Origin of the sequence: Streptomyces sp. adm13(2018) (assembly GCF_008042145.1) — a bacterium.
GTDB lineage: Bacteria > Actinomycetota > Actinomycetes > Streptomycetales > Streptomycetaceae > Streptomyces.
The window spans coordinates 4,769-57,004 of record NZ_RDBH01000031.1 but is presented as its reverse complement, the minus strand read 5'-3'; the positions used below and the strand labels follow the sequence as shown (position 1 = coordinate 57,004).

General features: G+C 74.1%; 44 protein-coding genes and 2 pseudogenes. 24 read left to right on the top strand and 22 right to left on the bottom strand.

Going from position 1 to position 52,236, the window contains the following annotated elements; genetic code table 11:
* Positions 1-59: 59 nt before the first annotated feature.
* The 7 genes from EAO70_RS02665 (at position 60) to EAO70_RS02635 (ending at position 8,243) form a co-directional block, all read left to right on the top strand.
* Positions 60-500: an HPP family protein gene (locus EAO70_RS02665; RefSeq protein ID WP_148001416.1), complete on the top strand. Its 441-nt coding sequence runs from the start codon at positions 60-62 to the stop codon at positions 498-500.
* 227 nt (positions 501-727) lie between these two features.
* The gene (locus EAO70_RS02660) at positions 728-2,599 is read left to right on the top strand and encodes a diacylglycerol kinase family protein (RefSeq protein WP_261992607.1); all 1,872 of its coding nucleotides are present in this window, start codon (positions 728-730) and stop codon (positions 2,597-2,599) included.
* Positions 2,599-3,552, top strand: coding sequence for a YihY/virulence factor BrkB family protein (locus tag EAO70_RS02655; protein ID WP_148001415.1), 954 nt, complete (start codon positions 2,599-2,601; stop codon positions 3,550-3,552). The genes EAO70_RS02660 and EAO70_RS02655 overlap by 1 nt, the downstream gene beginning before the upstream one ends.
* A gap of 64 nt (positions 3,553-3,616) precedes the next feature.
* The gene (locus EAO70_RS02650) at positions 3,617-4,474 is read left to right on the top strand and encodes a phosphatase PAP2 family protein (RefSeq protein ID WP_148001414.1); all 858 of its coding nucleotides are present in this window, start codon (positions 3,617-3,619) and stop codon (positions 4,472-4,474) included.
* A gap of 209 nt (positions 4,475-4,683) precedes the next feature.
* Complete coding sequence (locus EAO70_RS37560) at positions 4,684-6,081, top strand: PASTA domain-containing protein (RefSeq protein ID WP_187283694.1); 1,398 nt, start codon at positions 4,684-4,686, stop codon at positions 6,079-6,081.
* Positions 6,082-6,194: 113 nt separating this feature from the next.
* Complete coding sequence (locus EAO70_RS02640) at positions 6,195-7,403, top strand: hypothetical protein (protein ID WP_148001413.1); 1,209 nt, start codon at positions 6,195-6,197, stop codon at positions 7,401-7,403.
* 99 nt (positions 7,404-7,502) lie between these two features.
* Positions 7,503-8,243, top strand: a complete 741-nt coding sequence (locus tag EAO70_RS02635) for a class I SAM-dependent methyltransferase (protein WP_148001412.1) — start codon at positions 7,503-7,505, stop codon at positions 8,241-8,243.
* Between the two features lie 76 nt (positions 8,244-8,319).
* Here EAO70_RS02635 and EAO70_RS02630 read toward each other — a convergent pair whose 3' ends face one another.
* The 3 genes from EAO70_RS02630 to EAO70_RS02620 form a co-directional block, all read right to left on the bottom strand.
* On the bottom strand, positions 8,320-8,511 hold the full coding sequence (locus EAO70_RS02630; RefSeq protein ID WP_148001411.1) for a ferredoxin: 192 nt from the start codon (positions 8,509-8,511) through the stop codon (positions 8,320-8,322).
* Between the two features lie 14 nt (positions 8,512-8,525).
* Complete coding sequence (locus tag EAO70_RS02625) at positions 8,526-9,716, bottom strand: cytochrome P450 (RefSeq protein WP_148001410.1); 1,191 nt, start codon at positions 9,714-9,716, stop codon at positions 8,526-8,528.
* Positions 9,717-9,996: 280 nt separating this feature from the next.
* The gene (locus EAO70_RS02620) at positions 9,997-10,425 is read right to left on the bottom strand and encodes a VOC family protein (protein WP_148001409.1); all 429 of its coding nucleotides are present in this window, start codon (positions 10,423-10,425) and stop codon (positions 9,997-9,999) included.
* Positions 10,426-10,666: 241 nt separating this feature from the next.
* Between EAO70_RS02620 and EAO70_RS02615 the strand changes: the two are divergent.
* Positions 10,667-11,101, top strand: a pseudogene (locus tag EAO70_RS02615) (LuxR C-terminal-related transcriptional regulator); the annotation flags it as partial.
* A 91-nt stretch (positions 11,102-11,192) separates the two neighbouring features.
* Here EAO70_RS02615 and EAO70_RS02610 read toward each other — a convergent pair.
* Positions 11,193-11,588 carry a hypothetical protein gene (locus EAO70_RS02610; RefSeq protein ID WP_148001408.1) on the bottom strand — a complete coding sequence of 132 codons (396 nt, stop codon included), beginning with the start codon at positions 11,586-11,588 and terminating at the stop codon, positions 11,193-11,195.
* A gap of 77 nt (positions 11,589-11,665) precedes the next feature.
* Between EAO70_RS02610 and EAO70_RS38745 the strand changes: the two are divergent.
* The 3 genes and pseudogenes from EAO70_RS38745 to EAO70_RS02595 form a co-directional block, all read left to right on the top strand.
* Positions 11,666-11,767, top strand: a pseudogene (locus EAO70_RS38745) (ATP-binding protein); the annotation flags it as partial.
* 90 nt (positions 11,768-11,857) lie between these two features.
* Complete coding sequence (locus EAO70_RS02600; RefSeq protein WP_261992606.1) at positions 11,858-12,859, top strand: ArsR/SmtB family transcription factor; 1,002 nt, start codon at positions 11,858-11,860, stop codon at positions 12,857-12,859.
* Between the two features lie 215 nt (positions 12,860-13,074).
* Positions 13,075-13,614 carry an RICIN domain-containing protein gene (locus tag EAO70_RS02595; RefSeq protein ID WP_148001406.1) on the top strand — a complete coding sequence of 180 codons (540 nt, stop codon included), beginning with the start codon at positions 13,075-13,077 and terminating at the stop codon, positions 13,612-13,614.
* Between the two features lie 146 nt (positions 13,615-13,760).
* On the opposite strand, the gene EAO70_RS02590 is transcribed toward EAO70_RS02595, so the two are convergent.
* Entirely contained in the window at positions 13,761-15,368 is a 1,608-nt protein-coding gene (locus EAO70_RS02590) for a S8 family peptidase (RefSeq protein WP_148001405.1), read from the bottom strand.
* Positions 15,369-16,022: 654 nt separating this feature from the next.
* On the opposite strand from EAO70_RS02590, the gene EAO70_RS02585 reads away from it, so the two are divergent.
* Positions 16,023-18,986, top strand: coding sequence for an ATP-binding protein (locus tag EAO70_RS02585; RefSeq protein ID WP_148001404.1), 2,964 nt, complete (start codon positions 16,023-16,025; stop codon positions 18,984-18,986).
* 166 nt (positions 18,987-19,152) lie between these two features.
* On the top strand, positions 19,153-21,588 hold the full coding sequence (locus EAO70_RS02580; RefSeq protein WP_148001403.1) for a bifunctional serine/threonine-protein kinase/ABC transporter substrate-binding protein: 2,436 nt from the start codon (positions 19,153-19,155) through the stop codon (positions 21,586-21,588).
* 126 nt (positions 21,589-21,714) lie between these two features.
* Here EAO70_RS02580 and EAO70_RS02575 read toward each other — a convergent pair whose 3' ends face one another.
* The 8 genes from EAO70_RS02575 to EAO70_RS02540 form a co-directional block, all read right to left on the bottom strand.
* Complete coding sequence (locus tag EAO70_RS02575) at positions 21,715-21,930, bottom strand: DUF6243 family protein (RefSeq protein WP_148001402.1); 216 nt, start codon at positions 21,928-21,930, stop codon at positions 21,715-21,717.
* Between the two features lie 303 nt (positions 21,931-22,233).
* On the bottom strand, positions 22,234-22,428 hold the full coding sequence (locus EAO70_RS02570) for a hypothetical protein (RefSeq protein WP_148001401.1): 195 nt from the start codon (positions 22,426-22,428) through the stop codon (positions 22,234-22,236).
* Between the two features lie 74 nt (positions 22,429-22,502).
* Positions 22,503-23,438 (bottom strand): SMP-30/gluconolactonase/LRE family protein, encoded by a 936-nt coding sequence (locus EAO70_RS02565; RefSeq protein ID WP_148001400.1) that lies wholly within the window; start codon positions 23,436-23,438, stop codon positions 22,503-22,505.
* 336 nt (positions 23,439-23,774) lie between these two features.
* The gene (locus EAO70_RS02560; protein ID WP_148001399.1) at positions 23,775-25,262 is read right to left on the bottom strand and encodes an MFS transporter; all 1,488 of its coding nucleotides are present in this window, start codon (positions 25,260-25,262) and stop codon (positions 23,775-23,777) included.
* Between the two features lie 45 nt (positions 25,263-25,307).
* Positions 25,308-26,537: an FUSC family protein gene (locus tag EAO70_RS02555; RefSeq protein ID WP_148001398.1), complete on the bottom strand. Its 1,230-nt coding sequence runs from the start codon at positions 26,535-26,537 to the stop codon at positions 25,308-25,310.
* 244 nt (positions 26,538-26,781) lie between these two features.
* Complete coding sequence (locus EAO70_RS02550; protein ID WP_148001397.1) at positions 26,782-28,818, bottom strand: S9 family peptidase; 2,037 nt, start codon at positions 28,816-28,818, stop codon at positions 26,782-26,784.
* Positions 28,791-30,575, bottom strand: a complete 1,785-nt coding sequence (locus EAO70_RS02545) for an N-acetylglutaminylglutamine amidotransferase (protein ID WP_148001396.1) — start codon at positions 30,573-30,575, stop codon at positions 28,791-28,793. Before EAO70_RS02545 ends, EAO70_RS02550 begins: the two co-directional genes overlap by 28 nt.
* Positions 30,576-30,809: 234 nt before the next feature.
* Positions 30,810-31,979, bottom strand: coding sequence for a glutamate--cysteine ligase (locus tag EAO70_RS02540; RefSeq protein ID WP_148001395.1), 1,170 nt, complete (start codon positions 31,977-31,979; stop codon positions 30,810-30,812).
* A gap of 390 nt (positions 31,980-32,369) precedes the next feature.
* Between EAO70_RS02540 and EAO70_RS02535 the strand changes: the two genes are divergently transcribed.
* The 4 genes from EAO70_RS02535 (at position 32,370) to EAO70_RS02525 (ending at position 35,463) form a co-directional block, all read left to right on the top strand.
* Positions 32,370-33,218, top strand: coding sequence for a class II glutamine amidotransferase (locus EAO70_RS02535; RefSeq protein ID WP_148001394.1), 849 nt, complete (start codon positions 32,370-32,372; stop codon positions 33,216-33,218).
* A 235-nt stretch (positions 33,219-33,453) separates the two neighbouring features.
* Positions 33,454-34,674 carry a metallophosphoesterase gene (locus EAO70_RS02530; protein WP_148001393.1) on the top strand — a complete coding sequence of 407 codons (1,221 nt, stop codon included), beginning with the start codon at positions 33,454-33,456 and terminating at the stop codon, positions 34,672-34,674.
* A 165-nt stretch (positions 34,675-34,839) separates the two neighbouring features.
* The gene (locus tag EAO70_RS37555; RefSeq protein WP_187283693.1) at positions 34,840-35,013 is read left to right on the top strand and encodes a hypothetical protein; all 174 of its coding nucleotides are present in this window, start codon (positions 34,840-34,842) and stop codon (positions 35,011-35,013) included.
* A 108-nt stretch (positions 35,014-35,121) separates the two neighbouring features.
* Positions 35,122-35,463: a DUF5713 family protein gene (locus tag EAO70_RS02525; protein ID WP_148001392.1), complete on the top strand. Its 342-nt coding sequence runs from the start codon at positions 35,122-35,124 to the stop codon at positions 35,461-35,463.
* A 49-nt stretch (positions 35,464-35,512) separates the two neighbouring features.
* On the opposite strand, the gene EAO70_RS02520 is transcribed toward EAO70_RS02525, so the two are convergent.
* Positions 35,513-36,250, bottom strand: coding sequence for a VOC family protein (locus EAO70_RS02520; RefSeq protein ID WP_148001391.1), 738 nt, complete (start codon positions 36,248-36,250; stop codon positions 35,513-35,515).
* A 349-nt stretch (positions 36,251-36,599) separates the two neighbouring features.
* Between EAO70_RS02520 and EAO70_RS02515 the strand changes: the two genes are divergently transcribed.
* Positions 36,600-37,253, top strand: coding sequence for a hypothetical protein (locus tag EAO70_RS02515; protein WP_261992605.1), 654 nt, complete (start codon positions 36,600-36,602; stop codon positions 37,251-37,253).
* Between the two features lie 85 nt (positions 37,254-37,338).
* Here EAO70_RS02515 and EAO70_RS02510 read toward each other — a convergent pair whose 3' ends face one another.
* From EAO70_RS02510 to EAO70_RS02500, 3 genes are all read right to left on the bottom strand, one after another.
* Complete coding sequence (locus tag EAO70_RS02510; RefSeq protein ID WP_148001389.1) at positions 37,339-37,902, bottom strand: HutD family protein; 564 nt, start codon at positions 37,900-37,902, stop codon at positions 37,339-37,341.
* Positions 37,903-38,080: 178 nt separating this feature from the next.
* Complete coding sequence (locus EAO70_RS02505; protein ID WP_148001388.1) at positions 38,081-38,425, bottom strand: thioredoxin family protein; 345 nt, start codon at positions 38,423-38,425, stop codon at positions 38,081-38,083.
* Positions 38,426-38,462: 37 nt separating this feature from the next.
* Positions 38,463-39,602 (bottom strand): alpha/beta hydrolase family protein, encoded by a 1,140-nt coding sequence (locus EAO70_RS02500; RefSeq protein WP_410090969.1) that lies wholly within the window; start codon positions 39,600-39,602, stop codon positions 38,463-38,465.
* Between the two features lie 107 nt (positions 39,603-39,709).
* On the opposite strand from EAO70_RS02500, the gene EAO70_RS02495 reads away from it, so the two are divergent.
* Entirely contained in the window at positions 39,710-40,633 is a 924-nt protein-coding gene (locus EAO70_RS02495; RefSeq protein WP_148001387.1) for a LysR family transcriptional regulator, read from the top strand.
* A 28-nt stretch (positions 40,634-40,661) separates the two neighbouring features.
* Here the strand turns inward: EAO70_RS02495 and EAO70_RS02490 are convergent, their stop codons facing one another.
* Positions 40,662-41,210, bottom strand: a complete 549-nt coding sequence (locus tag EAO70_RS02490) for a hypothetical protein (RefSeq protein WP_187283692.1) — start codon at positions 41,208-41,210, stop codon at positions 40,662-40,664.
* Positions 41,211-41,719: 509 nt separating this feature from the next.
* On the opposite strand from EAO70_RS02490, the gene msrA reads away from it, so the two are divergent.
* Positions 41,720-42,238: a peptide-methionine (S)-S-oxide reductase MsrA gene (msrA, locus tag EAO70_RS02485; RefSeq protein WP_148001386.1), complete on the top strand. Its 519-nt coding sequence runs from the start codon at positions 41,720-41,722 to the stop codon at positions 42,236-42,238.
* A gap of 145 nt (positions 42,239-42,383) precedes the next feature.
* Here the strand turns inward: msrA and EAO70_RS02480 are convergent, their stop codons facing one another.
* On the bottom strand, positions 42,384-42,944 hold the full coding sequence (locus tag EAO70_RS02480) for a helix-turn-helix domain-containing protein (protein WP_148001385.1): 561 nt from the start codon (positions 42,942-42,944) through the stop codon (positions 42,384-42,386).
* A 190-nt stretch (positions 42,945-43,134) separates the two neighbouring features.
* Here EAO70_RS02480 and EAO70_RS02475 point away from each other — a divergent pair, with 190 nt between their 5' ends.
* Complete coding sequence (locus EAO70_RS02475; RefSeq protein ID WP_148001384.1) at positions 43,135-44,367, top strand: aryl-sulfate sulfotransferase; 1,233 nt, start codon at positions 43,135-43,137, stop codon at positions 44,365-44,367.
* 22 nt (positions 44,368-44,389) lie between these two features.
* Complete coding sequence (locus EAO70_RS02470) at positions 44,390-44,917, top strand: NUDIX hydrolase family protein (RefSeq protein WP_148001418.1); 528 nt, start codon at positions 44,390-44,392, stop codon at positions 44,915-44,917.
* Positions 44,918-44,999: 82 nt separating this feature from the next.
* On the opposite strand, the gene EAO70_RS02465 is transcribed toward EAO70_RS02470, so the two are convergent.
* Positions 45,000-45,434: a VOC family protein gene (locus EAO70_RS02465; RefSeq protein WP_148001383.1), complete on the bottom strand. Its 435-nt coding sequence runs from the start codon at positions 45,432-45,434 to the stop codon at positions 45,000-45,002.
* 51 nt (positions 45,435-45,485) lie between these two features.
* Positions 45,486-46,139 (bottom strand): class I SAM-dependent methyltransferase, encoded by a 654-nt coding sequence (locus EAO70_RS02460; RefSeq protein WP_148001382.1) that lies wholly within the window; start codon positions 46,137-46,139, stop codon positions 45,486-45,488.
* Positions 46,140-46,439: 300 nt separating this feature from the next.
* On the opposite strand from EAO70_RS02460, the gene EAO70_RS02455 reads away from it, so the two are divergent.
* The gene (locus EAO70_RS02455; RefSeq protein WP_148001381.1) at positions 46,440-49,274 is read left to right on the top strand and encodes an alpha/beta hydrolase family protein; all 2,835 of its coding nucleotides are present in this window, start codon (positions 46,440-46,442) and stop codon (positions 49,272-49,274) included.
* 251 nt (positions 49,275-49,525) lie between these two features.
* Positions 49,526-51,529 carry a HEAT repeat domain-containing protein gene (locus EAO70_RS37550; protein ID WP_187283691.1) on the top strand — a complete coding sequence of 668 codons (2,004 nt, stop codon included), beginning with the start codon at positions 49,526-49,528 and terminating at the stop codon, positions 51,527-51,529.
* 212 nt (positions 51,530-51,741) lie between these two features.
* Here the strand turns inward: EAO70_RS37550 and EAO70_RS02445 are convergent, their stop codons facing one another.
* On the bottom strand, positions 51,742-52,200 hold the full coding sequence (locus EAO70_RS02445) for an SSI family serine proteinase inhibitor (RefSeq protein WP_148001380.1): 459 nt from the start codon (positions 52,198-52,200) through the stop codon (positions 51,742-51,744).
* Positions 52,201-52,236: the final 36 nt, after the last annotated feature.

The following is a 52,236-nucleotide window of genomic DNA, read 5'->3' as shown; positions in this document are numbered from 1 at the left end:
CCGCCGTCTCGTCCGGCTCCCCTGCCGCCTGCCGCCTGCCCCGGAATCTCCCGCCTCGCATGAGTACCGACGTCGCCACGGCCGCCCTCCTCGCGCTCGTCGGGATCGGTGCCGCACTGCACGAGCCCGTGCTCATACCCCCGCTCGCCGCCAGCGCGGCACTGGTCCACTGCGCCCCCGCGCTGCCGCTGGCGCAGCCGCGGAGCGTGATCGTCGGCCATATGCTCGGCGCCGCCGCCGGGTACGCGGTGGCCGCCGCGGGGCACGGGAACGCGTGGGCCGCGGCCCTCGCCGCGGGCGTCACCCTGGCCCTGACGACGCTGGCCAGGACCCCGCACTCCCCCGCCTGCGCCACGGCGGTCATCATCGTGCTCCAGGGTCCCGCGCCGGGCCGGTTCGTCCCCCTGCTGTTCGGCGCCACCGTCCTGCTCGTGCTGACGGCGTACGCCGCGTCCCGCGTGCGCCGCGGGGCCGCGAGGTATCCCGCCTACTGGTGGTGAGCCGCCCCGGCCACCGGTGGTGAGCCACCCCGCCTACCGGTGGTGAACCGCCCCGGCCCGCCCGGACGCGCCCCTCGCGGTCGCGGTCGACCGAGGTCCCCGAGGGCGTAGGACGCGCGGGTCTCGCTCCGCCGCAGCCGCGGGAGGAGCGGCGCTGCTGACCGGCTCCTCAGGCCCCGCGCGCACTGCGCGGCATCATCCGGCCGCGACGGGCAAAGCGGTCTGGCATGACGACACTGACGGACGAGGCCGCGAGACCCTCCCGGCTTCTCATACTGGTCCCCGCGCAGGTGAGCCTGATGGTGGGCTGGGGACTGCTGCTGACCCGGTCTTCCGTGGCCGACGTGCTCATCCCCGCGGAGGACCGGGTCAGCCGCGCGTTCGCCGCCGGCCGGACCGCCCTGGCCGACACCCTGACGGGCTGGCTCTCGACCATGGCCGGGACCGAGGCGATCATCGGCGTGGCCCTGTTCTGCGTCCTCGGGCTGCTCCTCCTGCCGTCCGCGCCCCGCTGGGCGGAGGCCCTGTTCCTCGGCGGCTCGGTCGCCCTGCAGTCGGCGATCTTCGTGGCCGTGACCCTCTTCGTGCAGCGCGACCGCCCCGAGGTCCCCCACCTCGACGCGGCGCCGCCGACGTCGAGCTTCCCGTCCGGTCATGTCGGGGCCTCGACCGCCCTGTTCGGCGGGCTGGCCGTGCTGGCGCTGCGGCGCCTGCGGGGCCCGTGGCGGTACGTCGTCGTGACGGCGCTGCTGCTCGTCCCGCCGCTGGTGGGCCTGTCGCGGCTGTACCGGGGCATGCACCATCCCACCGACGTCGTCGGCGGTCTCCTCAACGGCACGCTGACCCTGCTCGTGGTCGGATCGGTGTTCCTCGCCGGACGGCGACCGGACAGCACCGACGACGACAGCCACCGCCAGGGCTCCGCAGCCGGCGCGGCTCCCTCGGTGGCCACGGACGCACCCTCGGCGGGCCGGGTCGTCGTCGTCCGGCATCCGCACGCCTGCGCCGACGCGCTCGCCGACCGCGTGCGCGCCGTGCTCGAAGCCCACGGTCACCGTCGGCAGCAGTGGATCGACACCACCGCCGAGCGGCCGAGCGGCGACCTCGCCGAGGTCTGTGCCGCGCACGTGGCGGACGGGCCCGCGCCGGAGCGCATCGACCTGGTCGTCGTCTGCGGCGGCGACGGCACCGTCCGGGCCTGCGCCGACGTGGTGGCCGGAACCGGGATCGCGCTCGCCGTCGTGCCCTGCGGCACCGGCAACCTGCTCGCCCGCAACCTGGGGCTCCCGCTGGACCCGGCGACCGCCCTGGACGAGGCGCTGGACGGCGACTGCTTCGGCATCGACGTGGGCCGCGTCCACGGCGACGGGCTCGAACCCGCGCGGTTCACCGTCATGGCGGGCGCGGGATTCGACGCCGCCATGGTCCGCGACGCCTCGCCGGCGCTCAAGGCCCGGCTGGGCTGGCTCGCGTACCTCCTCGCGGCGGCCCGGCACCTCGGCGACCCCCGTACCCGGGTGTCGCTCCAGGTGGACGGCGGTCCGCGCCGCCGCCACCGGGCCCGCATGGTCGTCGTCGGCAACGTCGGCACCCTGCAGGGCGGACTCGAACTGCTGCCGGGGGCCCGCGCCGACAGCGGACGGGTGGACGTCGTGCTGTTCGACCCGTCGGGCGCGGTCGGGTGGCTCGCCGCGACCGGGCACCTGGTGTCCCGGGCCCTGCGCCCGAACTCCGCGGCGTCGCGGCAGCTCACGGGACCGACGGCCGACCCCGCCGTCTCCGGCCGCCGGTCCGTCGCCGGCGGGGCCCTGACGTACTACAGCGGCCGGCACATCGACATCCGGTTCGCCACGGCGCAGCCCCGTGAGGTCGACGGGGACGCCGTCGCCGACGGACACCGCCTCGTCGTGGAGACGGAACCGGGCGCGCTGCGCGTACGCCTCCCGCGCGCTCCGGGTGCCACCGCGCGCCGGCTCGAAGCCTCCGCCCCGCGCCGCGCCGACAACGCGCTGCCCCGGCCCGCCGAGGCTCCGGACCGTCCCGTCCCGTCCGACGTCCTCGCGCCGCTCGCGCCGCGGCAGACCCAGGCAGGTGCGTGATGGGCACCGCCACCCGCGTACCGCAGAGACGTGACGTCCGCGGCGAGGAGCTGTCCGGCGACGAGGCGTGGGCCGCGCTGCGCCGCTACGGGGGCTGGCAGCTGGCCCGGGACTCCTTCGTACGGTTCCGCTACGCCGACGGCTTCAGCCACTCCCGCGCCCTGGCCCTGCAGACCGTGCTGTCCATCGTGCCGATGGCCATCGCCGCCATCGGTCTGTCGAGCGTCCTGCACACCGAGGACATCGGCCGGGTCGCCGAGCTGACGATAAGCCGGATCACCAGCGGGCCGAGCCAGCAGCTGGTCGACGACGCGCTGCGCGAGAGCCGCCGGCACGCCGACGACGGCGGTGAGGCGGCCCTCTGGCTGGGGCTGCTGTTCTCCCTGATGAACGTGACGACCAGCCTGTGCCAGGTGGAGCGCGGCGCCAACCGCATATACGGGAACGAGCGGGACCGGCCCTTCCTCCACAAGTACGTCCGGGGATTGGTGATGGCGGCGCTCGCCGGGTTCCCGCTGGGGCTCAGCTTCGTCGTCACCGTCCTCGGCAGCGACCTCACCCACTCGTTCGCGGAGGTCTACCGTCTCGGGCCCGACACCGTGCGGGCCTGGGAGATCCTGCGCTGGCCCATCGGGATCATCCTGGCCGTCCTGGCGACCAGCGCGATCTTCCGGCTGGCACCCCGCCGCGCCCAACCGGGCTACACCTGGCTGGCCTTCGGCGCCGTCGTCTATCTGATCCTGTGGCTCACGGCGACCTGGGGGCTGAGCCTGTACGTCGGTGCCAGCAGCTCGTTCACCACCGTCTACGGCCCCCTGAGCGCGATCGTCTCCCTGCTCCTGTGGTCCTACCTGACCTCGCTGGCCCTCTTCCTCGGCCTCTCCTTCGCCGCCCAACTGGAGGCGACACGCGCGGGCGTGCGGGAGCCGGTGGGCCGGGACCCCGGCGTCTGAGCGCGCACCTCCCCGGGAGCCGGTTCCGGTTCCTCCCCCGACACGTAAGGAAGTCTGCTTCCCCATGGCACAGCGCACCACGCGAGCCCCGAGGTCCGGCGTCCGGGCCCTCAACCCCCGCCGCCTCAGCGCCGACGCGACCTTCGGGAGTCGGCTCGTCCTGGCGGCGGTCGCCACCGCCGTGGTGGCCGTCCCCTTCGCGCTCGCCCTGGTGCTGGTCGAGTCGCAGTGGGCGCCGCTGCACCGGCTCGACCGCGGCACAGCCGAGCGACTGCACCAGACCGCCCTCGAACACCCGGGGTGGGTGAGCGTCCTGGAGTTCTTCTCCAGCTACGTGTGGGACCCGGTCACGATGCGACTGCTCGTCGCCGCGGTGGTGGTGTGGCTGCTGACGCGCCGGGCGTGGCGGCTGGCGGCCTGGGCGTCCGTCACGGCGGTGGGCGGCGGTCTGATCGGACTGCTGACGAAGCTCATGGTCGAGCGTGCCCGCCCGCACCTGCCGGATCCGGTGTCCCACGCCCCCGGCTTCTCCTTCCCCTCCGGTCACGCGATGACCGCGACCACCTCCTGTGCCGTACTGCTGCTGGTCCTGATGCCGCTGGTCCCCCGCGCCTGGCGCCCGCTGCCCTGGGTCCTCGCGGTCGCCGCGGTCCTGGGGGTCGGCTACACGAGGGTCGCGCTCGGCGTGCACTGGGTGAGCGACGTCGTCGGGGGCTGGCTGCTCGGCATCACCGTCGTCACGGCGACGACCCTGGCCTTCGAAGCCTGGCGGCTCGACACCGGCCGCCGGCGCACGACCCCCGCCCAGGGCCTGGAACCCGAACTGTCCTCGCACACGCCGGAACCGCCCCTGGAACTGCACCAGGAGCGGACCCCGTCGGACGAGGCGCACGAGCCGCCCCGTACGCGTCGCTCCGAGTGACGCGCGGGCCCGGCGCCCACACGACGGTCCTGAGGGACCTCTCGTCTCGCCGGATCGGAGAGTCACGGTGGGGAAGTTCGGAGCCCCTGCGGTCCGGGACGAGCCCCGGACCAGGGACTTCTCCGGGCAGCGGCTAGCATCCCGTACGTCCGGGACGGCCGCGCGGCTGCCCCGGGCCGTCCGCCGTACCTCCGAGCGTGGGGAAGCCCGTGTCCGACCCCTTGGCCGCCGATCCCCGTACGGCGGCCGTCGCCGCGGGCGAGGGCATCACCCTCTCCGACGGCCACCGGAAGGTCCTGCTCCAGGAGCTCGGGGCCGGTGAGGTCGTGCGGTCCGTCTACCACGACGGCTGGGGCTACGCCGTGCTCACGAGCAAGGGCCTCCTCCTCTTCCGCAACCTCCTGGCCCCGAAGGTGACTCGCGTGCCCGGGCCGCCGGTCGTCCTGCGGAGCGCGTACGGCATGCTCGACTCGGTCGACGTCCTCGTCGGCGCACGACCCCACAAGCTGCACGGATCGAAGCTCGACCCGAAGGGCGCGCTCCTCGTAGCGGCCGGAGGACTTCTGCCGCCGGACTCGCCCCTGCGTCCCGACGGCCGGAGGCGGACCTCGACCTGGATTCGGCGTCATCCGGTGTCGATGGCCGTCGCGGTCGCCACGGTGCTCGTCGCGGGGGTCGGCGCGCCCGGGCAGCCGGACGCCGTGGCGCGGGGCGGGCCGGACCGCGCGCGGACCGTACCCGACCTCCGCGGCTCCTCCCTGACCACGGCCGCCGCGACGGCACGCCGCGGGTCGTGGTGGGTGACGGCCGCCGACGCGTCGTCCGCGTACCGCCCGGTGACCACCTCACGTGCGGACTGGCGCGTCTGCTTCCAGAACCCCGCCCCCGGTGAGCCGACCCGGCCGGGCGGCAGAGCGCTGACGTTGTACGCGGTCCCGGAGGCGGAGCCGTGCCCCTCCGCGTTGGACGGGACCCGGCGGGTGGTGATGCCGGACCTCGTCGGCGAGCGGTTCGACCCCGCGTCACGTACGCTCGCCGCGCTCGACCTCGACCGCGTGACGCGCTTCCACACGCACACGGCTCGGCGTCTGGACGAGCGTTCGCGCCGGGATCTGGCGGACTGGCAGGTCTGCCGGCAACAGCCCGAGGCCGGTATCGAGGTGCCCGTCACGACGACGGTCGACCTGTGGCTCCTCGGTCCGGGTCTCTCCTGCACGGCACCGAGCCCGACCGTCAAGCCGGAACCGAAGCCGAAGCCGAAGCCCGAGGCGAAACCGAGGCCCGAGCCACGACCGCGGCCGTCCCGCGACTTCGGCTCCGGTTCCGGCTCCGGTTCCGGCTCACGCGGCGGTACGTCGGGGAGTGGCGGCGACGGGACACGGGACGGCGGATCTTCCCGGGGCTCCGGTAGTGGTGGGGGCTCAGGTTCCTCCGGGGGCTCTGGAGGCACGAGTGGCACGAGCGGGGGGTCCGGCAGCGGATCCGGCGTCGGATTCGGTCAGTTCTGCTCCCCCGTCGSCGCCACGGCAACGACGGCCGACGGCCGTCCGGCGAAGTGCTTCATGGGCAAGGACGGCGCCGCCCGGTGGGGGTACCGCTCCGGCTGACGTGAGGCCGACCTGAGCAGGACCACGCGCGCGTGCCCCGGCATCGGGTGGCGCACGGTGGGGTCGGCGGAAACGAGCTGCTCAGGAGGGTGCCGGGGCCGTAGCATCCCAGGATGCGAAGCATCGAGGCCCTCACCCCGCAGGCCGGAGCCGACGACCCGGCGGGCCTGCGGGAGGTCGACGCGAACGAACTCGCCCGGTACGCGGCGGACCCCGCGCACCCCTGGTGGCGCCGCCGTTCGTGCGTGACGGCGCTCACCGGCCGGGTGCCCGAGCCGTACGTCCCCGAGTTGATCGCGCGGATCCAGGACCCCGCGGACACCGCAGAGGTGCGCAGGGCCCTCCTCGACCTGCTCTCCGACCGGGCGGAGCTGCTGCCGTGGCTGCGGCACGAGGACCGTGCCTCCGACGCGTCGTACGGCATGGCGGCGGCGTTCCTCAAGGCGCGGGGTCTGCTCGGCGATCTCTCGGCCGCGCGCGAGCTGGCGACGCTGGCCGCCTCGCCGTGGCGGCATACGCGAGACACGGGCGATGCCGGTCTGGACGGCCTCGTGGACCGGTACGGAGCCGAAATCGTCGTGGCCGAACTCGGTGAGGACCGCCCGGAGGACCGGGAGTTCCGCGTCCGGAAGCGGTACCGCGCCGGCGAGGACGTCACGTACGCCCTCGCGGACCCGGACCGGCGGGTCGCCCACCTCGCGCACACCCTCGCCACGGACGCGGACCGGCTGAGGGCCTGCCTCGACGAGGCGCCCACGCCCGAGGCGAAGGTCTGGGCGGCCTGCGCCCTCCACCGGCTCACGGAGGACCGGGCCGAGGCCCGGGCGGCGTACGAGCGACTGGGACGCCCCCGCGTCGAGGTCGAGGGACTGGACGAGGAACTCCGCGGCGCCCTCGTCCGGGAGTACGGCCCGGGTTGTGAGCGTCCGAGCGATCCGCGGTGGCGGCTGGAGGCCGTCTGCGCCGTGCCGCCTCGCGGGCCCGACGTGGCCGACCTGCTCCGACGGGCGACGGCCGCCCTCACGGCGGGCGGCCTGGCACCGAAGCCGCCGGTCTCGTGCGGGGACGACAACCAGCAGGGGGACGGAACCTACTACGTGATCGAGGCCGGCGGGGACCGGCTCCTGCTCAGCACCCTCGGCCCGTTCGTGACCGCCGCGGAGCCCCTTCCCGAAGCCGTCGTGCGTGCGCTCGTGTCGGCGGGCTTCCGCTGGATCGACGACGAGACGGGAGCGCTCCGGGTCACGGACCTGTGCGTCTACTACTTCGGCGCGCGGGAACCGCTCACGGTGGGTGAGCTGCTCTTCTACTGGCAGGACTAGGGCCCGGCCGGGGWCCCCGGCCGGAAGCAGTCCGAGGCCGCACCCGGGGCGCCGCTTACCCTGTTGACCGCTTCCGTACGGCGGTGCTGGAGTCGGTGGGTGAACAGCGTCCCCGCCAACCGGCGGCTCTGGAACCGGATCAGCAGCGCCTATCAACACGCGCACGACCCGCAGATCGGCGCCTCCCCCCGGCTGTGGGGCATGTACTCCGTGCCCGACGCGCACCTGGGCGCCCTCGGTGACGTGGCCGGGAAGCGTGTGCTCGAACTCGGCTGCGGGGCCGGTCAGTGGTCCAGGTCGCTCGCGGCCGAGGGCGCAGGCGTGGTCGGGATCGACCTGTCCGAAGCGCAACTCGCCGCGGCGGCCGCTGCCATGGGCGAGGACCGCTACCCGCTGGTGCAGGGCGCGGCCGAGCAACTCCCCTTCGCCGACTTCAGCTTCGACCTCGTGTTCTGCGACTTCGGCGGGCTCAGCTGGGCGCCACCGCACCGAGCCGTCCCGGAGGCCGCGCGCGTCCTGCGCCCCGGTGGACGGCTGGTGTTCAACGTCGCCAGCCCCTGGTTCGAGGCCTGTTACGACGAGCCGGCCGGCCGCGTGTCCACGACGCTGCGACAGGACTACTTCGGGCTCAGCGCCATCGGTGAGGGCGACGGCGCGACCAGCTATCAACTCACTTACGGCGACTGGGTCAGGGTCCTGCGGGGTGCGGGGCTCGTCATCGACGACCTCGTCGAGCCGCGGCCCGAGATCGGAACGCCCAACGGCTACAACGAGACCGACCCGCCCGACTGGGCGCACCGCTGGCCGGCGGAGCTGCTCTGGGTGACCCACAAGGCGTGAGCCCCGCCGCGCCGCGCGGGGCTCCGCCCGCCGGGCGCGTTCCCGACCGGTGGAACCCCCCGTTCCCCGCCGCTCCCTACGCCTCGACGCTGATCGCCCGGACCGGGCAGGCGCGGGCGGCCTCGCGGACCAGCGGGCCTCCCCCTCCCCCGTCCTGGCCCGGGACCACCTGCCCGAACCCGTCGTCGTCCTGGGTGAAGACGTCGGGGGAGGTCAGGGCGCACTGTCCGGCGCCGATACAGACGTCCCCGTCGATGGAGATGCGCATCCGGCTGGGTCCTTTCACCACGTGACGGGGAGTTCGAGCATTCCCTGGATCGTGTCGCCGGGCTTGAACGGGATGTCCCCGGCGGGGTCGGCCAGCCGCAGCCCCGGCAGCCGGCGGAGCAGCGTGCCGAGGGCGATCTCCATCTCCGCGCGCGCCAGGTTCTGCCCCAGGCACTGGTGGATGCCGAAGCCGAAGGCCAGGTGGTGCCGCGCCGACCGTGTCCAGTCGAGGCTGTCGGGATCGGCGTAGGCGGCCGCGTCCCGGTTGATGACGGAGGTCGAGAAGACCACGCCCTCGCCCGCGCGGATGAGGGTGCCGTCGACCTCCACGTCCTCGCGGGCGACCCGCAGCAGCCCGTCCGCGATCGACAGGAACCGCAGCAGTTCCTCGACGGCCGCGGGGACGAGACCGGGGTCGGCACGGAGCTCGGCCAGCCGCTCGGGGTGCCGCAGGAGTGTGTACGTACCGAGGGAGATCATGTTCGCGGTGGTCTCGTGCCCCGCGATCAGGAGGATCGTGGCGAGCTGGACCAGTTCCTCGCGGTCGGGGCCGCCCGCCTCCCGTTGCCGTGCCACCAGGTCGTCGAGCACGCCCTCGCCGGGGGTGCGGCGTTTCCGATCGATCAGATCGCCGAGGTAGCCCTCCAGCCGGGCGAGCGCGTCCTCGGTGTCCGCGCCCGTCGGCCCCCGGAGCAGCCGGGCGGACTGCTCCTCGAAGAAGTCGTGGTCCTCGTACGGGACTCCGAGGAGGTCGCAGATCACGATCGAGGGCACCGGCAGCGCGAAGGCACTCACCAGCTCGGCCGGCGGGCCCTGGGCCTCCATCGCGTCGAGGAGCCGGTCGACGGTCTCCTGGATGCGGGGGCGCAGCCGCTCGGCACGCTTGAGGGTGAAGCTCGGGATCAGCATCCGGCGCTGGACGTTGTGCTCGGGGTCGTCCCAGCCGAGGAGCGCGGCGCGCCTGCGCCGGCGGAGGGCGGACGCCCGCTCGGTCGGGAGCGGGAAGTCGTCGCGGGTGGAGTCGGTGGACAGGCGCGGGTCCGCGAGCAGGCTGCGGCCGGCCGCGTGTCCGCTGACCAGCCATACGGGGCGGCCGTCCCACAGGGTCACCCGCGACAGCGGGCGTTCCTCGCGCAACGGGTCGTAGGCGGTGGGCGGGTGGTAGGGGCAGGTCCGGTTCTGGGGGAACGCCACGGCTTCCGTCATGGGGGCCTCGCAAGGGGCGAATCGGCGGCTCGGAGATCGATGCCGTATCCACTACATGCCTCAGGCACCTATCTGGTCTACGCAGAGTTCGGCCAATCCCCCGGAAGGTGGTCATCCATACGGCGGCGGGGTGACGTGTTCGCCGTGCACGGCCCCGGGGTTCAGGGCCGGGAGCCGTTCCGGGTACGGGAAGCGGTTGTCTCCGGACATGCGTCGGATCGGGTCCTGTGGACCCGATCCGGGTGGTGGAGCCTCGGACGGAGTTACGGCGTCCAAGGCGTCAGGGCATCTGCGGGGGCGGGCCGGTGACGACCGGGGCCATCGTGGTCAGAACGAAGGCGTGACCAGCTGGGTCGGTGTAGCGGCGTACGTCGGTGCGCCGGTCGGTCCGCGTTCCGTCGTGGTCGACGGCGATGGGCCGGGCGCCGAGCGACACGACCTCGCGCTCCGCCTCGTCGAGGGCGTCCGGTGCGACGAAGATCTGCAGGTGGGCCTGCTGGGAGTCCTCGGGACGCGGCCAGCTCGGCGGCGCCTGCCCGAGGTCACGGCGGATCCCGAGGACCACTCCGTCGTGGCCCGAGACGAGCAGCAGGTCACTGTCGCCTCCGGCGGGTGCGACGGTGGCGCCGAGAAGTTCCGCGTAGAAGCGCGCGAGGGGTTCGGGATCGGTGGAGTCGAGGATGAGGACGCTCGTCTTGGGAACAGGCATGCCCCTCGTCTGCCCCCGCGGGGTCGCGGCCATGCCCATGGCCGGATCCTGTCCGAAAGTCGCGGGACGCTCCGGCTTCGCTCGCCGAGAGTTCGTCAACTCAATTCGCCAGTAGCCGACTTCTGGTCGCGGTGCGCCCGAAGTCGGCCGCCACGGAGGTGACTTCGCCGACCGGTGGGGCGAAGGCCCGGCCCGCCACGCCCCGTACCCGTAGTACTTCAGAGCTACGCGGCAAGTGTCCCAGGTCCTCGTGCTGACCACCTTCGACCTCGACGAGTACGTCTACGAGGCCCTGCGCGCCGGAGCCTCGGGGTTCCTCCTCAAGGACGCCTCCGCCGACGAACTCGCCGAGGCGGTACGGGTGGTGGCGCGGGGCGACGCGCTGCTCGCGCCCGATCTCACCAAGCGGCTGACAGCGGAGTTCTCCCGGCTCTCCGTTCCCCCGCGCAGTCCGCAGAAGGACCGGGTGGGAGCGCTGACGGAGCGGGAGACCGAGGTCCTGGCCCTCGTCGCCCAGGGCCTGTCGAACGCGGAGATGGCGACCCGTCTCGTCGTCGCCGAGCAGACGGTGAAGACACATGTGAGCCGCATCCTGGTGGAACTGGGCGTGCGCGACCGCACCCAGGCCGCCGTCTTCGCCTTCGACACCGGTCTCGTACGCCCGGCAGGGCACTGAACCGGCGAACCCGCGTGGCGCAGGCTCGGGAGGCACTGCGGCTCGTACGGCGGAGGGGCTCCCGAGCCGCGTACTCCGCCTCCGCCGTGCCCTACGGCGTGAGCCGGCGATACGCGGCGCGGGCGTGGAGCAGGCGGGCCAGGACGGTTCCGGCGGTCGCCGCGGCGAGGAGGCAGGCGATGCGCGCGACGTCGTAGGAGGCCTCCCAGGTGATCTCGCCGAGGGGCGCGGTGGCGAACCCGTTGAGGGCGAGCCAGCAGAGGAACGCCGTGCCCGGTGCGGCCGCGAGCCGGGCGCCGGTGCTCACGAGGGCCACGACGACGGAGATCGCCAGGAGGTCGACGCCGGGGTCCGAGTGGCCGTCGAGGAAGTTGAACGCGGTGACGAGCGCGAGGGCGACGACGGAGGTCACGGCCCACACCGAGGGGGTCGCCACGGCACTGGGCACCGGCCGGACGCCCGAGCTGACCGGCTTCCATTCGAGCATGCTTCGCCTCCTCCACCTCACCCCGCCGTTGGGGCACCCGGAAATAATGCCTCACCGCGGGAAGCACCCGAGACCGGGCCGCCCGCACCTGGCTGCATGCCGCCGCCGAGGTCGTGGACACCACGCGTCTCACGCCCGGCCAGGCCGCCCGGCGGATCGCCGAGGCCGTCCAGGAGTGAGCGGCTTCTGGCCTGTTTGCCCGTTGTGCGGGGGCCGGTTCGCGCCCGAGACTGATGTGTGCGAACGGGAACACGGGAACGGTATGTCCGGTGAAACGTATCCACTTCACGGACCAGGATCTGATGCGGGTCCGGGTGGCCGGGGGCATCGGGGTGGCGGCGGAGACGCTCGACAGTCTGAAGCTGCTGCACGGCCGGGGCATCGGGCTCGGCTTCCGCCGCTGGCAGGTCGCGGTCCGCGGACGCCTGGACGGGCGGGCACGTCCGCTTCTCGCGCTGCTGCCGTCCCTCGGGCCCCATGTCGACGCGTGGAGCCTGGCCGGGGACTCGATGTGCATCGAGGAGGCGGTGGACCGTCTCCTCGGCGCTCCGCGGAAGCTGCTCCGCGTCGAGTTCGAGAACATCCGGTTCCGGCCCGCGGACCGCGCCTGGGCCCGGAACCTGGTGGACGGCGACCGTGAGGCCTGGCTCCAGGTCACCGCGGCCCTCCAGGCCTGCCACGGCGTGGCGGTGGCTCCGTACGGGGGCGGGATGCGCGTACATCTGGCCGGGATACGCGGTGCGTATGCGAACGCGATGACCGAAGGCGGTGTCGAGCGGCTGCTGGGGCAGGTGTGCGGACCGCTGCTGCGGTGGAGGCCGCCGGTGCTGGAGATGGAACATCCGCGGGACGAGGACATCCGGCTGAACGGACGCGGGCTCGTCATCGCCCCCACCGTGTTCTCCACCGGGGGCGCCGAGCTGATGATGCCCATGCTGGATCCGGCCGAGCCTCCCGTGCTCGCCGTACCCACGGTGACCGACGCCCTGGTGGGCGGCACGCTGTGGGACGGCGGCGGCGCGTCCGCCGGTCAGGCGCTGGAGGACCTGCTGGGGCGGACGCGGGCCGCCGTCCTGGAGTCGGCGGCCGTCGGTCGCAGCACCACGGATCTGGCACGCCGGCTGGGCATCGCCCCGGCGACGGTGAGCCACCACACGTCCGTGCTCCGCAACGCCGGACTCCTCACCACCCGGCGGGAGGGCAAGGCGGTCCTGCACACCGTGACCTCGATGGGCATGGCCCTGCTGGAACCGGGCTCCCGCCCCGTGTGACCCGCCGCCTGTGGACGGCGCGCCTCCGCGCGGACCTCGGACGGCCGCTCCGATGCTTTCGACGGGGCTCGAAAGCATGGCCCCTCCCCCTTTCGCGTCCCTACGGTGAGCCGCGTCAACGGGCCACGCCACGACTCGACCGGCGTGCCGCAGAGCCTGGTTGACGAGGAGCCGCCGGCGTCGTTCGCGGCGGCACGACGAGAGGACGAAGAGAGATGCGTTTGCATTCCTTCCACCAGGGGGCCCTCGCGCTGCTGACCGCGGCCGGGTTCATCGCCGTGGGCACCGGCACGGTGTCGGCGCAGCCGGAGGCCCGGCCGGCCGCTCACGCGCCGGCGTCCGCCACGACCGAGATCACGCGGGCGGTTGGTCCGTCGGCCGCTGTCCCGGGGGCGACCGACGTGGTCCAGACGTTCGCGAACATGGCCACGGGGTCCTGCCTGGACGACAGCCAGCAGTACGGCCTGCGCGGGTACGGCTGCAACGGCGGTGTCTACCAGAAGTGGAACGTGCACGTGTGGGGTGACGCCACCCGCCAGCTGCGGAACCTCGCGACCAACGAGTGCCTGTTCGACGACGGCTACACGCTCGACACGCGGGCCTGCAACTCCTCCCGTGAGCAGAGCTGGTTCGCGCACAAGCGCGGCGACCGGGTGACGTTCGAGAGCCAGGCCACGGGCGAGTGCCTGGACGACAGCCACTTCGGGCTGCGGACGATCCCGTGCTCCTTCAACCTCAACCAGACCTGGCGCTGAGCCCGGGCGGTCCGGCGGCCACCCCCTGCGACCGCCGCCGCCGGCGGCGGCCACGCCCGTGACCGGCCCTCTCCCCGGCGTCACACGTCGGGGAGAGGGCCGGTCCCAGGTGCGGTGACCGCGTGTCGGCGCGGCCGGGGGTCCGGTCAGAACTGGAGCGACCAGGCGTTGATGTAGCCGGTGTCGTTGACCCAGTTGTCGGTGGCGCGGAGCTTCCAGGAGCCGTTGGCCGTCTCACCCGAGGCGTTCACGGTGAAGGTGCCCTGGATGTGGTCGGCGCCGTCGGAGGAGTTGTAGTCCTTCAGGAGGAACGCGGTGCCGTCGGGCGCGACCAGTTCGAGCCGCACGTCGCCGCGGTAGGTGTGACGGACGTCGACGGTGACGGACAGGTTCGAGGGGGCGTTGCCGGTGACGCCGACGACCGCGACGGGAGACTCCACGGTGGCGTTGTCCCGGATCTGGTAGTCGTCGGTGTTCTCGAACTTCTTCCCGCCGGGCGGCGGGGTGGTGTCCCCGGTACCGGTGTAGAGGAGCTTGTTCGGGGAGCCGGTGCGGGGGTCGGTGACCTTGTCCGGGGTGGCGTCGGCGACCAGCCTGTCGCGGACCTGGGCCGGGGTCCAGGTCGGGTTGGCGGCGAGCAGCAGGGCCGCCGCGCCCGCGACGTGCGGGGCAGCCATGGAGGTGCCGCTCATCGTCTGGGAGGCGGTGTCACCGGAGTTGGACGAGGAGACGATGCTGTCGCCGGGGGCGAAGATGTCCAGGCAGGAGCCGTAGTTGGAGCCCTGGCCGTTGGACCAGCCGGTGGCCCGGGCGTCCCGGCTGTTGGTGGCGCCGACGGTGATGGCCGACGGGGTGGAGGACGGGGAGTAGGAGCACGAGTCGGCGTTGTTGTTGCCGGCCGCCACCACCCAGGTCACCCCGGAGGATATGGAGGCCGCCACGGCGTCGTTCACCGACTGGGTCTTGCCGCCGCCGATGCTCATGTTGGCCACGGCCGGCTTGACGGCGTTCTTGGTGACCCAGTCGATGCCGGCGAGGACCGGGGCCCAGGTGTCGCCCGAGGTGCCCTGACAGTTCAGGACGCGGACGCCGATCAGCTTGACGCCCTTGGCGACGCCGTAGGAGGCGCCGCCGACGGTGCCCGCGACGTGGGTGCCGTGGCCCTGGCAGTCGGAGGCGTTGGAGTCGTTGTCGATGAAGTCGTAGCCGCTGACGGCGCGGTTGCCGAAGTCGCGGTGGCTCATGCGGATGCCGGTGTCCACGATGTACGCGTTCACGTTGGCGGCGGTGGTGCCGTAGGTGTAGCTCTTGTCGACGGGCAGGTTGCGCTGGTCGACGCGGTCCAGGCCCCACGAGGGCGGCGAGGGCTGCGTGTCGACCGCGTACGCCACCGCGTCGGCCTCGACGCGGGCCACGGTGGGGTCGGCGGCGAGTTCCCGTGCCTCGCTCTCCGTCATCCGTACGGCGAAACCGCGCAGGGCGGCGGTGTAGGTGTAGCGCAGACTGCCCGCGTGCCGCTCGGCCAGCCTGTTCGCGGAGGCGGGGACGTCGGCCCGGGCGACGGAGTCCTTGAAGGTGACGATGTAGGAGCCCTGGACGGCGCCGGGGCGGTCGGCGCCGACGATGCGGCCTTCGCCGCCGCCGGGCGGCGTCGGCGCTGCCGTCGCCGCGGTGGCGGCGGAGGCCACGGCGAGCAGGGCGGCACTGGTACTGATGGCGAGCAGGCGCCGGAGGGCGCGAGCGTCGAACTCCATGAGTGCTTCCTTCGTGGGAGGTGTTCCGGGCCCGGCTGGGCGCCCGGAGGGCGGCATCCGTCACGCCGGTGGCTCCGGGCGCGCTCCGTCGAGGGGTGGGGAGGGCGCGCGCCCGGAGGGGACGCCGCACGGCCGGGTACGTCGATCCTGGTCGGGACCATGACAACCCGAGGCTGGGCGGCGGCGGTACGGGCGCCTCTGATGGCGGCGCCCGGGCGACGGGACGGGGTGACGTGTCGCACGGAGCGGGCTCCGCGCCGCACTGGTCCGGCCGCGCCGTGCGGCTGGGTGGGGTGCTGCCACCCCGTGCCGCCGCCGGTTGGGGACCGGGGTGGACGGGGCCGGCGCGYCCGGACCGCCCAGAGCTTCGGTCACCCGGGCGGAGCCCAGCAATCCGTAGCGCTACCCAAAGAGTGGGGACGGCGGCGCCGACGCGTGACGGCCGGCGGCGACCCCGGCGGTTCGAGGAATTCCCTGGGTAGCCGCCCCCTATTGCGACGGCGGCCCCGCTGCGGGTAGACCACGTGCAGGGAGACCCACCTGCCCGGCCGGGCGGTTCGGCGGCCCCGGTCGGGGCGCGCGGAGACCGGTTCGACAGGGCCGCCACGACCTTCGACGCGGCCTCCGGGTGCGTGGCCTGCGAAAGGCGGAGCCGTGGAGAGACGACCCTTCGGCCCCCCGCACGGCGACGTACGGCCCGAGGGGGCCGGGTTCGTCGGACGCGAGGGGGAGGCACGACGGCTGCGGGAGGCGCTGCGCGCGGGGCGGAGCATCGTGTTCGTACGGGGGGACGCCGGGGCGGGGACGTCGCGGCTCGTCGACGAGGTGCTCGGCGCGGCGGAGTTCGCGGAGTGGACGCAGTTGCGCGGGACGTGCCCGGACGACGCGGCGCCGGTGCCGTTCGAGGCCGTGGCCTCGGCTCTGGCCGGGCTTCCGTACCGCCCGGGCCCTCCGGCTCCGTTGCCGTCGGTCGCCGGGGTCGTGGGGCTGGTCGTCCCCGAGCTGATCGACCGGCTGCCGCGGCCACCCGTGTCGGCGGCGGATCCTGAGGTACGGCGGGGGCTGCTCCCCCGCGCGGTGCGGACCCTGCTCGCCTCGCTCGGCGATGTCGTACTGGTCCTGGAGGACGTCCACCACGCGGATCCGGCGACCCTCGGCCTGCTCGGTCACCTGACGCACGCGATGCCGCCCGGGCTGCGGCTGGTCGTCACCGAGGACGCGGCCCCGGGACTTCCGGTCCTCGGCGTCCGCGCCGCGGGAGGAGCGCGCTGCGAGGAGGTCCGGGTCCGCCCCTGGACGGCGGCGGAGACCGAGGACTTCGTCCGCGGGTGGGCCTCCCGGCGGTCCTCGGTGCGCGCCGACGGGCTGCCGGAGCTCGCGGCCCTCGTGCACGAGCTGTCCGGCGGCCTGCCCGGAGCCGCCGGGGCCCTCCTCGGGGACGCGGCCGAACTCCTGGGCGCGGACGTGCCCGAGGCCGCGGAGCACGGCGGGATCCTGGAGGCCGTACGGAAGGCGGGGGTGCCCGGGCGCGTGAGGCGGGAGTTCGCCCGGCGGTGCGGGCCGCTCACGGAGGACGCGCGGCGGATCGTCGCCGCGGCGGCGGTCCTCGACCGGCCGGTGCCTCCCGACGTCCTCGCCGAGGTCGCGGAGTGCGCGCCCGGACGGGTGGAGGCGGCCGTCGACGCGTGCGTACGGCGGTCGGTGCTGCGGGCCGAAGGGTCGTGGCTGTCCTTCCGGAGTCCGCTGGAGCGGCGGGCCGCGCTGGCCCGGGTGCCGGGCCCCCGCGCGGCGCGGCTCAGCCTGCGCGCGGCCCGGGCCCTGCACCGCGGCGGGGACGGGCCGCTGCCGCTGGTCGACCTCGCCCGGCTGTACGCGGCGGCCGGACGGGTCCGCGAGGGCCTGCGGTGCCTGGTGGTCGCCGCCGACCGCGCGGCCGCGACCGGCGACTACGCCACCGCCACCCGGCTCTACACCCGGGCCGTCGCGGAGGATCCGGGCGCCGCGGGCCGGGTACGGACCGCCGCGAAGCTGGCCCGCACGGCACAACTGGCCCGCGCCGGGGCCGAGGTGGTCGCCGCCGTGCGCACCGTCCTCGACGAGGACGACCCGCCGCCGCGGCTGCGCGGTGAGATCCGGCTGCACCTGAGCGTGGTCCTCCGCAACCAGAGCGGAGGCGCGCTGGACAGCCTGGAAGAGGTCGCCCGGGCCATCCCCGACCTGGAGGCGTCCGATCCGCAGACCGCCGCACGGGCCATGGCCGTCGCCGCCATCCCCTCCATCCAGGGCTGGCCCCTCGACCGGCACCGGCACTGGCTGGACCGCGGCGACGCGCTCGCGGGACAGGTCACCGACCCCGTCGCCCGGGCCGCCATCGCCGCGAACCGGGCCACCGCGCTGATGCTCGTGGGCGATCCGCGCGCCTGGCACGCCGCCGACGCGCTGCGCGGCCCCGCCGCCTCCGCGATGGAGGCCGCGCACCACGCCCGGGGCTGGACCAACCTGGCGCACGCCGCCAGCGCCCTCGGATACGGCACGCGCGGCCGGGACTTCCTCGACCGGGCGGTCGCCGGGCTCGCCGACACCAGCAGCCCCTACCTGGAAGGGCTCGTCGAGACGGCCCGTCTGGTGCTCGCCTGGCACGGCGGCGACTGGGACGGCCTGCACACGACCGCGGACCGCACCACCCGGCTGCTCCAGGAGATCCCCGACCTGACCGCCGAGGCCATGCTGGTACGGGGACTGGTCGCGCTGCATGTCCTCGGCGACGTGCCCCGGGCCCGCCACGACCTCGCCCGGGCCGCCCGCACCACCTGCTACGACACCGGGTTCATCCTCACCGCGTCGGCCGCCGCCACGGCCCGCATCCATCTGGAGGCCGGGCGCCCCGAGCAGGCGTGCGAGGCCGTGGAGGACGTCCTGCGCCGGATCGAGCGGACCCGCGGCTGGGTGTGGGCCGGCGAGGTGCTGCCCGTCGCCGTGGAAGCTCTGCACGGCAGCGGCCGCACCGCCAGGGCCCGGCAGCTCGTCGACGACTTCGCCGCCGGGTCCGCGACCGTCGACGCACCCGCGGCGCGGGCGGCCCTGGCCGTGTGCGGGGCGCTGCTCGCGGAGGCGGCCGACCGTCCGGACGAGGCCGTCGGCCTGTTGGCGGACGCGGAGGCGCGGTGGAGTCGGCTCGGCCGCCCGCTCGACGCCGCCCGCGCGGCCGAGGCGAGGGGACGGTGCCTGCTGGGTCTGTACGGGGAGGCGGCGGCCCGGGACGTGCAGGAGGTGGTCGAGGTCTACCGGCGGCTGGGAGCCCGCTGGGACGTCGCCCGCTGCCAACGGCTGCTGCGGCGCCACGCCATCGTCACCACGCACCGCCGGGGCCGGCTCGGCTACGGCGACCGGTTGTCGCCGCGCGAGGAGGAGGTGGCACGCCTCGTCGTCCGGGGGCGCGCCAACCGGGACATCGCGGAGAGTCTGGTGCTGTCCACCCGCACCGTGGAGCACCACGTGGCGCGCATCATGCGGAAGCAGAACGCCTCGTCGCGGGCCGACATCGCCCTGCCGGCGGCGAGGGAGGCGGGCCCGGAGCCGGGTCCCCTTCCCCCGTACCGCACCGGCGTCCGGGAGTGACCGGGCGCGGCGGAAGGACGGCGCGCCTTCTCCGGGCGCGCGGAGGGACCGCCCGCCCTTCTCCGGCCCACGCGTCCCGGCCCACCACTCACGTCCATGTCACAGGGAGATCGGTGAAGCTGTCTTTCCGTCACCTGGTCGGCCCACCAGGACCTAGAGTGTGCGCGTGACCGAGCACAACCCTGAACTCATCGCCGGCCGGTACCAACTGGTCGAACTCATCGGCCAGGGCGGGATGGGCCGGGTGTGGCGTGGCCTCGACCAGCAGCTCTTCGGGCGCGAGGTCGCCGTCAAGGAGATCCTGTTCCCGCCCGGCATGAGCGGCGACGACCGTGCGGCGCTGCTGCGGCGGTTCACCGGCGAGGCCCGCGCGGCGGTCACTCTCAGCCACCCGGGCGTCATCACCGTCCATGACGTCGTGGAGCACCGGGGCGCCCCGGTCATCGTCATGGAGCTGGTCCGGGGCCGGTCGCTGGCCGCCGCGATCCGCAGCGAGGGCAGGCTGCCCGTACGGCGGGTGGCCGAGATCGGCGCGGCCGTGCTGGACGCGCTGGCCGAGGCGCACACGGCCCGGATCGTCCACCGCGACATCAAGCCGGACAACGTGCTGCTGGCCAGGGACCGTGTCGTCCTCACCGACTTCGGCATCGCCCACCTCGCGGACGCCACGACCAAACTGAGCCACAGCGGGATGGTCATCGGCACACCGCAGTACATGCCGCCCGAGCAGCTGGACGGCAAGCGGCCGACCGCGGCCAACGACCTGTGGGCGCTCGGTGCCACCCTGTACCACGCGGTCGAGGGGCGCCCGCCTTTCGAGGCGGAGGGCCTGCACGCCCTCGCCGTGGCCGTGTTCACGCGCCCGCACCGGCCGCCCGTCCACGCGGGCCCGCTGGCCCCCGTCCTGGACGCCCTCCTCACCAAGGACCCGGCCGAGCGGGTGAGTGCCGCGGAGGCGGCCGAGATGCTGGGGGCCGTACTGGCGGGCGCCGCGCCGGCACCGGACGCGCCGCGCGACAGCAACCAGGCCGGGGCGGCGGAGCAGGAAGGTGGGCCCCGCGGTCCGGTGGCCGATCCGCGAGTGGCTCCGGCACCGGAGGCGACGGCGGGGCGTTACCCCGCCGAGGAGCACGCCTCGGCGCCGACGATGCCCAGGCGGCTCCCCTCGTCGACGCCGTCCGCCCCGACCCCCACGGTCGCGGACTCCGCCGGGACCGCCGCGGACCCGGCGCGCCGCCCCGTCCCGGAGCGGCCGACGGCCCCGCCGGTCGTCGTCCCCGCGGACGGGCCGCGACTCACGCTCGGGACGGCTCTCCCGGGGGCCGAGGTCCGGGCGTCCGCGGGACGGCGGGGCCTCACCCGGCGCGCCGCGGTCCTGAGCACGTCACTCGCCGTGCTCGCGGCGGGCTCCCTCCTCACCTGGTCCCTCACCCGTGACGACGACACACCGGGCGGCGGGTCCGGCGGCAGCGGACCCGCCGCGACCTCCGTCACGGTGCGGATCGGCGTCGACGCGCCGCTCAGCGGCGGGCTCGCCGCGATGGGCACGGGGGTCAGGAACTCCGCCGAGCTGGCGGTCAGGACGGCCAACGAGAACGGCCACGTCCCCGGCGTGACCTTCGAGATCACGGCCGTCGACGACGCGGCCGACCCCACCAGGGGCGCGGCCAACGCCGCCCGGCTGGTGGACGACGACAAGCTGGTGGGGGTCGTCGGGCCGGTCAACTCCGGGGTCGCGGCCACCCTGGTCCCGGCCCTGTCCCGCGCGGGCGTCGTCAACGTGTCCCCGGCCAACACCAACCCGGCCCTCACCCTGGGCGCAGACTGGGCGTCGGGCGGCCGCGCCCGCCCGTACCCCACGTACTTCCGCACCATCGGGACGGACGTCGACCAGGGGCCGTTCGCCGCCCGTCATCTGCACGGCACGGGGAAGACGAAGGTGTACGTGGTCGACGACGCGAGCGTCCACGGCACCACGCTCGCCTCCGGCTTCACGGCGCAGTGGCGGAAGCTCGGCGGGACGGTCGTCGGCGCCGAACAGGTGGACCCCGCGGAACGCGACTTCGCGAGCCTCGCCCTCAAGGTGCGGTCGTCGGGAGCCGAAGCCGTGTACTTCGGCGGGTTCTACGACAGCGCCGCACCGATGTCCCGGCAGCTCCGGCAGGCCGGGGTGACCGGACCCCTGATGGGCGGGGACGGCATCTTCGACCAGCAGTACCTGGTGGACAACCCGCAGGCCGACGGTGACCTCGCGACCCAGATCGGCGCCCCCGCCTCGGAGTCCGCGGCCGGACGCGACTTCCTCGACCGCTACCGGAAGGCGGGCTACTCGCAGCCGCCCGGCTGGTACGGCCCCTACGCCTACGACGCGACCTGGGCCGTCATCGAGGCGGTGAAGGCCGTCGCCAAGACCCACGGGGGCAGGCTCGCCGACGACACCAGGAAGGAGCTGGCGAGGGCCGTCGGGCGGCTCTCCTTCGACGGCGTCACGGGTCCCGTCGCCTTCGACGGGTCGGGCGACGCCGTGAACCGGCCGCTGACGGTGTACCGCGCGGGCGACGGCGGCTGGAAGGCCGTGACGACCGGCCCCGCAACCCCCTGAGAGCACGCCCCCTGGGTACGGCGACGGGCCCGGTACGGCCACGGAGCCGGTACGACGAAGGGCCCGGACCGCTCCGTGCGGTCCGGGCCCTTCGTTCTGCGGTGCCGCCCCGTGGCGGCGGTGCCCTCAGCCCTGTGCGGTGTCGCCGACCGACTGCTCGGCCTCCTCGGCGGCGCGCGCCTTCTCCCGCATCTTGCGCACCAGCTCCGCCTTCTGGTCGGCGGCTACCTGGCGGTCGCCGTTGCGGTGCGGGCCGTTGTTCTGCCGCTCGGTACGGGACAGCTTCTTGCGATGGCCGCCGCCCTGGCCCACGGGGTTGTTGATGTTCTTGCTGTCGGTCACGGGTTCTCCCGTTGGTGAGGTGCGGAGGTCTGCGGCTGCGCCCGTGACGGACGGACCGCGGCGTCGGAGGACGTCAGGAGGGGCCCGTCATGCTCTCACCCGTGTGTGTCGCCGTCCGGAAGCCCATGGCCATGACGTTACCCGGTCCCACCGGCACCGCCGCATCCGTGTCCTCACCGGCCCGCCGACCGCGCCCGACTCTCACCCTGGAGTAGAGGTCTACAGTCCCGGCCCGTGCGTCCACCGGACCTTCACACCGCGGCCGCCCGGGTCGCACGCGTCCGCGGGCCGCCGCGTGTCACGTCAGGAGCGGGACCAGGGGCGGCGGCGGGTGGAGTGGCCGGAGCCGCCGGAGCCGACGCCCGCGAGGTGCAGGGCCAGGGCGACGAGTCCGAGGAGCATGACATTCGCCGAGGTGAAGACGTCGTTGGTGCCGATGTCCGCGGCGTTGATCAGGAACGATATGAAGAACAGGACGGCGGCTACTATGCCGAGCATTGAGGGGCTCCTTTCGACAGGTGCCGTCCGTATGCCCCCGCGCTTCCGCCGCACACCGGGGTGAGCGCGGTGTCTCAGGGGCGGGTGCCGTTCGGCCGGAGGACGAGGCCCGTCGGCGTGTTCAGGCCGGTGGTCGGCAGGGTCGTCTGGCCGCCGCCCGTCTCCCGGACCCGGATCACCCGGTTGTTGAAGCCGTCCGCGACGTACAGGCCGCCGCAGCCGTCCAGCGCGAGACCCAGGGGGTCGCTGAGCCCGTCGGTGGCGACGGTGGTCTGGCCGCCGCCCGCGGCGATCCGCACCACACGGTTGTTCCCGCTGTCCGACACGTACAGCTCCCCGGCGGCGCCGAGCGCCAGGCCGGTCGGCTGGGAGAGGCCCACCGTGGGCACGGTCGACTGTCCGCCGCCGTCGGCGGCCACCTTCACGACGCGGTCGTTGACGAAGTCGGAGACGTACAGGTTCCCGGCGGCGTCCAGCGCGAGTCCCCACGGATGCAGCAGCCCACTGGTCGGTACGGTCGTCTGGACGCCGCCCGCCGACACCTTCACCACCCGGTCGTTGAAGCTGTCGGCGACGTAGAGGGTTCCGGCGGCGTCCAGCGCGAGCCCCAAGGGGCGGGACAGGCCGTCGGTGGGAACGGTGGACTGGACGCCGTCGGCCGCCCGCACCACGACGCGGTTGTTCCCGGTGTCCGACACGTAGAGGCGGCCCGCCGCGTCCGCGGCCATGCCCGTCGGCCGTACGAGACCGTCGAAGGGGACGGTCGCCTGGGCGTCGCCGGCGGTCGCCAGGGAGACGACCCTGTTGTCGCCGTAGTCGGAGACGTACAGGAGGCCGTGCGCGGAGGGCCGGCCGTCGCCCGGCGGTGTCGCTCCGGCCGTGGTCGAGGGCAGCGTGCACAGTGCGACGAGACCGACCGCGGCGGTGACGCGGCGGACCCACCAGCGCCTCGCGCGCCCCTTCGAGGGTCCGGGCGACAGCGTTGCGGACGGGGCCGGGGTACCTGGCATGACTCTCCCTCAGCTGTGAGGCGGCCGAGGGAGGGCGGGAGGATCAGATGGGCGAGCCGGACGAGCCGCGGATAGTGCTCGACGAGCGCCGCCTCGGCGTCGCTCCGGCCGGGCCGGGATGCCGTCGTGGGAGGTATGGCCGTGCCGTCGAAGGTGTTGTGGGGGTGCATGACTGTGCAAACGAGACGCGCGGGGAGCGGTCACCCCGGACGGATGATCTGACAGTCCCCCGGACGCGTGCCTCACCGCGTGGCGGCCCGGGCCTCCCGGAGGACGCGCGTCGCCCCGGAGCCGTCGTCGGACCGGCTCCGGGGCGACCGTGTGCGAGGGGCCCGCTCAGGCCCCGGCGGACTTCTCCTCGGCCCGCACCGCCGAGAGCGGCTCGGCGATGTCCTCCAGCGAACGGCGTTCCGCGTTGACGGCGAGGAAGGCCGCCACGATCCCCGCCGCGCACATCAGCGCGGCGCCGATCCGGAAGGCCAGCGCGGTGTCCCCGACGACCCCCGACTCGGTGAGCTCGGCGAAGACCAGCGGGCCGCTGATGCCGCCGGCCGCCGTCCCCAGCGCGTAGAAGAACGCGATGGCCATGGCGCGGGTCTCCATCGGGAAGATCTCGGAGACCGTCAGATAGGCACTGGAGGCGCCCGCCGACGCGAAGAACAGCACGACGCACCAGCAGGCCGTCAGGGTCGTCGCGGACAGCGAGCCGCTGTCGAAGAGCCAGGCGGTCCCGAAGAGCAGGAGGCCCGACAGGACGTACGTGCCCGCGATCATGATCCGGCGGCCGACGGTGTCGAAGAGCTTGCCCAGCAGCAGCGGTCCCAGGAAGTTGCCCGCCGCGATGACCGCGAAGTAGTAGCCGGTGCTGCCGGTGGGGACGTCGAAGAAGGTGATGAGGATGGTGCCGAAGCCGAAGGTGATCGCGTTGTAGAGGAACGCCTGCCCGATGAAGAGGGCGAGTCCGAGGACGGCGCGGCGCGGGTAGCGGCCGAAGACCGTCTTCGCGATCGTGCCGAAGCCGATGCTCTTGCGCTGGTGGATGGTGATCTCGCCGGCCGGCGGCGGCAGCTTCTCGCCCTTCTCCTCCTCGATCTCCTTCTCCACGGCGGTGACCAGCGTGTCGGCCTCCTCGCCGTGGCCGTGGATGAACTGCCATCGTGGACTCTCCGGCACGTGCCGCCGCACCAGCAGGATGACCAGCCCCAGGACCACGCCGAGGGCGAAGCTCAGCCGCCAGCCGAGGTCCTTCGGGAAGATGTCGGTGTCGAGCAGGACGATCGACAGCAGCGAACCGCCGATGGCGCCCAGCCAGTAGCTGCCGTTGATGATGAGGTCGACCCGCCCCCGGTACAGGGACGGGATCAGCTCGTCGATCGCGGAGTTGATCGCCGCGTACTCGCCGCCGATGCCGAAGCCGGTGAGGAAGCGGAAGAGGAAGAACCACCACGACTCGAAGGACAGCGCCGTCATCGCCGTGGCGCCCAGGTACACCACCAGCGTGATCATGAACAGCTTCTTGCGGCCGTAACGGTCCGTCAGCCACCCGAAGAACAGCGCGCCCGAGCAGGCGCCCGCGACGTACAGGGCCGCGGCCACGCCCGTCACCTGGGCCGCGGTGATGTCGAGGCCGCTGCCCTCCTCGGCCAGCCGGCCGGCCACGTTGCCGACGATCGTGACCTCGAGACCGTCCAGGATCCAGACGGTGCCGAGGCCGATGACGATCATCCAGTGCCAGCGGGACCACGGCAGCCGGTCGAGCCGGGCCGGAACCGCCGTGGTGACCGTGCCCGTCCCGGAGCCCCGGGAGGACGGAGTTGCAGGCATGGGTTCTCCTCTCGTCGCCGGTGCGGGTACCCCCGTCCGGACCGATCATCCGTCTGCGTGGACCGCCCGGCGGGCGCCCCGGCGGTCGCGGAGCGCGAGGCGCCGCCGGCGGTCGCTGCGCTCGCGCACCCGGCGGTCCAGTTCCTCCATCAGCCGCCGGCCCCGGTGTTCGGGGTCGAGTTCGTCGAGGATCCGGTCGACCTCGCTGAGCAGCGCCCCGTACAACTGCCACCGGCCGGCGTCGGCGAGGGCGAGGGCGAGCAGCCGCTCGGCCGCGTGGTCCCGGCAGGCCCGCGCCGMCCGCAGCTCGCCCGCGAGCCGGGTCTCCGCGGCCTCGGCGTCCGCACTGCCCTGCGCGGTGACCAGGACGGCGAAGCTGACGAGGGCGTCGGCCGTGTACTGGGCGGTCTCCCGCAGGGCCAGGGCGGTCGGCGCGGGCAGCAGCCGGTGTCCGTCGCGGTGCTTCGCCAGGTCGGTGAGGGTGCGGGCGAGGACCCGCAGCACCACGGCGCAGATCTCCAGCGTGTCCAGCCCGGTCCGCAGCACCACCCGGTGCATCAGGCCCTCCTTGACACGGGGGTTGAAGCGCAGGCTGTCCTCGGCCGTGCGCAGGGCCCCGTCGACGTCCGCGACGTCGTTGTCCAGACGGCGGGCCTCGTGGAGCCGGTCGGCGGCCTCCTCGACCCGGGGCGCGCCGGTGAACTCGTCCGCCACGTCGAGGAGCAGCAGCCGCATCCGCCGGGCGAGGTCCTCGATGGACCCGCCCGCGGTGTCGACCCAGACGGGCGGGGCGAGGAACAGGTTGAACAGCATGCCCACGACGGCGCCGATGAGGGTCTCCAGGACGCGGTCCCAGGCGGTGTCGGAGACCTGCGTCACGCCGAGGACCAGCATGGCGCTGATGGCCACCTCGGGAACGAACTCCTCGACCTTCACCATCCGGCCGATGAGCAGCGACGCGAGGATGACGAGGGCGAGGCTCCACCAGGAGAGGCCCACCACGACGCTGAACGCGATCGCGATGAGGACGCCGACGACGACGGAGGTCACCCGGCGGAGGCTCGTCGTCACGGTGGAGTAGAGGGTGACCTGGACGACCAGCAGGGCCGTCAGGGGAGCGGTGAGGGGGACCGGTTCGCTGCTGAGCCGGAGCGCGACGACGTAGCTCAGGGTGGCCGCCGCCGTGGACCGCAGGGTCTGGACCGCGAAGGGGTCGCGCCGCAGGCGTCCGAGCAGCCCACCGAACCGGCCGTTCCGTCCTTCGCCGCGCGCCACGCCCCACCTCGTCCCGTCGCCGCCCCGCAGGGGCCGTCGGAACGTGCGCCTGCCCGGACGGTCCCCGAACCATGCGCGGGTACGCCCGGGCGGACGAGGGATCACCCCCGGGCCGGGTACGGAGGGAGCCGAACGGGGCGGCGGGCGGGCGACGATCGCGGCTCCCGGTCCCGCGCCGGACCGGCGGACCACCGGGTCGGCGCGGTTCGGCCGCCGGGTCGACGGGCGGCCGGGGCGGTGCGGTTCAGCCGAGGAGCCACCGCTGCATCCACTCCGCCGCGGCGCGGCGGAACAGACGCCGGTTGTCGGCGCGCCGGAAGTCGTGGCCCTCGTCGCGGAGCAGCAGCAGTTCCGCGACGAGTCCGCGCGCCCGGGCGGCCCGGACGATCTGCTCGGACTCGCCGGGCGGCACGTTCGTGTCGTGCTCGCCGTGCACCGCGAGCAGGGGGACCCGCAGGGCGTCGACGCGGCTCATGGGGGACAGGGCCCGCAGCAGCGCGCCGTCCCGTTCGGGGTGGCCGTACTTGTGGACGGCGGACTCCGCGAGCCACGCCTCGGTCCCGGCGTAGAACGTGGCGAAGTCCGACATCCCGCAGACCGTGACGCCGGTACGGAAGAGGTGCGGGTGCCACACGAGGGACGCCAGGGTCAGGTAGCCGCCGTACGAGTGGCCCATCACGGCCAGCCGGCGCGGGTCGGCGAGGCCCGAGGCGACCGCGTGGGTCGCGCAGTCGGCGACGTCGGCGATCGCCGCGAAGCGGCCCTCGCCCAGGTCGGCGTCGACGAAGGAGCGGCCCCAGCCGGAGGAGCCGCGTACATCGGGCGCGTAGACGTCCAGGCCCCGGCCGAGCAGCTCCTGGTAGAGCGGGTCGAAGACCGGGCGCTCCTGTTCCTCGGGGCCGCCGTGCAGATGCAGGACGCACGGGGCCGGCTCGCCCGCGGCCCTGCCGGGAGCCCGGTGGTACCAGCCGCCGAGGAGCAGCCCGTCGCGTGCCGTGGCCCGCAGCCGCTCGGGCCGGACCGGGGGACGCCCGCCGGGAACGGAGGCGGCGTCGCTCGCCGACCACGGCGTCCGCGCCAGGGGAGCGGCGGTGGGCACGGACCACACTCCGGGGCGTCGCCGGGAACCCGACAGTGCCACGACCAGCCCGTCCGGACCCGCCTGTGTCACCCGGGTGACCACCTCGTGCGGCAGCTCCACCGCGCGCGGGGCGGCCGGCTGCGTGCCGTCGCCGGCCAGGGGGAGCGTTTCGAGCGCGCTGGTCCCTCCGACGTTCCAGGACAGGGCCGCGCGCCGGCCGTCCTCGACGAGGGCGAGGAGTTCGAGGTCGCAGGTCTCGCGGGCGGCCACCACGACGAGGTCCTTCCGCGCGCCGGAGTCGTCCAGGTGGAGCGCCAGCAGGGCCGCGAACTCGCGGTCGTGGTCGCTGCGCAGCCACACCGTGCGCCCGTCGGCCGAGAAGCGGCCGATCCACGGATCCCCGTCGGCGACCCGCAGCGCGCACACCGGGGTCTGGTCCGAGGTCTGGATGACCACGGCCTCCCGCCGTCCCCGGGGCCCGCGGCGCAGCAGCGCCAGGCGCCCGTCCCTGCTGACGTCGCACACCCGCAGCGTGGCCGCCCCGGTCTCGTCGGCGACGAGCGTTGGCGCGTTCGTCCCGGTGGGGTCGACGAGGTACGCCGTGAGCCGGTCGCGCACCGGCGCGGCCGTCCCGGCGTCCGCCCCGTCCGGGGGCGCGGAGTCGAGGAGGGTGGCGGGCCCGTCCCGCTCCGTCCAGGAAGGGGGCTGTACCGCCTCGGAGGCCGTCGGGACGCTGTCCCCCGTCGGCTTCGCGACGGTCACCGCCAGGGCCGAGCCGTCGGGGGCCCAGCACCCCAGATAGGCCGAGCTGCCCGGCTCCGCGCCCGCCAGGACCCGACGGCCCGAACCGTCGGGGCGGACGCAGAGCACCCGCGTGTGCCCGCTCCCGCCCGGCGCGACGGTGTACGCGATCCACTCGCCGCCCGGCGACCAGGAGACCTCCGTGACGGGGTCCGGGCCGGTGTCGAGGAGGTGTGCGTCGTCGCGTCCGACCGGCGCGGTCCAGAGCTGCGGCGCGCCCTCGCGGTCGCAGACGAAGGCGACGTGCTCGCCCCGCGGATCGGGGGAGGGGTACCAGCAGCCGTGGGCCACCCGCGGCCGGGGCGTGTCCCGGGGCCCGGCCGCGTCGGCGAGCCGCTCCACGACCGGGGCGGTCGCGGAGGGCTCGTCCGTCAGCTGATCGCGTGGGTCTGCAGCCATGTCTCCAGCAACGCTACGTGCCAGAGGGCGTTCGCCCCTCGGTTCGTGCGGTGTTCCTCGGGTGCCGCGAGGAGGGAGTCCACGTACTCCTGGCGGAAGACACCGCGTGCGCGGGCCTCCGGCGCGGACAGGGACTCCCGCACCCGTTCGAGGACGGGTCCCGCCATGTGGCGGATGGCCGGGACCGGGAAGTACCCCTTGGGGCGGTCGACGACGGAGCGGGGCAGCAGCGTCCGTCCGACCTGCTTGAGGACGCCCTTGCCGCCGTCGGCGAGCTTGAGCTCCGGCGGGCAGGCGGCGGCCAGTTCGACCAGTTCGTGGTCGAGGAACGGCACCCGCGCCTCCAGGCCCCAGTCCATCGTCATGTTGTCGACCCGCTTGACCGGGTCGTCCACGAGCATGACGTGCGTGTCGAGCCGGAGCGCCGCGTCCAGGGCGGTCTCGGCGCCCGGCACGGCCATGTGCGCGCGGACGAACTCCGCGGACACGTCGTGGTCGGCCAGCATGTGCGGCTGCAGGGTCCGCGCGAGCTCGCTGTGCGAGCGGTCGAAGTAGACCTCGCCGTAGCGTTCGGGCTCCTGCTCCCGCTCGACCTCCGCCAACGCGGGGTACCAGTGGTAGCCGGCGAACACCTCGTCGGCACCCTGGCCGCTCTGTACGACGCTGATCTCCTTGGAGACCAGCTCCGACAGCAGGTGGAAGGCGACGACGTCGTGGCTCACCATGGGTTCGCTCATGGCGGCGATCGCGCCGTCCAGGGCGGTGGAGACGCGGTCCGACGGCACCATGAGCTGGTGGTGCTCGGTGTCGAAACGGCGCGCGACCCGGTCGGAGTAGACGAACTCGTCGCCCTCCTCGCCGGCCTCCGCCTCGAAGCCCACGCTGAACGTCGCCAGGCCCCGCTGGCCCTCCTCGGCGAGCAGGGCCACGATGAGGCTGGAGTCGAGGCCGCCCGACAGCAGCACGCCGACCGGCACGTCGGCGACGGTCCGGCGGTGGACGGCGGTGCGGAGCGCGGCGAGGACCGCGTCCCGCCAGTCGTGGGGGCCCATCCCGGCGTGGGCGGCGCCGCGCGTGTACGAGGGCTGCCAGTAGCGGTGGTCGCGACTGTTCCCGTCGGGTTCCACGACCCGTACGGTCGCCGGCGGGAGCTTGCGGACGCCGGTGAGGACGGTGCGCGGTGCCGCGACGGTCGCGTGCCAGCTCATGTACTGGTGCAGCGCCACCGGGTCGAGCGAGGTGTCGACCCCGCCGCCCGCGAGCAGGGCCGGGAGAGTGGAGGCGAAGCGGAGCCGGCCGGGCCGTTCGTCGAGGTAGAGCGGCTTGATGCCCAGCCGGTCGCGGGCGAGCACGAGCCGCCCCGTCTCCTGTTCGACCAGCGCCACGGCGAACATGCCGACGAAGTGCTCCACGAAGCGGGTGCCCCACTGGCGGTACGCCTTGATGACCACCTCGGTGTCGGAGGTGGTGACGAAGCGGTGGCCCAGGCCCCGCAGTTCCGCACGGAGCTGTTGGTAGTTGTAGATGCAGCCGTTGAACACGCAGGTCAGCTGCGCCTCGCCGTCCGTCATCGGCTGGGCTCCGCGCTCCGACAGGTCGATGATCTTCAGCCGTCGGTGGCCGAGGGCGACGGGCCCCTGCGCCCACATGCCGCGGCCGTCCGGGCCGCGGGCCGCCATGCGGTCCGTCATGCGCTCGACCGCCGCCAGGTCGGGTCTTCCCCCGTCGAAGCGGATCTCGCCGCTCAGGCCGCACACGGGGCACCTCCCGAACGGGCGGACACCCGGACGCCCCCGCGGCGCGCCCGGGTGTCCGCACGACATCGGTCCCCCTCCCCGCGGGTTGCGACGTCAGCATGGTGTGTTCACTCCTCGCTCTGTCCTCGGGGACAGAGGGTCGTCCGCTCGCGCCGCTGATCCGCGGCGCTGCGGTGCGCGGGGCGGGCCCGCTCGCGGCGGGCACGGCTCTGCGCCGGGTGGGGCGCAAACGGGTCATCTCCGGTCGGCCTTCGCCGGCAGGGTCCGCGGCCGGGGCCGGAGCACCCCGGGGCGGGAGTCCGGCCGGGAGCGGCTCGTGCCGTACTCGCCGCGGGTCTCCGCGAGCAGCAGGTCCACGGCCGCCAGCAGGTCCTCGTCGGCCGCGGCGCGGCGGATCCGCTGCGCCGCGCTGCCGCGGGCCAGGGCCTCCTCGGTCAGGTTCCGCGCGAGGTCCCAGTCCCCGTGCGCCTCCAGCGTCGGGCGCAGCGTGCGGAGCATGCCGCGTACGACCTCCGGGGCCGGGGCGGGCCGGCGGGTGACGGGGTCGATCAGATCGCCCTCCAGACCGGACCGTGCCGCGCGCCAGGTGGCCGAGCGCAGCCAGGCGTGCCGGTCGTCGCAGCGCTCCGCCTCGGCGCCCGCGCAGGCGTCGACGACGAGGGCGCGGAACAGGGCCGTGATCAGGACCACCGTCTCCACGCGGGGGCACGCGTCGGAGACGCGCAGTTCGAGCGTCCGCAGATGGTCCGAGGGGCGGACGTCGTAGTAGATCATTCCGGGGTCGCTGATGACGCCGCTGTCGATCAGCTCGTCGACCGCTTCGTCGTACTCCGCGGCGTCGGAGAAGCAGCCGGGCGGGCCGGAGGTGGGCCAGCGCTGCCAGATCATGGTTCGCCAGCTCGCGTAGCCCGTGTCGGAGCCGAGCCAGAAGGGGGAGCTCGCGGACAGGGCGAGGAGCGGCGGAAGCCAGGGGTTGATCGCGCAGAGCGCCTGCACGGCGGTGTCCTTGTCGGGCACGTCGACGTGCACCTGGGCGCCGCAGATCAGCTGCTCGTCGGCGACCCGCCGGTACTCCTCGGTCATGGCGTGGTACCGGGGATCGTCGGTCGCCGGTACGGCTCCGAGGCGGGCGATCGGGGCCGCGCCCGCCGCCATGATCGCCAGGCCCTGGGAGGAAGCGGCGGCGTTCAGACAGCGCCGCGCCGCGGACAGGTCCGCGTAGAGGTCGTCCAGGCGCGTGTGCACGCCGCTGTTCGACTCGACGACCGACTGGGGGAGTTCCTGGGTGAAGTCGTCCTCACGCCGGGAGACCCGCCCGAGCACGGCGTCGGCCCGCGGTGCCAGGGCGCCGGTCTCGACGTCGATCACATGGAACTCTTCTTCGACACCTATGCGGACGGTCACTGCGTCTCCTGTGCGGGTTCGGCGTCCTTAGGGCGGGGTGCGTTCTCGGCCGGCGTCCGGTGAGGGCCATGCGATGCGTCTTCCCCGGATCGGCCACCCCAAGCATTGTCCGCTCATCTGCCGATTCATGCGCTCGTTCGAGCGATTTGAAGCCCGGGCGGACCGTACCCGCCCGGGGTACGACTCCCCATGTCCCGTGGGGTGTTCCGGGGTCCCGGAGTCCGCGCCGCATCCGTTCGGGACGGCCCGCGCGCTCCGGCGCACGCCCCCGCCGGGGGCAGGCAGGCGTCCCCGGTCCGCCTGGCGCGGCCCGGGGACGAAGCCGAGAATGAGAAGTCGATGTGTCGACAGAAGCACCCCCGAGGCGCCCGGAGACCCAGGTGATCAGCGATGTGCCGATGGCTCGCGTACGCGGGAACGCCCGTCCTGCTCGACACCATCCTCTACAAGCCGGCCCACTCGCTGATCGACCAGAGCCGACACGCCAAGCTCGGCGTGGAGACCACGAACGGTGACGGGTTCGGCGTCGGCTGGTACACCGGCGAGAGCAGCACCCCCGCCCTCCTCAGGGACGTCGGACCGGCGTGGAACAACCGGAACCTCAGGGAACTCGCGGACCACATCCGCTCCCCGCTGTTCTTCGCGCACATCCGGGCGTCGACCGGGACCGCCGTACAGCAGTCCAACTGCCACCCCTTCCGGTACGGCCGCTGGATGTTCATGCACAACGGAGCCATCGACGGCTTCCACGGCCTGCGCCGGGACCTGTCCCTGCTGATCGACCCCGAGCTCTACGCCGACCTCGAAGGCACCACCGACTCCGAGGTGATGTTCTACCTGGCGCTCACCTTCGGCCTGGACCGTGACCCGCCCGCCGCCGTCGCACGGATGGCGGGCGTGGTCGAGAGCGTCGGCCGACGCCACGGCGTCGAGTTCCCGCTCCAGATGACCCTCGCGATCACCGACGGCGAACGCCTCTGGGCCTTCCGCTACTCCACCGAACGCGCCTCGCGCTCGCTGTTCGAGAGCAGCCGCGTGGAGGACCTGCGCAAGCTCCACCCCGACATCGCGTTCCTGCGGGACATCGCCCCGGAGTCGCGCCTCATCGTCTCCGAACCCCTCGACGACCTGCCGGGTGCCTGGAACGAGGTACCGGAGGGCAGCTGCCTCGTCATCCAGCCCGGCGGGGACGACCTGCTGCCGTTCGCCCCGACCCCCGGAGCCGTGGACGCGGGGTGAGTCCGCCGCGCCACCGGGGAACCTGCCGGGGAGCTCGCTGGCCCGCTCCCCGCGCGACGGCGGACAATGGGTCGTCCGAGACATGCGGACGCCCCCGCGGCCAGAGCAGGATCAGGCCAGGGCGGCGGTTCCTGTCGGGGCCCGGGACGGCCGGCCGGTACGGTGACCGCCGCCGCGGCCGCCGTCCGGTTCCGCCGAGGGCGCGACCGCCGTGGAGAACCCCAGGAGGGGCACCGTGACCGACACCAGCGACACGCGATCCGCCGCCGAGGAGGCGCCCGCCGCGCCCCGGAGCCTGTTGGAGCGCGTGATGCGGTACCTCCCCCTGATCGCCCCCGTCCTGCTGTGGGCCGTGCCCTGCTGGGTCCTCGTCCACACCGGCCAGCACTGGCCGCTCCCCGTCACCCTGGTCGCGACCGCCGTGTTCGTCCTCGGTCTGATCGGGATGCCGCTCGCGATGGCGCGCGGCCACGGCCGCCGCCAGCAGGACCGGGCGGCGATCGTCGGCGACACGCTGCTCGGCGGCATCTGGGTCCTGTTCACCTGGTCCGTCCTGTTCGGCGTTCTGCTGCGGGCCGCCCTGGCCCTGGCCGATGTCGGCGACGGACAGGACCGGGCACGCGTCATCACCTGGGCGGTCCTCGGTGTGACGGCCGTGCTGCTCGGCTGGGGCTACGCCGAGGCCCGGCGCGTGCCCCGCGTCCGCCGGCTGGACGTGGAACTCCCGCGGCTCGGAGCCGGACTGGACGGCACCAGGGTCGCCCTGATCACCGACACCCACTACGGCCCGCTCGACCGGGCCCGCTGGTCCGCACGGGTCTGCGAGACGGTGAACACCCTGGAGGCCGACGTCGTCTGCCACACCGGCGACATCGCCGACGGCACGGCCGAACGCCGTCGCGCCCAGGCCGCTCCGCTGGGCACCGTGCGGGCGACCTGGGGCCGGGTGTACGTCACCGGCAACCACGAGTACTACAGCGAGGCGCAGGGCTGGGTCGACCTGATGGGCGAGCTGGGCTGGGAGCCGCTGCGCAACCGCCACCTGCTGCTGGAACGCGGCGGGGACACCCTCGTGGTCGCCGGCGTCGACGACGTCACCGCCGAGGCCTCCGGACTGGCCGGTCACCGCGCCCACCTCGCCGGGGCCCTGGACGGGGCGGACCCCGACCTGCCCGTCCTCCTCCTCGCCCACCAGCCGAAGTTCATCGACCGCGCGGCCGCGCACGGCGTCGACCTCCAGCTCTCCGGTCACACCCACGGCGGCCAGATCTGGCCCTTCCACTACCTGGTCGGTCTGGACCAGCCCGCACTCGCCGGCCTCAGCCGCCACGGCACCCGCACCCTCCTCTACACCAGCCGCGGCACCGGCTTCTGGGGCCCACCCTTCCGTGTCTTCGCCCCGAGTGAGATCACGCTGCTCGTCCTCCGCTCGCCCCAGCGGCCCACGCCGGCGTAGGGGGCGCCCTCGCGGCCCGGGGGCGTACCAGGGGCTGGGTGGCTCTTTCTTCCGAAGAATGTCGGGAAAGACCGTTTCGGGCGCCGGGTGGGCGGAGAGCCGCCAGACGTGGGCGCGTCGCGCCGGCCCGCCGCCGACCACGCGCCCCACAGGAAGGAGAACGCCATGGGAATCGTCAAGGCCGCACTCACACGGATCACCGGACTCATGAAGGAGTCCGACGGGAAGGTGCTGCAGGATCCGGACCTGCGCGCGGAGGGACGCCGGCTCCAGGAGGACGGCAGGGCCGAGGCCACCGCGGAACGAGAACGACGAGAGCGCAAGCGACACCCCCGCTAGGGCGCGACTGAGACCCCCGCAGGGGAACCCGCCTGACGTTCCCCCGGGCGTTGTCAGTGGGGCCGGGCATGATCGGCGTATCAACCGTCGCCCAGGGTGGGATGTGCCGTGCCGATCACGAACCAGCAGACAGCGGACCACTCGTTCCTGCGAGCGATGTACGACGACGAGTACTTCCCCGACCACGTGGTCGCACGGGGCGAGGCGATCCTGCTCCGCCTGTGCGAACGCGTCGAGGCCGAACGGCCCGCGGACCTCACCGGCCTGTACGCACTCACCCTGGCGGCGACGGAGGAGTTCAACGTGCTGGAGGGGGAGTTCCTCGCGGCCGGCAGCGAGATCGAGACGGTCGCACGGGAGTGGATCTGCGAGGAGTTCTGCTACGTGGCGTCGGCCTACGGGTTCCCTGACGCGGACGCGGAGGAGCTGACCGCCAACCGGGACTGGTGACGAGACCGTCGCGGGGGTGGGCCCCTCGGTTCGGGCGGGCCGGCCGGGTTCAGCGGGGCCTGAGCAGGCAGAACTCGTTGCCCTCCGGGTCGGCCAGGATCGTCCAGTGGATCTCGGACTGGTCGACATCGGGGTCGGTGGCGCCCAGCGCGCGAAGCCGGGCCGCCTCCGCCGTAGGGTCCTCGCCGGGGTACGGCGCCACGTCGAGGTGGACGCGGTTCCACACGGTCTTGGCGTCGGGGGTCCGAACGAACTCCAGGTACGGCCCGACGCCTCGCGCGGACCGCAGGGACACGTGGTCGTCCGCCACCTCGTGCAGCGTCCAGTCCATCGCCCCGTCCCAGAACCGGGCCAGCGCCCGCGGGTCGGCACAGTCGACGATCACGGCGGCGACCGGCCCGGTGTCCTCGTAGACCGACCGGGGCTCCAGGACGCAGAACTCGTTTCCTTCCGGGTCGGCCATCACCACCCAGGGGACGTCACCCTGCCCCACGTCGGCGAGCGTCGCGCCGAGGTCCTTCAACCGGGCGACCAACTCGGCCTGATGGGCCGACGAGGTGGTGGCGAGGTCGAGGTGCACCCGGTTCTTCACCGTCTTGACCTCGGGGCGGGCGATGATGTCGATGCAGACGGCCGTGGGATCGGGGTAGGAGAAACCCAGCGGTTCGAGGCTCGTGCCGCCGGGCCCCTCACTGTCGGCCCCCCAACCGAGGGCCTCCGCCCAGAACCGCCCGAGCGCGGCGTCGTCCTGGGCCTTCATGTTGATCTGCACGAGTCGTGATGCCATGCCGGGGATCCTAGAAGCCGCCACCGCGGCGGGCCACCGGGATGGGAAGGCCAGTGCCTCGCTCGACGACCCACCGTGGTGTACCAGGTCCGGAGCCGCTGAGAGCGCCGGCCGACGGCGCGTTAGGCTGCCGACAGTCGGTGAACGGGGGCATGACATGTGGCGGCGAAGCATACGGGCGGCCGCGCTCGGCGCGGTCCTGGTGGTCCTCGCGGGCTGCGGCACCGAGACAGCGGGGACAGCGGGCACAGCTGGGACGGGGGGAACGGCTGGTACGGCGGGGACGGCAGGGACGGCTGGTACCTCGACCGCGACCGCGGCCGACACGACCTGGACGCGCGCCGCCCCCATGCGTATCGACGGTGTGGCCACCGCCGACGCCGGCCGGTCGCTGGTCGTCGAGGCCGACGTGCCCGACGGGGCAGACGAGTGCGTACGCGACCTGCGCGGGCAGGTGGACACCGTCGAGAACGGCACCGTGTACGTGGCGGTCACCTTCGAGACCCCTTCCTTCGACCGGGAATCCGGCTGCACCGGCACCAAGCGGGTCCAGGCCAGGGTGCGGCTGGCCGAGCCCCTGGGCTCACGCACGGTCATGGTGAACAGCCAAGACGTGTACACCCCCGCCGGCGCCACCCCGCCCGCGCTGCGCCACTGCGACGAGAACGGCTGCGACCCCACACCCCCGCGCTGCACCGCGTCCTCCTACCGGCAGGCCGTCGACGACACGGACATTCCCCGGCACACGAGCTGGGAGGAACGCGGCTGCGACGACACCTGGCTCGTCCTGGACCTGTCGACCCGGATGGGACCGGCCTGCGGCGACCCCGGTGACGGCTGCTCCTCCGCGTCCGTCTCCCAGCGCTGGTTCTACCGTGCCGAGCCCCAGGGCTGGCAGCCGGTCACCATGAGCCTCGACGCGGGCTGTACGGGCATCCACCGGGTCCGGCCGGAGTTCCCCGAGCGCCTCTGCGCGCCGCTGCCGCGACTCGCCCGAGGGTGATCCGCCCACACCCCACCGCCGGCCGCCAGGCCCCGGCCCGCTTGCCGTCGCCGCACGCGACCTCACGTTTACGTGCCGTACGGCGTCACCCCGTGGGCGCGATGTCCGCCCACAGGGCCGCGGCATCCGGGGAGAGCGGCGGGAACCCTACTCGTACCGTGTCGTCGCCCGCGTCCCACCACACGCCCCCTCCCGGCACCAACCCGTCCACGCCCGCCTGCCAGCTACCCCGGAGTACGAGGAAGACCCCGGCGTGTCCGGAGGGCGGCACGATCCGGTCGGTCACCCGTTGCACCGGCGCCGTCCAGCGGCCGCGCCGCACCATGATGTTCAGGACCCGGCAGCTCCCGCCGGAGAGTTCGGCCGAGAGGTCGAGGTCGCCGGAGAACGCGAACGGCTCGCCCGCGTGCTCCAGGAGACGGTCGAACACCCCCGGACAGCTCAGCCGTACGCCGTTTCCCGACAGCAGCGTCAGCGTCCGGTCGACCCCGGCGAACGCCGAGAACGGTCCGCCGCGGTCGATGTCGGCGATGCTCGCCCGCCACTGGAACTCCTCGGCTCCCGCCGGCCGGCAGGCGATCTCCCGGGTCACCCCACCCCCGTTGCGCCACCGACCGGGCGTCAGCGTCTCGATGACGAAGGGGCGCATGGGCGAACTCCTGGGGCGTCGGGCGGGGGACCGGGCCGGTGCGCCTGCGCACCGACCCCGGGCGGCGACGTCGGGCCGACGGCATCCGACCGCCGATCCTCGCACAGCCCGCCGACGGGCCTACGCCCTCGCACCAGGCCCCGGACCTACACCGCCGCACCAGGCCCACGGCGCCGCGTCACGTTCCGAGGTGCTGGTCCAGGAACTCCTCGACCTCGGCGGTGCTCAGGGGGCCAGCCCGGTGCGCCACCGCCTCCCCGTCCTTCACCAGGGCGAGCGACGGCGCCGAGGTGATTCCGAACCGCTTCGTCGCCGCCGGGCAGCGCGTCATGTCGGTGCGTACGGCGGTCACGCGGCCCGCGTACGCGTCGGCGACCCCGCCCACGACGAGGTCCATCGTCCGGCAGGCGTCCAGGGCCTTGGGCCACGTCCCGATGAAGTACGCGAGCACCGGGACGGCGCTCATCCCGAGGATGAAGTCGAACTCCGCGTCCTCACGCGGCTGATGCACCCGGTTCGCCATGAAGCTCCTGACCTCGCGTTCCGTCGTCCGCTCCCCATCATCCCCGAGCGCGGCCGGCCGGGCCGCCCGCCGCCTCCGGCTGCTCTTCCGGCGTCCCCTCCGGCGCTCCCCGCAGGGCGTCCGCGAAGTGGTCGCAGAGACGGGGCAGCCAGTCCGGGCGCGCGTTCCCGAGGAGGTGGTCGCCGTGCGGGACGGTCAGGTACGAACCCCGCGGCGCCAGCCGGGCCAGCGACTCGCTGTTCGCCACGCCGGGCATGACGTCCTCGCCGCCCTCCACGACGAGGAGCGGGGCCGTGATACGGGGCGCCACGTCGGTGAGGTCCACCCACCGCGTGAACTCCCGGGCCTGCGCGGCTCCTCCGGTGCGCCCGGCGATGAGGCCACGTATCCCCGGGGTCAGCAGCTCCCAGTCGAGCCGGAACGGGCCGCTCACGGTCGCGACGGCCGCCACCCGCGGTTCGAACGCGGCCGCCCGGGCGGCGAAGTAGCCGCCCAGGCTCATGCCCACGAGCCCGATGCGCGCGGCCCCCAGCGCATCGGCGACCCGACCCACGACCCGCTCGTAGTCCGCCTCGAACGTGCTGGTGGCCGCGAGTACCCCCTGGCCCGGGCCGTCCATGGCGAACACCGCCAGACCTCGGGCCAGCAGGGCCGACGCGAGATCGAGGAACTCCTCCTTGGCCGAGTTGAGACCGGGCACCACGACGACGGTGCCCGGCGCATCGGCCGGCCCGCGCAGCCAGCCGGTGAACCCCTCCCCGCTCACCTGCCGGGCCCCCGGCTCCAGCAGCGCGAGAGCCTTGCCCGCCGCCTCGTCCGCCGCACGGGCGGCACGGTGGGCGTCCGCGTACGGCGCCAGCGTCGCCACATGGAACCACCGTGCAGCCGCCAGCAGGTGCTCGCCCGCCGAGCGCGCCGACCGCGCGTCCTCCGCGCGCCGCAAGTGACCGTCGCCGGCACCTGCGCAGGCGGGTCCCCAGCCGGCGAGGGAGCCGAGCCCCGCCACGACGCGCTGGTACTCGTGGGGGTCCACGCCCGCGCCGAGGACGCGGGTCCACTGGTCGGCGGCGAACCGGGCGGCATCCATCGGGTTCCTCCGGTCGTCGGGGCGGGCGGCGGCCTCCGGCACGGGCCGGGAGACCGCGGCGGACGCGACGGGGCGTGCCGTGTCTCCCACGGGAGTCAGTCTTCGCATGGGGACGATGCAACCTCCACCATGGCCCCGCGATCCAACAACGATCACGCATGATCGACAACCGTCGGTTGTCACCTAGGGTGGCGGCCATGGATCTCGACGTGGCCCAGGTGCGCGCCTTCGTGCGCACCGCCGAGGAACTCCACTTCGGCCGGGCGGCGGGCACCCTCGCGATCTCCCAGCAGGCGCTGTCCAAGCGGATCGCGAGGCTGGAGTCCCTGCTCGGCACCACGCTCCTCCACCGGGGCGGCAGTGGCGTGCGCCTCACCGCGGCCGGGCAGCGCTTCCTGCCGCCCGCCCGGCAGGTCGTGGCCGCGGCCGACGCCGCGGTCGCGGCGGTGTCCGGGACGGAGCACCCCCTGCGCGTCGACGTCTGGGGCCACCTCTACGCCCCGCTGCGGACCCTGGCGCGGATCGCGGGAGGCGTCGGTGAACTGGCGCTGGGGCACGGCCGCGACCTGCCCTCCGTGGCGACGGCGCTGCTGCGGGGCGACATCGACGCGGCGTTCGGCCGGGTCCATCCTCCCCTGTCCGAGGGGCTGTCCCACCGCCTCGTCCGCCTCGAACCGGTGGACGCCGTACTGAGCACGAATCATCCGCTGGCCGCGGAACCGGTCCTGCGGCCCGAGGAGTTGCGCGACAGCACGCTGTGGGTGCCGGGCGCCCTGGACCGGCTGGACTTCCTCCGGCGGTTCGTCGACCGGTTCGGGATCCGGCGGACGACCGAGGGCGTCAACCTCGGGCTCGCGCACTTCCTCGCCGAGGTGGCGGGCGCGCCGGGGAGCTTCTCGCTGATGCCCGCGGACGTGCCGCTGCCGGAGGTCCCCGGACTGCGTTCCGTACCCCTGGTCGATCCCACGCCGCTGTACGCGTGGTCGCTGCTGTGGCGCTCGGGGAGCGGACACGCGGGACTGGACGGCCTCACCGCGGCCTGCGCCGCGGAGGCGGGGCGCAGCAGGTGGCTGGAGTACGACCCGGCGCGCGACTGGCTGCCGGAACCACCGTCGGCATGAGTCCGAGCCGGCGCCGGGACCGGGCGGCTCAGCCGGCCTGTTCCGGCTGGACGAGGGTGTACATGACGGACCGCTGCTGCTTGTGGCGCTGGATGCGCCCCTTGGCGACGAGGGACTCCAGGGTGTTCCGCACGACCTGCGGGGTCGGGGTGCGGCCCGGGTGCCGCGTCAGGAGTTCGTCCCGCAGCTCCTTGGCCAGACGCGGCTCCTCGTAGCTGCCGAGCAGCTCCATCAGGAGCCCCCCGAGTAGGGGCTGACGGGATGTGCTCTTCGCGGCGGCCTTGGGCGTGCCGGCCGCCGGGGCGCTCTTGGGCGCGGCGGAGCGGCGCCCGCCGGAGCGGGAGGACGGGCGCTCGGTCCCGGCGACGTCCGGCTCGGCCTGCGACTGCTGGGGGAGCCGGGACGGGACGGCGGATCCCTCGTACTGCCGGGCGAGCTTGAGGATGTCGGTGAGGAGGCCCTCCTCGTGCCGCAGGGCCGTGAGCCGCTCGGTGAGCTCCTGCTGCAGACGGCGATTCTCCGCCAGATCCGACCCGGCCTGTTCCACCAGGCGGGTGGCGGTCGACTGGTTGGTCACGGTGCACTCACTCCCTCGGGACGCGTGGTGCTGCGCATGGTACCCACGCCCGGGGCCCCGTGCGGGTATCTCGGCCCCGGACGGCGGGCCCGGCGCGATCACCTGCACGTGAGCACATGCCTCGGCCCGCCCTGCGCGGTCATACGTGTCTCCAGCCGCACGCGGCGAACCCGCGGCGACACACCTCACCGGCGGCAGGGGGAGGCGGAGGGGACCCCGGCCTCCCGTGTCAGATGACCGTCACCCACGCGTTGGACTGGAACAGGCCATACCACTGGGTGTGGATGTCGCGGTCGCACGTCGTCGGGTCCGCGATCAGGAGCCCCGAATTCGTCGGTCCCGCGCGCCGCGTTCCCGGCCCGCTTGTGCGACCGGAAGCCTTCGATGTGGTAGCGGTGGAAGCAGTCCTTCGGTGCCTGACCAGGCGGTGATTATGATGGGGGAGTCCCCGACCGCACGCGCGTGGCGCGCGGGGCGTTCGGCGGATCACGGACGGAAAGGTGAGCGGCATGAGCGACGTCTCCGAGGAGAGGGCCCTGCTGGCCGGCGGGTGCTTCTGGGGCATGCAGGACCTGATCCGGTCGCTGCCCGGAGTGCTGCGCACCCGGGTGGGCTACACCGGGGACGACGACAAGCCACACGCGACCTACCGCGACCACGGGCGGCACGCCGAGGCGATCGAGATCTTCTTCGACCCCTCGGTCACCGACTACCGGACGATCCTGGAGTACTTCTTCCAGATCCACGACCCCAGCACCCGGAACCGTCAGGGCAACGACGTGGGGCTCAGCTACCGCTCCGCCATCTACTACGCCGACGACCGGCAGCGGTCCGTCGCCCAGGACACCATCGCCGACGTCGATGCCTCCGGGCTGTGGCCCGGACCGGTGGTCACCGAGGTCGAGCCGGCCGGCCCGTTCTGGGAGGCCGAGCCGGAGCACCAGGACTACCTGCTGCGCTACCCGGACGGCTACACCTGCCACTTCCCGCGCGCGAACTGGCGGCTGCCCCGGCGCGACGCGTCCTGAACGGACACCACGCCGCCCTCCGCTCGCGGCGGGACGCGTGGCTGTAGCCGGCGGACGCCCTGCCGTGAAGCCCTGACGCCGCCCGGGCCTGACGCCGCCCGGGCCCGACGCCGCCCGGGCCCGACGCCGCCCGGGCCCGATGCCGTCAGGGCTCCAGCACCTCCACATGGTCGCCGACCGCGACCACGAGGACCCGCGAACCCGGCTCGGTGGTGCGCCAGCGGTGCCGTACGCCCCCGGACACCAGAAGCGTGTCCCCGCGTTCCAGTCGATGGATCCGGCCGTCGGCCTCCACCTCCACCGAGCCGTCCGCCACGTACATCAACTCGTCGTTGCGGTGCCGGAACTCGCGGTCCGCCTCGTGCTCGCCGACGAACTCCAGCGCGTGGACCTGATGGCGCCCCCGTACCAGTGGCCGGACGCGTGCCTCCCGATCGAGGCCGCTCTCGTCCCCGGCGCGCACCACGTCGACCGCGCGCGTCTCGTCCGAGGCCGCCAGCAGCCGCACCGCCGTCGTGCCGAGCGCGTCCGCGATCCGTTGCAGCGACCGCATGCTCGGGCGCGCCCGGTCGTTCTCGATCTGACTCAGGAACGGCGAGGAGAGCCCGCTGAGCCCCGCCACGTCGGCGAGCGTCAGGTCGAGCGCCCTGCGCCGGCGACGTACAGCAGCCCCCACCCGCGGGGTGTCCGTGCTCTCGGCCTCCATCGTGCTCCCGTCCTTCCCCGCCCCGCGGCGCCGTGACTCCCTGGTCGACGGCGCCTGAAGGCACCCTACGCGGCGGACCGCCAGAACCCGGGAACGGTTTCGTACTCCCGACACACGCCCGTCACACAACGCTTCTACCGTCAAAGTCAGTTGTTCTCATCAAAGAAACTTTGACGCGAGGAGCACCCACGTGACCACCATCGACCAGAACTCACGCCGCCGCCGTCCCGTCGGCCTCATCGCCCTCGACGAGACGGCCGCGTCCGAGGGGTACACCCTCTACGCCCCGCTCACCGGCACCGGCGAGGTCTACCTGATCGACCTCCACGGCCGTACCGTCCACCGCTGGAACCTCCCGTACCGCCCCGGCCGCCACGCCCGCCTGCTCGGCGACGGCACCCTCGCCTACAACGGCGTCCTCCCGGGCGAGCGCGCCCTCTTCCCCATGTGGCACAAGTACCGCGGCGGCGTCATGCTCCGCGCGGCACCCGACGGCACCGTGCTGCGGGAGCACCGCGACCCCCTCCAGCACCACGACGCCCACCACCTCGACGACGGACGCGTCCTCTACACGGCCCTGGAACCCCTGACCGGCGCCGAAGCCGCCGAGGTGCGGGGCGGGGTGCCCGGCTCGGAGGCCGAGGGCGACACCGTCTGGGCCGACACCATCAAGGAGGTCGGCCCGGACGGCGAACTCCTCTGGTCCTGGCGGGCGTCGGAGCACCTCGACCGCGCGGCCTACCCCCTGCACGAGGCCTACGCCCGCGAGCACTGGCCGCTGATCAACAGCGTGACCCCCCTGCGCGACGGCAACATCCTGGCCAGCCTCCGCAGCGTCTCGGCGGTCGTGATCATCAGCCGCGAGACGGGAGAGATCCTCTGGCGCAGCCGCCCCGGCGCGGTCAGCCAGCAGCACGCCCCCACCGAACTGGAGGACGGCCGACTCCTCGTCTTCGACAACGGCGTCTTCCGGCCGGGGCACGACGTCCCCTACTCCCGCGTGATCGAGATCGACCGGACCAGCGGCGAGATCGCGTGGGAGTACCACGACCCCGCGCGCGAGTTCTTCTTCGCGCCCTTCATGGGATCGGCGCAGCGCCTGCCGAACGGCAACACCCTCGTCACCGACTCGCCGTCGGGGCGGCTCTTCGAGGTGACCGAGGACGGCTACCTCTGCTGGGAGTACGTCGTCCCGCACTTCGCCGGCTACGGCGAGCAGGAGGTACGGGGCCTCTTCCCGTCCGAGCCCAACGCCGTCTTCCGTGCCTACCGGTACGCGGCGACGAGGAAGACGGTGGAGACGGGGGCGGCGATCATCGCCAGGACGTGCTGGGCCGAGAGCGGCAGCAGTCTCCGCCGCCGGTCCGCGGGGGCCCCACCCGGCTGGCAGACACGCGCCCTAGGCCGAGGGGCACGGAGGTAAGTATGATCAAGCGATGTCCGACATGACAGAGACCACGCCCGGCTGGCTGAGCACGGACGAGCTGAACGCGGCTCGGGCCCAGATGCCGATCCTGTACGTCGAGGCCGTGCCCGTGCGCGTGGACGACAGCGGCGAAGTGACCAGCATCGGTCTGCTCCTGCGGATCGGGGCGGACGGAACCATCAGCCGCACCCTGGTCTCGGGCCGGGTCATGCACCACGAGCGCGTCCGGGACGCCCTCCTCCGCCATCTGGAGAAGGATCTCGGGCCCGTGGCCCTGCCGCGTGTCCCCCCGGCGTTGCAGCCGTTCACGGTCGCCGAGTACTTCCCCACGGCGGGGATCACGCCGTACCACGATCCCCGTCAGCACGCGGTCTCGCTGGCGTACATCGTGCCCGTGAGCGGGGACTGCCGTCCGCGGCAGGACGCCCTGGACCTCGTCTGGTTCAGCCCGCAGGAGGCCGCGTCCCCGGCCGTGCAGAACGAGATGCCGGACGGTCGCGGGGCGCTGCTGAAGCAGGCCCTCGCGCATGTGGGGCACGTCTACTGAGACCCGGACCGACGAGGACGGTCGTCGCGCCGCCGCTGCCCGGTCCGGGCGGCGGCGGCGCGGTCGTGTGGTGACACCGGGCTCAGTCGAGACAGAACTCGTTGCCCTCGATGTCCTGCATCACGATGCAGGACTCGTTCTCCCCGTCGGCGAGCATCGTGCGCAGGTGGACCGCGCCGAGCGCGACCAGCCGTGCGCACTCGGCCTCGAGCGTGGCCAGCCGCTCCTCGCCCACGAGCCCGATACCGGCCCGCACGTCGACGTGCACCCGGTTCTTGACGACCTTCCCCTCGGGAACGCGCTGGAAGAGCAGTCGCGGACCGGCACCCGTGGGATCGCTGCAGGCGAAGTAGACGACCTGCTCCTCGGGCGGCAGGGAACGGTGGTACTCCTCCCACGTGTCGAACCCGGCCGGGACCGGCGGCACGACGTACCCCAGCACCTCACTCCAGAAGCCGGCGAGACGTGCGGGTTCGGCGCAGTCGAAGGTCACTTGAATCTGCTTGATCGTTGACATCGGCGCACCCTAACAGGGGGCTCGGCGGGCCCCGATGGCCCCACTCCCCCGTCAGTCCTTGCGGGCCAGGAGTTGGATCTCGTCGAACTGTCTGCGGTCCGTGGGGTGGGGGGCGATCGTCGTGCGGGTCGTCTCCGTCAGGCCGTGGGTGCGTAGGAGGGCGGCGAGTCGGTCGGGGTTCCAGCGATAGGCCGTGGCCACCACGTGGTCGTAGCTCTGTGTCTCGTGCTCGGGGCCGTCCGTGGCGGGGAAGGCGACGAGCAGGTGTCCTCCCGGGGCCAGGACCCGGGCGAACTCCGCGACGACGGAGGAAAGTTCGTGCGGGGGCAGGTGGATGATGGACCAGCGGGAGAGGACCCCGGCCAGCGTGCCGTCGGCCAGGGCGAGCGCGCCCATCGATCCGACCTCGAACCGCAGTCCGGGATGGGCCGCGCGTGCCAGTCCGATCATCTCCGGCGAGGCGTCGACGCCGAACGCCCGCAGGCCCAGGCCGTGCAGGTGCGCGGTGACGTAGCCCGGACCGCAGCCGAGGTCCGCGACCTCGCCGTCGCCGTCGCCGTTCGCGCGTACCAGTTCCGCGAAGGCGCCCAGGAGGGCGCGCTCCACGGCGCGGTCGCGGAGGGAGTCGTGGAACCGCTCCGCGTAGACGGCGGCGACGGCGTCGTAGGCGTCACGGGTCGGACCCAGGCTGGTCGGTTCGGTCATCCGGAGACCATAGCGGGAAGCGCGGCCCGGCCGCTCGGCGGCCCCGGCCGGACTGGCCGCTGATCCCCGGCATCCGGGCCGTTCGCACCTTCCACCCGGACCGCCGATCCCCGCCGCCCGCCCCGCTCCGTTCTCGCCGCCAGGCAACCTTTCCGCCGTCCTCCGCATCCTCCGGAGGCGAGAGAGGGAGCCGGGGCGGGTGAAGCGACCGCGGTGGGCGGGGCGCTCGTGTGACGCGGGTGCGCGGCCCGCCGTACACCTCCCGGTCCCCCATGAAGTCCGACCGTGAGGAAGTCCGTTGTGATACGTGCTACACGCGGGGTGGCAGCCGCCGCGGCGTTACTCGCCTTCGCCTCGGTGACGTCCGGGGTGGCGTCCGCGCAGCCCGCAGGACCGCCGTCCCCGGGGGCATCCCCGGGAGGGCCCTCGGCCGCGCCCGGCAGCCGTCCCGGCGGTGCCGAACTGCCCGAGGGGTGGCGGCTGACCGGTGCGGGGGCGGACCGGCAGTTGGTGTGGACGTCCCGCGAGCCCGTCCCCATGGGGGACGCCCGGGTCGCCTTCCACGCCGGTGACCGGCTCCTGGGGCACCCGGTGGCCGGCCGGGACGGCCGGTCCTTCCGGCTGCCCCTCGGGGACACCCGGCTCACGGAGGCCACAGGACTGCGGGTGACGGCCGCCGGGCGGCGGCTCGACGCGCCCGGGCCCGCCCGCTCCGCGCGCCTCGCACCCTCTGCCCCGGCGCCGGCCCCGGCCGCGGAGCCGGGCACGCGCGTTCCCGTGAACGGGGTGGACCCCGGAATGCCGGGCCGCTACCGGACCGTCGGCGGTGAGTACGACCTGAAGTCCGTACGGCTGCCCGGGTTCCCCGAGCCCGTCGAGATGCGTGCCAGGGTCGTCGGCCCCGCGGACGCTCCCGGGAAGCGGCCCGTCGCCCTGTTCCTGCACGGCCGCCACGGCACCTGCTACACACCGGGTACGGAGGAGGTGACCGGCGACTGGCCCTGCGCGGCCGGGTCGAAGCCGATCCCGAGCCACCAGGGGTATCTGCGGGCCCAACGGCTGCTGGCCTCCCAGGGGTACGTGACCCTGTCCATATCCGCGAACGGCATCAACGGGCAGGACTTCCGCGCCGAGGACGGCGGCGCCCAGGCCCGCTCGTCGCTGATACGCCGGCACCTGGCGCGCTGGGCCGCCTGGTCCGCCGACCGCGCCTCCGCCCCGGCGGCCGTACGGAGTTCCTCCGCCGCCGACCTGTCCCGGGTCCTGCTCGTGGGCCACTCCCGGGGCGGCGAGGGCGTCAACCGCGCCGCCGTCGACAGCCTCACCCCGCCGCCCGCCGACCAGGACGGCTACCGGGGCCCCGTCCGGTGGAAGATCCTCGGCACCGTGCCGATCGGCCCCACGATCTTCGGCAACAACCCGGCGGCGGACGTCCCCTCCATGACGATCCTGCCGGGCTGCGACGGCGACGTCTCCGACCTCCAGGGACAGAACTTCGTCGACGGCACCCGCGGGGTGAGCCGGGGCGCCGCGCTGCACAGCGCGGTCTACATGGTCGGCGCGAACCACAACTTCTTCAACAGCGAGTGGACGCCGGGCCAGGCGCAGGCGCCGGCCTTCGACGACTTCATGTCCGACGAGCAGCGCGATCCGGTCTGCTCCCCCGGTACGAGGACCCGGCTCACCGCCGCGCAGCAGCAGACCGCCGGTGCCGCCTACATCGCCGCGGCCGCCCGCCTGTTCGTCGCGGGTGACGACCGGGCCCGTCCGCTCCTCGACGGCACGGGCCGCCGGATGCCCTCGGCCGGCCCGGTCCGCGCCCTCAGCCACGCCGTCGGCGCGCACCGTAGGCCGGCCTTCGTGCCCGGCTCCTCGGCGCTCACCGTCTCCGGCGGCGGCAGGCTCTGCGCCCAGGTCGCGCCCGACTCGGACCGCGCCTGCCTGTCCGGCGACGCGGGCGGCGCCTCACCGCACTTCGCGTACTGGGAGGCGGCCCCCGAACCGGGCCGTGACGCCGTGGCCATGACGTGGTCGCGTCCCGGCACCCCGGTCGCGGTGCGCACGGCGCGGCCGGTCTCCCTCGCCGGCTCCTCCTCCCTGGCCCTCCGGGTGATCGTCCCGCCGAACACCACGGGCACCGAGCTGGACGTCGCCGTGACCGATGCCTCGGGGCGCCGCGCGCAGCTGGGCCGCGTCCGGGTCGACGGGGTGCCGGGCAGCGAGCGGACCACCTCCTACTGGGCCCGCGAGGTCCGCGTACCGCTGTCCACCGCCACCCGGGCCGGGCTCGACCTGAAGCGCGTCACGGCCCTCGACCTGACTCCGCGCGGGGCCTCCGGCCGCGCGTGGCTGATGGACGCCTGGGGCTGGCGCCCCGGCACTCCTGCGGTCAGCCCCGCCCCGGCGGCGCGGGTGGACGTGGGACGCCTGACGGTCGCGGAGGGCGCCTCCGGGGTCCGCACCTACCGGGTGCCGGTGCGGGTCTCCGGCAGGGGCAGCGGCCAGGTCCGGCTGTTCGTCGCCGATCCCGCCTCGGGTGAGCAGACCTCCCGCGTGGTGACGGTCCGCCCGGGACGGCAGGACATCGTCGTACCGGTCGAGGTACGGGGCAACGACCGCTTCGGCAACGACGTCACATACGACGCCTTCGTGAAGGCGGTGCGCGGCACCGTGGTCGGGTCGCACCGCGGTGGGGTGACCGTGCGGAACGACGACCCCATGCCCAAGGCGGGGGTGACGCCCGTGGCCGACGACGTGACCGAGGGCGCCCCGCTGGTCTGGCGGGTCACGCTGTCGGCGCCGGCCGACGCCGAGATCAGCGGGCACATCGAGTTCCTGCCGCCGGCCGACGGTACCGAGCTGACCACGGCGGACCTCGACCCGACCTGGCTGCGGGAGCAGCTCGGCGAGCTGCCGAGCCCGCCGGTCCCGCTGTCGGGGATCCCGTTCGGCGGGCTGAACCTGCCGGTGTCCGTCCCGGCGGGCGCGACGACCGCCGAGGTGATCCTGCCGACGGCCCGGGACGGCGTGCGCGAGCCGGTGGAGTCGCTGCGGGCCCGGCTGACCACGTACGACGCGGCCTGGGAGCCCGTACCGGGGCCCGAGTTCACGGGGCGGGTGCGGGACGCGGCGTAGGCGGTACGCCGACTGCCGATGCGTACCACCGGCCCCTGGCGGGGACGGTGAGCCAGGAGTGACGACAGGCGGACACCAGACCCTCGCGGGGGCGGTGTCCGCCTGTCGTCGTGTCCGCCCCCGGTCGTCGTGCCGCCTGTCATCGCGTCCGTCTGTCGTCGCGTCCGGCCCGCGGGCGATCGGCCGGCCCCGCCTTCGACCGTCGGGGCCCCTCGGAGGTCGGGGAGGCCGTTCCGGCAGGATGAGTGACCATGACGGGTGGACGGGAACGACTGGTCGAGCAGCTGCGGCGGGCCGGGTTGGACGTCGTCGGCGACGGCCGGGTGGAAGAGGTCATGCGGCCCTGGGCCGCGTGGCGGCCGGTCATCTCGATCGAGGCGACGCCGGCCGTGGCCGTACCGGACGAGTCCCCCGACCTGGTCGCCGAACTCAACCGGCAGTGGCACCGGCTGGCGGTCGAGAACGGAGTCGTCGGAGCGGACGGCGCGTTCCTCATCGACGTCGCCGGAACCTCGTCCGGGCCGCGGCGCTGGACGCGGGTGCGGCTCACCGAGCACTGGGACCTCGCCGGAGTCCTCGGCGAGCGGCCGGGCCGACCCGAGTTCGTGACGCTCTCCACCGACGGCGACGCCCTGGTCGGGGCGACCTGCGAGGAGTACGACGTGTGGCTCGTCGCGCTGGACGGTCTCGTCGCCGAGCGGGAGGCGTGGGCGCGCGCCGAGGCCACGGAGACCGCCGAGCAGCGTGAAGCCAGATGGGAGGGGCTGTTCCGGGGGCCGGGCCCCTCGCCGGAGGTGCGTGAGGAGTGGACGCACGGCCTCGCGCGCAATCCGGCCGTCTCCGACGACGTCCGCGCGGGTCTGCTGGGGCTGACGCACCACCTCCTGTGGCGCCCCCTCCCGGCGCCCGTCGTCGAGGCCGCGATGGCGCACCCGGACTGGAGGGTGCGCGGACTGCTGGCCGAGGTCCAGCCGAACCTCACCCCGGAGCAGTGGGCCCGGCTGATCCTCGCCGAGCAGGACGACCGGCAGCGCCGGATCCTCACCCTGCTCGCCGCGGACCGGCGCGTCCAGCTCACCGACACCGCGTACGCGCGACTCGCCGGGGACCCGTCCGCGAAGGTACGGGAGGAGGCGGCCCGGCTGACGGGTCTGCCCCCGCACCTGCTCGGGGTCCTGGCGGGCGACGCCGACCCCGCGGTCCGCGCCTCGGTCTGCGGCGGGGCCGCCTGGTCCGGGCTGGACGCCGCCGCCCGGCGCTCCCTCGTCGACGACCCCGTCCTCGCGGTCCGTCGTGCGGCGCTGCTCCGGCACCACCGGGACCATCCGCTGTCCCGGTCCGTCCACGAGACGGCGGGGCTCGACCTGGGCGCGGTCGAACGCTGCCGGCTCACACGCGACTTCGCCGAGCATCTGGCCCACCACGCCGAGCCCGACCGGCGCCGCGCCCTCGCCGCCAACCCGTGGCTGGACGGCGACCTGCTCGCCGTCCTCGCCCGGGACCCCGAGGAAGGCGTCCGGTCCGTGGTCTCCACGCGTCCCGATCTCACCGAGGAGCAACGGGCCGGCATCGCCGTCGACTTCGATCCCCGCAGCCGGTGCAACGCGCTCGGCTGGGTGACGGCGCTGCACGAGGACCCGGACGCCATGCGTCGCCTCGCCGGCTCCGCCCATCCGCTCGTCCGCCGGAGCGTCGCGCGGGCCCGGCGGCTGCCCCCCGACGTGGTCGCGTCGCTGGCGCGGGACGGGGACCGGGTGGTGCAGCTCTTCCTCGCCGAGTCGTGCGAGGACGCGCCCGCCGAGATGCTCATGCGGGTGTGGCAGTGGTGGAACGGCAGCCTGAGCGCTCCGGGCCGCCCGCGCACCCACCCGAACTTCCCGCACACCGGCCTGCTCCGGTACGCCCACGACCCGAATCCGCGGATGCGGCAACTGGCCCTCGACGACCCCGAGTCGACGGTGGAACTCGTGGAACGTCTCAGCCGGGACCCGCACGAGGAGGTCAGGTACCGGGCCGCCACGGACCCCCGGCTGTCGTCCGCGTCGGCGGTGTGGCTCCTCGACGACCCGCACGAGCACGTACGACGCGCCGCGGCCGGACACCCGGCGCTGCCGGCGCGGACGCTGGTCCAGCTGCTCCGGAGCCCCGACACGGCTGCTGCGGCGGCGGGGAACCGGGGCCTGCCCGAGCCGGTCGCCGAGCGGATGATCGAGGTCCTGCGACGACTGCGGGCGGCGGCGACGAGCGAGGCCTAGGCCGTCTCTTCCGGATCTTGCCGGTCGAGCCCGCGTCGTCCGGTGCCGTGCATCGCAAGGCGGAGAGGTACCCGCGTACGGGACGTACCCGGGTGCCTCGACAACGCGGCGAGGTGCGGTGCCGGGCGGCGTGGGTCAGGCAGGATCCGGAAGGGACGGCCTAGGGGGTCGGGGCGGATCGAGGGCCTGTGACAGAGCGGACTCGTTTCGGGTCAGGCACCCGCCGTGTCGGGCAGGATGGGGACGAACGAGTCCCAGCGGGCGATCTCGCAGCCGTCTGACCGGGTGAAGACCGCGTCGACCGGTCGGCCCGCCCAGGTGCCCGTGACGCGGGCCGTGGCGGGTCCTCCGTACTGCATCGTGCAGAGCGAGTCCGGCGGCACGGGTGCGAAGGGGTCCGTGCCCCATGTGGTCAGTTCGTCGAGCCGGTCGCAGGCCGCCTGCGCCGCGGAGTGCGTCCCGCCCACCGGGTGGCAGGTCAGGAGGACGGCGCCGTCGGCCGCCGGAGTTTCGCTGTGCGTCACCGTCAGGATCAGACGGTCGGCGGAGGCGGGAGCGTTCCGGTCGGCGAGGGCGGTCGGGGCGGAGGCGGTGGCAGAGGTGGTGGCGGTGGTCGCGGTGGAGAGGGCGGCCAGGGCGAGCGCGAGCGCGGGGCTTGCGAAACGAGGCATGTACGGCTCCGGGTGAGGGGGGTGGCAGGTCGGGTG

Bases quoted from the DNA above. Each gene is read 5' to 3' on its own strand.
- EAO70_RS02515 (WP_261992605.1), top strand. From the start codon at position 36,600: ATGCGTATCGACGGTGTGGCCACCGCCGACGCCGGCCGGTCGCTGGTC.
- EAO70_RS37550 (WP_187283691.1), top strand. From the start codon at position 49,526: ATGACGGGTGGACGGGAACGACTGGTCGAGCAGCTGCGGCGGGCCGGG.
- EAO70_RS02465 (WP_148001383.1), bottom strand. From the start codon at position 45,434: ATGTCAACGATCAAGCAGATTCAAGTGACCTTCGACTGCGCCGAACCC.
- EAO70_RS02625 (WP_148001410.1), bottom strand. From the start codon at position 9,716: ATGACGGAAGCCGTGGCGTTCCCCCAGAACCGGACCTGCCCCTACCAC.
- EAO70_RS02640 (WP_148001413.1), top strand. From the start codon at position 6,195: ATGCGAAGCATCGAGGCCCTCACCCCGCAGGCCGGAGCCGACGACCCG.
- msrA (WP_148001386.1), top strand. From the start codon at position 41,720: ATGAGCGACGTCTCCGAGGAGAGGGCCCTGCTGGCCGGCGGGTGCTTC.
- EAO70_RS02650 (WP_148001414.1), top strand. From the start codon at position 3,617: ATGGCACAGCGCACCACGCGAGCCCCGAGGTCCGGCGTCCGGGCCCTC.
- EAO70_RS02665 (WP_148001416.1), top strand. From the start codon at position 60: ATGAGTACCGACGTCGCCACGGCCGCCCTCCTCGCGCTCGTCGGGATC.
- EAO70_RS02590 (WP_148001405.1), bottom strand. From the start codon at position 15,368: ATGGAGTTCGACGCTCGCGCCCTCCGGCGCCTGCTCGCCATCAGTACC.
- EAO70_RS02565 (WP_148001400.1), bottom strand. From the start codon at position 23,438: ATGCCAGGTACCCCGGCCCCGTCCGCAACGCTGTCGCCCGGACCCTCG.
- EAO70_RS02620 (WP_148001409.1), bottom strand. From the start codon at position 10,425: ATGCCTGTTCCCAAGACGAGCGTCCTCATCCTCGACTCCACCGATCCC.
- EAO70_RS02655 (WP_148001415.1), top strand. From the start codon at position 2,599: ATGGGCACCGCCACCCGCGTACCGCAGAGACGTGACGTCCGCGGCGAG.
- EAO70_RS02470 (WP_148001418.1), top strand. From the start codon at position 44,390: ATGACAGAGACCACGCCCGGCTGGCTGAGCACGGACGAGCTGAACGCG.
- EAO70_RS02660 (WP_261992607.1), top strand. From the start codon at position 728: ATGACGACACTGACGGACGAGGCCGCGAGACCCTCCCGGCTTCTCATA.
- EAO70_RS02535 (WP_148001394.1), top strand. From the start codon at position 32,370: ATGTGCCGATGGCTCGCGTACGCGGGAACGCCCGTCCTGCTCGACACC.
- EAO70_RS02495 (WP_148001387.1), top strand. From the start codon at position 39,710: ATGGATCTCGACGTGGCCCAGGTGCGCGCCTTCGTGCGCACCGCCGAG.
- EAO70_RS02630 (WP_148001411.1), bottom strand. From the start codon at position 8,511: ATGCGCATCTCCATCGACGGGGACGTCTGTATCGGCGCCGGACAGTGC.
- EAO70_RS02445 (WP_148001380.1), bottom strand. From the start codon at position 52,200: ATGCCTCGTTTCGCAAGCCCCGCGCTCGCGCTCGCCCTGGCCGCCCTC.
- EAO70_RS02460 (WP_148001382.1), bottom strand. From the start codon at position 46,139: ATGACCGAACCGACCAGCCTGGGTCCGACCCGTGACGCCTACGACGCC.
- EAO70_RS02480 (WP_148001385.1), bottom strand. From the start codon at position 42,944: ATGGAGGCCGAGAGCACGGACACCCCGCGGGTGGGGGCTGCTGTACGT.
- EAO70_RS02610 (WP_148001408.1), bottom strand. From the start codon at position 11,588: ATGCTCGAATGGAAGCCGGTCAGCTCGGGCGTCCGGCCGGTGCCCAGT.
- EAO70_RS02520 (WP_148001391.1), bottom strand. From the start codon at position 36,250: ATGGCATCACGACTCGTGCAGATCAACATGAAGGCCCAGGACGACGCC.
- EAO70_RS02570 (WP_148001401.1), bottom strand. From the start codon at position 22,428: ATGCTCGGCATAGTAGCCGCCGTCCTGTTCTTCATATCGTTCCTGATC.
- EAO70_RS02510 (WP_148001389.1), bottom strand. From the start codon at position 37,902: ATGCGCCCCTTCGTCATCGAGACGCTGACGCCCGGTCGGTGGCGCAAC.
- EAO70_RS02550 (WP_148001397.1), bottom strand. From the start codon at position 28,818: ATGGCTGCAGACCCACGCGATCAGCTGACGGACGAGCCCTCCGCGACC.
- EAO70_RS02505 (WP_148001388.1), bottom strand. From the start codon at position 38,425: ATGGCGAACCGGGTGCATCAGCCGCGTGAGGACGCGGAGTTCGACTTC.
- EAO70_RS02560 (WP_148001399.1), bottom strand. From the start codon at position 25,262: ATGCCTGCAACTCCGTCCTCCCGGGGCTCCGGGACGGGCACGGTCACC.
- EAO70_RS37555 (WP_187283693.1), top strand. From the start codon at position 34,840: ATGGGAATCGTCAAGGCCGCACTCACACGGATCACCGGACTCATGAAG.
- EAO70_RS02595 (WP_148001406.1), top strand. From the start codon at position 13,075: ATGCGTTTGCATTCCTTCCACCAGGGGGCCCTCGCGCTGCTGACCGCG.